The sequence below is a fragment of the Pseudomonas fluorescens genome (assembly GCF_902497785.1).
GTDB classification, from domain to species: domain Bacteria; phylum Pseudomonadota; class Gammaproteobacteria; order Pseudomonadales; family Pseudomonadaceae; genus Aquipseudomonas; species Aquipseudomonas fluorescens_BO.
Window position 1 is genome coordinate 57,672 of the sequence record NZ_CABVHK010000004.1, and the last position, 57,671, is coordinate 115,342.

A 57,671-nucleotide genomic window follows, 5' to 3' on the forward strand; every position below is an offset into this window, starting at 1 on the left:
ACGACACCTGGGGCAACGTGACGCTGTCGCCGGTCGTACCGAGCACCGGTGCCGGTATCGCCACGCTCAACCCGATTGCCGAAGTGCTTCCGGGCGACATCGACCTGATCGCACCACTGGGTACGATCGATGCCGGCGAGGCGGGGATCCGGGTGTCGGGCAATATCAACATCATCGCCTTGCGGGTGGTCAACGCGGCGAACATTCAGGTACAGGGCAAATCGTCGGGGGTCCCGGTAACGGCGTCGGTGAACACCGGCGCGATCACCTCGGCAAGCTCCGCGGCCACGTCGGCCACGCAAGCGGCCGATAACATGTCACGCCAGCAACAGGCCGCGGCACGCAAGAACCAGGCCTCGGTGTTTACCGTGCAGGTGCTGAGCTTCGGCTCCGAACAACTGGCACCCAATCGCGATGGCGCGAGCCGCGCGCCAACGCCTGCCTACAACCCCAACAGCCCGGTGCAGGTGCTCGGTGCCGGCACACTGGACGAGCGCGAGCGGGGCCAGTTGACCGAGGAGGAGCGGGGCAAGTTGATGTTGTAAGACAGTCGTACGCAATATCAAGGCGGCCTTCGGGTCGCCTTTTTTTTCGTTCCCGAATCACGCCACCTTACTGAGCCATTCCCTGTGGCTCCCACAGGGATTCTTGTTGTTTGAAGAGTCTTTTTTCAGCCCGATTCCCAATTTCCAAATGAAGCTTTCATGACAAAAGTTCGGTAGCACTTCGCCAGCCCGGTCATGCCTATGTGACGTGCTTGAGGGGGGCCGCAAGGTGATTTTTCCAGCCGGGGCGGCAAGCCGGGAGTGAGGCGATGGGGACTATGGAACGTTATTCGAAAGTAGGGATGCAGGAGCTCGATCAACGTCTGTCGAAGATCGTCGGAGCCGCGCGCAAGAAGCCGGTTTCGGTGTATCGCTACGGTGCGCCATGGGTCTGGAAAGTGTCTCAGGAAGATTGGCAGGGTGCCTTGAAAGAGGTCTCCAGCTACATCCCTCCGGGGCATTCGCTGGTGCTGCTGCGTCCCCAAATCGATGACTTGCTCGATGAGCAGCGCGATTTGTTGCAGGGCCTCCTTGCCGAGCCCGGCATGTTGATCGCGCCCGCAGTGACTTCGACCACAAGCAATTGAGCCAGCCTGCCGCAGTGCAGACGGTCATCGGTATTTCGAATTCAGGGGGTGATGTGGATCATTTTTTCAAGTCACGGCTGGCGCTATGGGGCTGGCTGCTGGTGACGGCGGGCGTGCAGCCGGCATGGGCAGAGCAGACCGCGGAGCTTTTGTCGCCCAAGCCTGTGGACGTCAACGAATACTTCGTGCGCGGCAACACCGTGCTCGATGCCCGTGCCATTGAAGAGGCGGTGTACCCGTTTCTCGGGCCGGGCAAATACCTGAAGGATATCGAAGGCGCCCGTGATGCCTTGCAGAAGGCCTATCAGGATCGCGGTTATCAATCGGTGTTCGTCGAGTTGCCTGAGCAGAAAGTCGAGGACGGCATTGTCTACCTGCAAATCAGCGAAACCAAGGTTGGCCGCGTGCGGGTGGTCGGTGCCAAGCACTATTCGCCGGTGGAGATCCGCGACGACGTGCCGGCATTGCAGGAAGGCCGGGTGCCGGACTTCGCCCAGGTACAGACCGAACTGGCGCAGCTCAACAAGAACCCCGGTCGTCAAGTAATGCCGCTGGTGCGCGAGGGTCAACGCCCGGGCACGATGGACGTGGACCTGCAGGTCGAAGATCAGGATCCGTGGCAAGCGACTCTGGGCCTGAACAACGACTACAGCGCCGACACCGAGAAGCTGCGCAGTGTCGCGAGCCTCGGCTACAACAACCTTTGGCAGTTGGGGCACAGCGTTTCGCTGACCTTCTTTACCGCGCCTGAGGACACGTCCAACGCCAAGGTCTGGTCCGGCTCCTACAGTGCGCCGCTCAGCGAGCGCTGGAGTGTGCAGTTTTCCGGTTACCAGTCCGACAGCAACGTGGCCACCATTGGCGGCAGCAACGTATTGGGCAAGGGTCATTCCTACGGCGTATCGGCGATTTACACGCTGCCGTCCAGCGGCAATTGGTCCAACTCGCTGTCGGCCGGCATCGACTTCAAGGACTTCGACGAGCAACTGGACTTTGACGGCGACAGCGACAAAGTGCCGCTCAAATATGCGCCGTTCACCTTCGCTTACAACGGCTTTCGCTACACCGAAAGCTCACAGTTGAGCCTCGGATTGAGCCTGGTGGCGGGCACCCGCAGCTTCCTGGGCTATGGCAGCTCCGACGAAGACTTCGACTACAAGCGCTATCGCGCCAGCCCCAGCTTCGCGGTGCTCAAGGGCGATACCAATTACACCTACACGTTCGGCAATGACTGGCAGAGCGCGAGCAAGGCGTCGTTTCAGATTGCCTCCGGTCCGCTGGTGTCGAACGAGCAATTTTCCGCCGGTGGCGCCACCTCGGTGCGCGGTTACCTGGCGGCCGAGCGCACCGGTGACGACGGCTATTTGTTGAGCCAGGAACTGCGCTCGCCATCACTCGCCAAGTACCTCGGCAGCTATGTCCAGGAGTGGCGCTTCTACGCCTTCGCCGAAGGCGCCCAGTTGTACCTGCGCGACGAACTTCCCGACCAGGACGCGGATTACGCGCTGGCCAGCGTTGGCCTGGGCACCCGCGCGAGCTTGAGCAAATGGCTTTCCGGCAGCCTGGATTGGGGCTACCCGTTGCTCGAAGGGCCGAACACCTCGAAACAGGAATCGCGCCTGCATTTCAACCTGCAAGCGACATTCTGAACCTACGGAGTAATTTTCATGCAGCGCATATTTCTCGCTTTCCTGATGTGCCTGAGCGTCGTGCTCCCGGCCACTGCCCAGGCGTGGTGGCAGGACGATTGGCACTACCGCAAACAGATTTCGGTGGACACCACGCCCCAAGGTGCGGCCATCAACGAAGCCCTGGGCCGAACCGCACTGCTGGTGCGCCTGCACACCGGCAACTTCACCTTCGACGGCGTCAAGGAAGACGGCGCGGATCTGCGTTTTGTCGCCGCCGATGACAAGACCGTGCTCAACCACCAGATCGAAAGCTTCGACGCGCTGATGGGCATGGCCCTGGTGTGGGTCGATGTACCGAAAGTCGAGGGCGGTCAGCGTCAGGACATCTGGATGTACTACGGCAACCAGAAAGCCCCGGCTACCGGCAACGGTCAACTGACCTTCGAGCCCAACTTCACCGCGCTCTACCATTTCGACGGCGCCACCGGCACCCCGGCCAAGGACACCACGGCTTACGGCAACACCGCGCAAAGCGCCACCGGCTCGAGTATCGACGGGGTGATGGGGCGTGCGTTGCAGTTCAGTGACCAGCCGCTGTTGCTGCCAGCCAGTCCATCGCTGCAGCACAACGCGGGCAGCGCGTTCACCTTCAGCGCCTGGCTGCGCCTGGACCAGGCCAATGGCGAGCAACTGGTGCTGGCCCGCCGCGAAGGCGAACACAGCCTGCTGCTCGGTTTGAACCAGGGCATGCCGTTCGTGGAAATCGACGGCCAGCGCGCAGTGTCGACCCAGGCGTTGAACCCTGGTCAGTGGCAGCACCTGGCGCTGACGGCTGAAGGCAGCAAGGTCTCGCTGTACACCAATGGCCGTGAAACCGCGAGCCTCGTGGTCGCCATGCCCGCGTTCAACTCGGTCATGGCCATCGGTGCCGATCTCTCAGCCAGCGCTTACCTGCCGTTTGCCGGCGCCATCGACGAGTTGCGCCTGTCCAAGGTGGCCCGTCCTGCCGCGCAGTTGCTGGCTGACGCTAACTCACAGGGCGCCGAATCGAAGCTGGTGGCCTATGGCGTCGATGAAGAGCAATCGGGTTACGGTTTCGGCAGCCTCGGTTTCCTGTTCAACGCCGTGCCGATAGATGCCTGGGTGATCATCGCGGTATTGGTGCTGATGATGTTCCAGTCGTGGTTCATCATGATCCGCAAGAACCGTATGCTCAGCCGTGTCACGGCAGCCAACGAAGGCTTTCGCGAGCAATTCGCCAAGGTCGGCACGCGCCTGGAAATGTTCGCCGACGACCAGGATCTCGCCCGGCGTTTGCAGCACTCCTCGCTGTGGCGCCTGTATCTGGTGGCGGTTAAGGAAATCCGTACCCGCCGGGAGCAGGGCGCTGATACCTCGTCGGTCTCGGCGGCCACGATCGAAGCGATCCGCTGCTCCATGGACGGCGTGCGCACCCGGGAAAACCAGGCGCTCGGCGAAAAGCTCTCGACGCTGTCCAACGCCATTGCCGGCGGCCCCTACATCGGCCTGCTCGGTACGGTGCTGGGGATTATGGTGGTGTTCCTGGGCACGGCCATGGCGGGCGACGTCAACATCAACGCGATCGCTCCCGGCATGGCCGCCGCGTTGCTGGCCACCGCCATGGGCCTGTTCGTCGCGATCCCCGCACTGTTTGGCTACAACCGCCTGATCACCCGCAACAAGGAAGTCAGCGCCGACATGCGCGTGTTTGTCGACGAGTTCATCACTCGACTGGCGGAGATGCACGGCGAGAGCCAGTTCAGTGAGTCGGCGCACCGCCGTGGCAATCACACCAACGCCCACGTACCGGCCTGAGGAGCACTGATATGGCTTCCGCAAATGCCTCCCACGACGATGACGATGACGCAGCGGTGGACAGCATCAACATCACGCCCCTGGTGGACGTGCTGATGGTGGTGCTGGTGATGTTCATCCTCACCGCCACCGCACAGGTATCGGGTATCCAGATCAACCTGCCCAAGGCCAGTGCCTCGGTGTCGCTGTCCGAAGCCAAGACCAAGGCAATCTCGGTCAACGAAGGTGGCCAGGTGTTTCTCGACGCTTACCCGGTGACCCTGGCCGAGCTGGAAGACCGCTTGCGCATCGAAAAGGCCCAGAACCCCGACTTCCCGGTCATCGTGCGCGGCGACGCCACGGTGCAGTACCAGAAAGTCGTCGAGGTGCTGGACCTGCTGCGCCGTCTGGAATTGTCACAAGTCGGTCTGGTGACCGGCAAACCGACACAGGGCTGACCATGACTGCTCAACTTCCCATCCGCCCGTCACCCGTCAAGCCCTCAGCCCTGCGCGTTGTGAAGTGGGGCGTCGGTTTGCTGATCGCCGGCGTGGCCGCATGGTTCCTGTGGCAGTGGGCCAACGACATGAGTGGCATTCGCCGGGAAGCGCCGAAGGTGCCGACCATCATTCCGTTGCCGCCACCACCGCCACCGCCCCCGGAAAAACCGCCTGAACCGGAAACCCCCGTGGAAGAAAAAATGGTCGAACCCGAACCGACACCCGAGCCCGAAGAGGTCAAGCCTGAAGAAGAGGCACCGCCGTCCCCGGCAGATGACCTGAACAAGCCGATGGACATGGACGCCGCTGCCCAGGCTGGCGAAGGCGGTATCCCCGTCGGCAAGGGCGGTGGCATGGCCGGTTCCGGTGGCGGACGTCTGGGCAACGGCACCTACAGCCAGTTCCTCGCGTTTACCTTCCAGCGTTTGCTGCGCGAGAACCCGGACCTGCGCAACCTGGCGTTTTCGCTCCAGGCAGACGTGTGGCTGAGCAGTGTCGGCGAGATCACCCGGGTCGAACTGGTCAAGTCCAGCGGCAAACCCGAACTCGACAACCAGGTCATCGCGGCATTGCGGGCGGCGCCCCACCTCAGCGAACGGCCTCCGGCCTCCATTACTTTGCCTGTGCGCCTGTCCCTGCAAGGGCGGCGTCCGGGTTAATCGAACAATTCAAGTTTTGCAATTAGGAGTTGTGTGCAGATGATTTCCAACGTGAATCGATTATCCCTGGCCGTCGGCATGGTCATTGCCACCCTGGTCGGTCAGGCCGCTGCAGCGCCTGCGCCCTCGGAAAACGCCACGATCAATCTGATCCGCCTGCTGGTGGAACAAGGCATTCTGAAACAGGACAAGGCCGACAAGCTGATCGCCCAGGCACAGAGCGAAGCGGATCAGGCCCGCAAGGCAGCGATCGCCGCGCCGACAGCCGTGGCCGCCGCCGGACCTGCCGCCGTCCCCGGCGATGTTCGCGTGCAATACGTGCCAGCGGCGGTACGTGATCAGATCCGCGATCAGGTCAAGGCCGAAGTCATGGCGACCGCCAAACAGGAAAACTGGGCCCAGCCCAACACCTTTCCGGATTGGGTCTCGCGTATCAGCTTCGACGGCGACATCCGCCTGCGGGACGAGTCGCGTTACTACTCGGATACCAACAGCAATGAAATCGTCGACTTTGCCAAGCTCAACAACAACGGACCTTACGACGTAAACCCTAACAGCAGCACGGCATTGCCGCCGTTGCTCAACACCCGTGAAGAGCGGGAAAACCTGTTCCGCCTGCGTGCGCGCCTGGGCATGAAAGCCGTCATCGCGCCCGAATGGACCGCCGGGGTGCGTATCGCGACCGGGTCGGACAACAACCCGGTGTCGACCACCCAGGCCCTCGGCGGCGGCTTCGGCAAGAAAGACATCTGGCTCGATCAGGGTTACCTGACCTGGAAACCGTCCGATCAGTTGACCCTGACCGGTGGCCGCATTGCCAACCCGTTCTACTCCACCGACATGCTCTATTCCAACGACCTGAACTTTGACGGCGTGGCGGCGATTTTCGACCGCAAGATCAATCGCGAATGGGACCTCTTCGGCACGGTCGGTGCGTTCCCGGTGGACTACACCAACGACACCAGCTCCAGCAACGGTTTCGACAAGGAAGAGAGCGACAACAAATGGCTGTATGGCGCGCAGATCGGCGCCAAGTGGGCGATCAACTCCAGCAACCGCCTCAAAGGCGCGCTGGCCTATTACCGCTTCGATGACATCGAAGGTCAGCGCTCCAGTGCCTGTGAACCCTGGGCCGGGGCACCTGGCTGCGACTCCGATGGCACGCGTGCGGCGTTCATGCAGAAGGGCAACACCGTGTTCCTGCTGCGTGACATCACGCCGAATCCGCTCAGCCCGGCCACCACGCCACAGCCGCAATTCGTCGGCCTGGCGTCCGAGTTCAACCTGGTGGACCTGAACTTTACGTGGGACACCGACCTGCCGGAGAACTTCAAGCTGCGCAGCCAGGCCAACTACATACATAACCTGGGCTATGACGAAGGCGACATGCGCAGCCGCTCGGCGGGGCAGATCGTCAACAACCTGGATAACGACGGTGACATCGAAAGTGGCGCCAATGCCTGGATGGTTCAGTTCACCCTCGGCAACGCTCTGGAGTTGCGCAAGCAGGGCGACTGGAACCTGTTCGCCGGCTACAAGTACATCCAGCCGGATGCCTTGCCGGACGGTTTCAACGATTCGTCGTTCCACCTGGGCGGCACCAATGCCAAGGGTTATTTCCTTGGCGGCAATTACGGCCTGGCCAAGAACGTCTCTGCCACCGGTCGCTGGTTGAGTTCCGAGGCGGTCTACGGTGCGCCATTCGACATCGATGTCTTGCAGCTTGAAATCAACACGCGCTTCTAAGGCGCCGGGAGAGCTTCATGAACACACGAATTGCGGCCACGTTCTGGCTGCTGGCCACGGGATTGACGATGACCCAGGGTGTCAGCGCCGAAGGCATGGAGGAACGCCTGCGCACGCAATTGCGTAGCACCACTCAACAGCTGCAAGCGTTGCAAAGCCAACAGGCTCAGGCCGGTGCCGCGCAGGTGGCGGCGCAAGCCGAGACCAAGGCAGCCCAGGCGCAGATCAAGCAATTGACGGCAGAGCTGGCCAGGTACAAAGGCGTGGCGGAACAGTTGGCCAGCCAACAGGACAGTTTGCAGAGCCAGGCCCAGGCCCAGGCGGCGGCCAGTAGCGAGCAGATCGGCAAGTTCAAGAAAGCCTATGACGAGTTGCTGGTCATGGCCCGGGGCAAAGAAGCCGAACGGTCCCGGCTCGAGCAGCAACTGACCGAACGTGACACACAAATGCAGCAATGTTCGGTCAAGAATCAACAGATGTATGGCGTCGCCAAAGAGATTCTCGTGGCCTACGAAAAAATCGATGTGGCCGAAGTGATGAAAATCCGCCAGCCGTTCGCTGGCACTGCCCGGGTCAAGTTTGAAGAAATGGCCCAGGGCTTTGGCGATGAACTGTACAAAACCCAATTCGACGCGCCGCAAGCCGCGATCGCTCACTGATAACAGGGAAGAACTCACATGACTCAATTGATCGCATACGTATCGCCGCAATCGCTGACCGAGGTGCTGCAAGCCGCCGGTTACCGGGTCAACCAGACGGATCAGAACGGCATCGTACAGTTGCTCAGCGCCAGCCAGGGCATCGGCTATGCCGTGCGTTTCGGCAATCCGGCCGCGGAGCAGGGTAGCTATGTCGATTTCACCTTCAGTTGCGCATTGCGGGTTCAGGGTGAACTGCCGGCCGGGCTGGCGGAGCTATGGAACGCCTCGCGACGTTTTGCCCGCTTGTCGGTTCAAGGTGAGTTCCTGGTGATGGAAATGGACGTGGTGGTGGCGGCCGGTGTAAGCGCCGACTACCTGCGTGGCAATCTGGAACTGTGGGACCGTTTGCTGCAGGAGTTCATCGTTTACCTGCGCGATTACAGCCAGAACGCCGCGCAAGTGCGTGCCCAGGCTGAAGGGGTCCAGGCGCCGGAACAAGAGGTCGCAGCCCTGTGAAAAAGCGTACGGTCGTGGCCAGCGCGGGAGCGCTGGCGTTGTTGGTGGTCGCCGTGGCGTTGGGTGTGCGGCCGGGAAATGATCCGATAGCGGCGACGCAACCGGCGCCCTCGGCCGCCAGTGAGCCGGCAGTGGCGCGCCTGGGTAATCAGGAGGTCGCCAGCGCGGAATTGAAAGCGCTGCTGGCGAGCTTGCCGGTGGAGTCTCGTGAACAGCTGAGCACTGATCGCGCAACGCTGGAGAGCTGGATTCGCTCACGCCTTGCCGAAAAAGCCGTACTCGAACAGGCGGACGCCCAAGGCTGGCGTCAGCGTCCGGAGATCGAGCAGCAAACCCGTGCCGCCACCGAGCAGATTGTCTTTCGCAATTACTTGCAGTCGGTCAGCCAGGTGCCGGCGGATTACCCCAGTGCTGCCGAGTTGCAACAAGCCTATGACGCGGGCAAGTCGGAGTGGGTGACGCCAACGATGTACCGTGTCAGCCAGATTTACCTCGCGGTGGCCGACCCGCAGAACCTCGAGGCCGTGCGCAAGCAGGCGCAGGACCTGAGTCGCAAGGCCCAGGCAGCCCCTGCCGAATTTGCCGGGCTGGCCAGTCAGTATTCACAGGACCGCGTCAGCGCCGAGCGCGGCGGTGACACAGGTTTGCAGCCGCTGCAACAATGGCTGCCGGAAGTGCGCGGCGTGCTGTCGCGGCTCAAGGTCGGCGCGGTTTCTGATCCGGTGCAAAGCCAGGCGGGTTTTCATGTGATCAAACTCACCGAGTTGCAACCCGCCCGTGTCGCCACGCTGGACGAATTGCGCGATCGCCTGACCCAGGCCCTGCGCGCCCAGCGTCAGGAACAGATCGCCAAGGCCTATCTCGAAGGCATGCTCAATACCGCGACACTGAGTATCGATGGGGCCGAGCTGAACAAGATCCTTGAGGAAAAACGCTGACGACGTGGCATGGCCCCCGGTGGAGTGAGCAGGTCTGCTTCCACCGGGGGTAAACGCAAGCACATCCACAAAAAGAACGACAGGGAGTCATTGATGTCTTTTACCGAATCCACGGGGCGCCAGCGTGTTGACGACTACCGATCCCCAATGGCGGGAACCGACCCGCTGGTGGCGCTCGCTGCCGGGCTCGATACCGAGGTGGCTCAGTATTTCCTGGTCAGCGCCCGCTGTGGCTGCTTCATGCAGGCTGCCCGCAGCCTCAATGTACGACCAACAATTTTGCGCAAGCACCTGGCCCAATTGGAAGAGCAACTGCAACGCACGCTGTTCCGGTTCCAGGGCAGCGCACTGACACTCAGTCGCGATGGTCAACTTTTTCATGCGCAGCTGGTTGCATTGGCCCACGAGCGCAAGTTGCCGGTGATCGAGCAACCGCTGATTCGTCTGGCTGTCGCGGACACCATTGTGCATGACATTCTCGGGCGCGATCTGGTTTCGCTGCTGCGGCGCAACGCCAGTGTGCGACTGGAGATTATCTCGCTGGACAGCGACCTTTCCCTGCAAGCCGTCAGTGCCGACGTGGTGGTCTGGCTGGGTGGCGCCGAAGCGATGGCCCCCGGCCCGAGTTTCGCCGTCAGCGAACCTCAGTGTCTGGCGCAGCTCGATTATCTGCCGCACATAGCCAAACGCTATTCGCGGGTGACCGCCCGCCCGGCAAGCCTTGATGACCTGGCGGATTTTCTACTGGTTCAATGGCATTACGAGCGGCAAGTGGAGCATTTCCGGCCGTGGAATGACATCGTCGACCAGCGTCTCGCTGGCGTGGTGCAGTTGCATTCCTACGCGTTGATGCTGGAAATGATCCGTTGCAGCGCCTGCATCGGTTTGCTGCCGGGCTACATGAGTCGCTTCGACCGTGGCCTGATTGCGTTGCCGGGGTTGTTTGACGGGCCGATGCAGCGGCAGGTGTGGATGGCGGTGAGTTCGCAGTCCAAAGACGACGCGCAGGTACAAATGATCGTCGAACTGATTCACAACACCTTCAGCGAACGCCGTGAGTGGTTCGAGGGCTGAACACGATCCAAAAGGTGAGCGTCTTGTCAAACTGGTGGCGCTGCATCAGGGCACGGTGATCGGCAACATCGGCCTGGAGCAGTTCTCGCGCATTCGTCGCAGCCATGCCGGCAGTTTGGGCATGGGTGTCTGCGAGGCGTGGCAGGGCAAGGGTGTTGGCTCGAAGTTGTGGGCCACCGCGCTGGACATCGCCGACAACTGGATGAACCTGCAACGGGTCGAGCTTTCGGTGTACGCCGATAACGAAGCGGCCATCAGCTTGTACCGCAAGTTCGGCTTCGAAACCGAAGGCCTGTTTCGCGACTACGCCGTGCGTGACGGCCGGTTGGTGGACACCTTGAGCATGGCGCGTCTGCGTCGCACGCCCAGGGACTGACCCGCTCGCCGCTACCGCTCGGACTTTTAGTCGTACGCCGGTCGCGCGCATCTGCCATGCTCAAAGTCCGCAGCACTGCTTCAACCAAAGGAACACCGCAATGGACGACGTACAGCAACTGGGCGAGATGCTCCGCCACTACGCAGACAGCGAAGCGCACAAAAAACAGCTGTTCGAGTCGCAATCAGCTGTGTGGAAGAAGAGCATCACCGAACTGTTCGACCAGATTCAGCAATGGCTGGAACCGGTCAAGGCGCCAAATCTGCTGGAGGTGAGTCGCGAAGCGTACATCGCCTCGGGGCCGAGCGTTCCGGTCGAAACCTCGACCTTCCAGACCGAGAAGCTGGGGATCGTTATCGCCGGCAAACCTGTTGAGTTTGTCCCGGACGTAATGGGCGCGGGCGGGCAGATTTCGCTGGCGGTGATGGGCCTGACCGCCGCGCGTTACGGCAGCATCTCCCTGGTGTGCCTGCCACCGTCGAACAGCTGGCAATGGCGCAAGACCAACGGCTTGAAAGACCCAGACACCTTTGCCTTCGATGCGAACTTTTTGGCGCAGCAGTTGCAGAGCCTGATCCCCCGCGAGCGCAGCTAAGCTCCCCGTGATCGACACATAACCCTGTGGGAGCGAGCTTGCTCGCGATAGCGGCGTGCCAGGCAACATCAGTGTGAATGTCAGTCCGCCATCGCGAGCAAGCTCGCTCCCACAGTGATCGGTTTTGGATCATATATCGAGGTTGCCCCACCCGGGTTTCAGCACCTCCGGAGCCACTGCGTTCACGACTTTGCCCGTCGCCAGCTCCACCCGCCGCGCCACTTGCGGGTCATCGGCAAACGGTATCAGGCTGGCATCTTCCAGACTCTGCGCGGTCTGCTCCTTCAGGCAATATTCGACCGCCAGCCAAAGCCCCAGCACCACCAGGCCATTCACTAAAATCTCGATCATTTCAGGCTTCCTGTTTCAGGCAATCTGCGCTTCACGTTCGGCCATCTTCACATCGGCTACCCGCACGGTACGCCAGACGTTGTAGGCCATCAGCAGCATGCCGCAGAGGAAGAACACGCCGCCGGCGAACCGCACGACGAACCCCGGATGGCTGGCCTGCAACGATTCGACGAAGGAATAGGTCAGCGTGCCGTCGTCGTTGATCGCGCGCCACATCAGGCCCTGGGTGATGCCGTTGACCCACATCGAGGCGATGTACAGCACGGTGCCGATGGTTGCCAGCCAGAAGTGCAGGTTGATCAGCGGCGTGCTGTACATCTGCTCGCGGCCAAAGACTTTCGGGACCATGTGGTACACCGAGCCAAACGTGATCATCGCCACCCAGCCGAGCGCACCGGCGTGGACGTGGCCGATGGTCCAGTCGGTGTAGTGGGAGAGGGCGTTGACCGTCTTGATCGCCATCATCGGCCCTTCGAACGTCGACATGCCGTAGAAGGCCAGCGACAACACCAGAAAACGCAGGATCGGGTCGGTGCGCAATTTATGCCACGCACCGGACAGCGTCATCATGCCGTTGATCATCCCGCCCCAGCTCGGGGCCAGCAGGATCAGCGACATCGCCATGCCCAGCGATTGCGCCCAGTCCGGCAGCGCGGTGTAGTGCAGGTGGTGCGGACCGGCCCAGATGTACAAGGTGATCAGCGCCCAGAAATGCACGATGGACAGGCGATAGGAATACACCGGCCGCCCGACCTGTTTCGGCACGAAGTAATACATCATTCCGAGGAACCCGGTGGTCAGGAAGAAACCCACGGCGTTGTGCCCGTACCACCACTGCACCATGGCGTCGGTGGCGCCGGAGTACACCGGATAGGACTTGAACCAGTCCACCGGAATCGACAGGTGATTGACCACGTGCAACATGGCGATGACCACGATGAACGCGCCGAAAAACCAGTTGCCGACGTAGATGTGCTGGGTCTTGCGTCGCACCACCGTGGTGAAAAACACGACCGCGTAAGCGACCCAGACCACGGTCATCCACACCGCGCCGGTGAACTCGATCTCGGCGTATTCCTTGGTGGTGGTGTAGCCCAGCGGCAGCGTGATCAGCATCACCACGATCACCGATTGCCAGCCCCAGAAAGTGAAGGCGGCGAGGGTGTCCGAAAACAGTCGCACCTGGCAGGTGCGCTGTACCGCGTAATAACTGGCGGCGAATTGTGCGCTGCCGGCAAAACCGAAAATCACCAGGCTGGTGTGCAGCGGACGCAAGCGGCCGAAACTGGTCCACGGCAGGTCGAGGTTCATCTCGGGCCACACCAGTTGCGAGGCAATCCACACCCCCATCGCCATCCCCACGACGCCCCAGACAATGGTCGCCACGACGAATTGGCGGACAACCTTGTAGTTATAGGCCTGTCCGATTGTTGCTGTGCTCATGGTCAATGCTTCCACGGTGGCAAAGTCTTGCCAGCCCACCCGGACTGGCATGCAACCACTGTAGAAACCCGGACCTAAACAAAACAGACTCAGAAAAAAGCAGTTTATGCGGATCAGATGTGAGGCCTGCCTGCGTTGATCGGTCGCACGCTGATCCGGTTTTTTACTGTTTAGCTGAATCTTTAACGTACTGCGCCGTAGGTCCATAGTCACAGACAGAAAACGAGCCGCAAAGTCTGATGCCATCACCCCCAGTGGGAGCGCCCGGCATCAGCCCAGAGCCCGATCAATCCTGATGAGGTAGCCACATGTATCAGTACGACGACTATGACCGGGCGCTGGTTTTTGAACGCGTTGCGCAGTTTCGCGATCAGGTCGAACGCTATATGGCGGGCGAGTTGAGCGAGGAGGAATTTCTGCCATTGCGTTTGCAGAACGGCCTGTACCTGCAAAAACACGCTTACATGCTGCGCGTGGCGATTCCCTACGGCACCCTGAGCGCCCGGCAAATGCGCACGCTGGCGAGCATCGCCCGGGATTACGACCGCGGTTACGGGCATTTCACCACCCGGCAGAACATGCAGTTCAACTGGATCGAACTGGCCCGGGTACCGGACATTCTCGAGCGCCTGGCCGGGGTCGAAATGCATGCGATCCAGACCTCCGGCAACTGTGTGCGCAATATCACCACTGAAGCCTTCGCCGGGGTGGCCGCAGACGAACTGATCGACCCGCGGCCATTGGCGGAAATCCTCCGCCAGTGGTCGACGATCAACCCGGAATTCCTGTTCCTGCCGCGCAAATTCAAGATCGCCATCTGCTCCGCCGAGCAGGACCGCGCAGCGATCATGATGCATGACATCGGCCTCTATCTTTACCCCGGCGCCGATGGACAGATGCTGCTGCGAGTCATCGTTGGCGGTGGTCTGGGACGCACGCCGATCCTTGGTTTGCAGATTCGCGAAGGCTTGCCGTGGCAGCACTTGCTGTCCTACGTCGAGGCGGTGCTGCGGGTCTATAACCGCCACGGCCGGCGCGACAACAAGTACAAGGCGCGGATCAAAATTCTGGTCAAGGCGCTCGGTATCGAAGCCTTCGCCAGGGAAGTGGAGGAGGAGTGGCAGTACCTCAAGGACGGCCCGGCGCAATTGACCAGTGTTGAATACGAGCGCGTGGCCAGCGCCTTCGTGCCACCGGATTATCGGGCGCTGTCCAGCACTGACCTGGAATTTGGCACACGCATGGCCGAGCACCCAGCCTTCGCCCGCTGGGTGACGCGCAACGTCCAGCCACACAAAGTGCCAGGCTACGCCAGTGTGGTGCTGTCGACCAAGCCGGGTATCGCCTCGCCACCGGGTGACGTCACCGGGGAGCAAATGGACGCCGTGGCCGCATGGTCCGAGCGGTTCGGCTTTGACGAGATCCGGATCGCCCACGAACAGAACATCGTCCTGCCGGATGTGCCGAAGGCAGACCTGTTCGCACTTTGGACCCTGGCTTGTGAGCATGGCCTGGGCAGCGCCAATGCTGGTTTGCTCACTGACATCATTGCCTGCCCCGGTGGCGACTTCTGCGCCCTGGCCAACGCCAAGTCGATCCCGATCACCCACAGCATTCAAGCGCGCTTTGAAGACCTGGACTTCCTGCACGATCTGGGTGACATCAGCCTCAACATTTCCGGTTGCATGAACGCCTGCGGTCATCACCATATTGGTAACATCGGCATTCTTGGCGTCGACAAGAACGGCAGTGAGTGGTACCAGATCACGCTGGGCGGCGCCCAAGGCAAAAACAGTGCGTTGGGCAAGGTCATCGGCCCGTCCTTCAGCGCCGTGGAAGTGCCTGACGTTATCGAACAGATCATCGCGACGTTCGTGCGTTACCGTGAGAGTGAAGAACTGTTCGTCGACACGCTGCAGCGCATCGGTCTGGAGCCGTTCAAGGAGGCGGTGTATCCGAAGCTGCTGGAGGTCTCGGCATGAACAATCTGCTGCGGCTGGAGGCCGGTGTGGCGCGGATTGTCAGTGACGACCCGTGGACGCTGATCCGCGATGCCGAGGCCCCACGGTCCACCGCCCCGGTCATTTTGCCGATGCTGATTTGGCTGGAAGGCCGGCAAACGGAGGGGGTCTGGCTGGGGCCGGACGATGAGGTGGAGAGCCTCAAACCGTGGTTTGCGCAGTTGCCGTTGATTGCCCTGGATTTCCCCAGTTTTCGGGACGGGCGCGCCTATAGCCAGGCGTACTTGCTGCGCACCCGACTGGGCTGGACCGGCGAATTGCGCGCGGTGGGCGATGTCCTGCGCGATCAACTCAGCCACATGCGCCAATGCGGTTTCGACAGCTTTGCAGTGCGCGAAGACAAGTCTGCCGAAGATGCCCTCAAAGGGCTGGCGGGCATGAGCGTGTTGTACGGACGTTCGGTGATTGAACCGCGGCCGTTGTTCCGGCGGCGTTGAAGGGTGGCCGGGTGGAAATGATTGTTGCCTGCGCTGGCCCCATCGCGAGCAAGCTCGCTCCCACAGGGGTTATGCGTCGTTCACAAATCCGCTGTGGGAGCGAGCCTGCTCGCGAAGGTCCTCCGGCTCAACCCCGAATCACTTCAACGCCGGGTCCCCCATGTTCATTTTTTTCCAGCCCTGCAACAGCACCTGGGCTTTCGGTTCCTGCCCGTTGTTCAGGTAATACTGGATCAACGCCAACCGTGCATTGCGATTGGCCGGTTGAGCTTTAAGCAGGCGCTCCAGCTCTTCACAGGCCTCATCGACCTTGCCGCTGTCGTGCAACGCTACCGCCAGCACGTAACCGTATTGCGCGTTTTCCGGCTCAAGTTGCGCCGCTTTGCGCAGGGCGGTCATCGCCCGATCCGCTTGCCCGGCCCGAATCAGCGACAAGCCTTGGGTATGTTGCAGCAGGGCCGCGTCCGGGTGCGCTTTCAGGCTTTGCGCCAACAGCGTCTGCGCTTCCTGGCCGCGTCCACCAGCTTCCAGCCACTGCACCAGCGTCACCAGCGCCGGGTAGAAGTCCGGATCACGCTTGAGCGCCGTGCGCAGCAGTGTTTCGACTTCACTGCTGCGACCGCTGGCCTGATAGAGCATGGCCAGGTTCAGGTTGGCTTCGGCGCGCTCGGCCAGGCTCTTTTGTACCGCTTCATACTCGGCAATGGCTGCATTCCAGCTGGTTTGAGCACTGCCCAACCCATCACGGGCTACGCCGAGCAGATCCCGGGCGGCGGCGATGCGCACAGCCTTGACCGGATCAGTCAGCAATGGCGTCAGCAACGGCGCACGTTCTGGCGGCGGCAGGAAGGCGCTGATCGCCCGCACCGCACTTTCACGCACTTGCGGCGCCGGGTGGCGCAAGTCCTGCGTCGCCAGCTTCAACGCCTGTTCGCTCGGGTACAGCGGTAATTCGGCCAGCAATGTCGCGCGTTGAATGGCCGGCAGGTTGCTGCGTTGCAACTGCTCATACAAGGCTTGCGCCGCGCCAGGCTGCCCGTTGCGAATCAGCCACAGGCTTTCATCGTAGCGGGGCGCCTGCGCGGCGGTGGAGGTGTTCCAGCGTTTGAATTGCTCGGTAACTTTATCGCCGGCCTTGCCCTGATGACAGGTCAGGCAAGCGTCCGGCGTACCGAGTTTTTTCGCTCGCTCGGGGTTGGGAATGCTGAAGCTGTGATCGTGACGGAAGTCGTTGCCCATGTAGAACTTGCCGGGCATGTGGCAATCCACGCACTGCGAGCCCGGCTGGCCCTCGGCGTGGCGCGTGTGTTCGATGGATTGGTAATTTTTCGCTTGCAGGCCCTGGCCATCGACACCGGCCACCGAAGTCTTGCCGGCGCTGTTGTGGCATTGCAGGCAGACGCCGTTGCCCTCGGCCTTGAGCTGGTTGCTGTGAGGGTTGTGGCAGTTGCTGCAGCGCACACCTTTGTCGGACATTTTGCTCTGGGCGAAGGAGCCGTGTTCGAACACCTCATCCTTGATCTTGCCATCCAGCGCATACAGCTCGCGGGTCAGGGGGCTTGGCAGGTAGTCATCCATCAGCCGTTTGCCGACGGTAAAGCCATCGCCGAGCGGCGCGCGTCGAGCATGGCAGCGGGCGCAGGTTTCGATCTCTACGGTGGCGTCCTTGTCCTTGAGGTCGACGGCAAAACCGGCGTGAATCAGGTCGCTCTTTTTCGCGCTCCATTCAAGGTGACTGGAGGCCGGACCGTGGCACGCCTGGCACCCGACGCCGAGACTGTTCCAGTGGCTGTCGAAGGTGTTATTGGCCGCGTCGAAGTTGCGCTTGTAACCGGTGGTGTGGCATTCGACGCACATGAAATTGGCGTTCTGGCTTGGTTTGCTCCAGTGCAGCGGGTCCTTGAACGTCACACCCTGGCCGGGGTAGAGGTGAAACCAGCGATGTTTCTCGGTATCCCAGGCCACGCCCAGCGCTTGCAACCGGCCTTCGCCAACCTCGATCAAATACTGCTGCAACGGTGCGATACCAAAGGTGTAGGCCACCTTGAAGTCGGCGTTCTTGCCATCAATGCCCGGCGTATTGACCCAGTAGGTGTCGTCCTTGCGCGAGAATCGGGTGGTTTCGTTTTCCGCCTTGAACGTGACGTTGTTGAAATCCCCCAGCACGGTATTTTCGTTGACAGCCTGCATCGCCAATTGGTGATGCGAACCCTGCCAATCCTTCACCTGCGCGCTGTGGCAGCCCTGGCATTGCTGCTCATCCACCATCGTCGCCGGGGCCACGCTCACCGGTTGGGGTTTCACCGCAGCCGTGACGGGAGTACTGGCCGGCGTGTACGCCGCCGGTTTGCTGCTCATCAGAAACCAGCCGATGCCCGCGATGGCCAGCAGCAATACGCCGATAAGCACGGGAAACAAAGAGCGATTGATCAAGGTCGTTGGCACATCAGGGGTAGAGGCGGGCGCTTTATTTTTATGTTTCGGCATTGCGACTTCCAGGGTCCGGGTGCGTTTGCCGTCAGGCGCGCGTTTTCGCTCGATGCAGCTTTACCGGAGGGAGGGCAGCTGTCAAATGACGGTGAGGCTCTTGGGCACCGGTGGGAGATGAATATTGTGATTTTCCCCAACAAAAGGCGGCGCATTGGCTATACCTGTAACATTCGTTTCCAAACCGTTGTCGACCGCCTTACAGGAGTTACCGCATGAAGTTTGCATTAATGATGAGCACGCTGTGCATTGCCTCGATCGGGGTGGTGGGCTGCGCCAGCAAGACGGTAGAGCCGGATGAGTACTCGGGCTTTCTCAAGGATTACAGCCAGCTCAAGGAGGCCAAGTCGCCTTCCGGGGCGGTGGTGATGCGCTGGATCGATCCGAAGGTCGACATCAGCAAATACACCAGCGTCTACGTTGAGCCGACCCAGCTTTATCCGAAGCCGCAGCCGACGGCGAAAATTCCCCAGACCACGCTCAATGGCATCACCAGTTACTACGATCAGGCGCTCAAGCGCGAAATCAGTAAATCCCTGCCGCTGGCCACCGGTCCCGGCCCAGGTGTGATTGTGATGCGTGCGGCAATCACTGCGGTCAGCAGCAAGACCGAAGGCTTGAAACCTTACGAGGTGATTCCGATTGCGCTGGTGGCCGCGGCGGTGAGTACGGCCAGCGGGATTCGCGATCAGGAAACCGACCTGGCTACCGAAGCGGTGTTCCTCGATGGCGGCAACAACAAAGTGTTGGCCCAGGTGGTGCGCAAAGGCACCGGCAAGCCACTGGAAAACGAAGCTCAGGTGATGAAGGCCGATGACGTGAAAGGCGTGATCGATGGCTGGGCAGCGGATTTGCATCAGTCGTATCTGAAATTGAAATCCAAGTAATGCGCTGAGGCTGATGACCCCATCGCGAGCAGGCTCGCTCCCACAGTGGATTTGTGAACGACACATGACCCCTGTGGGAGCGAGCCTGCTCGCGATAGCGGTCTGCATCACTCCCCGACAAACCACCGGTAATACGGATTCCCGCCATCCCCGCGCATCACTTCGCGAATATCCCGGGCCCACGCATCACGGTCGCCGTCATAGGCATGCAGGCTCGCCCGATAGAACTGCATCAACCTCTGCTGGTGCGCATTCATCCGCTCGACAAACCCCGCATCGGCGTTCACCAACGGTGGCGCCACCCGCAAATCCAGCAGCGCCGGCAACACGCGGCTGATCTCTTTGGCCCGCACCCAAGTTGCGTACTCGATACGCGGCCGATCGTCGGTCACCGGCAGTGCGTCGGCGGCGAAACGCTCCAGCCCCGCGCGATCAGTCACCCAGGTGGCGAGCAATGCCGCGGCGGAGCCAATGCCCACATCCTGCAAAGTGCTGCGCACGCTGTCCTGCTGGAAGCGCCCGTTGATCTTTGCCGCGTCCAGTTCAATCGGCTCCATCGAACCCACCAGCAGCATCTCGTGGAACTCGCTGGTCCACAGCGTGGCGTACGGGAAGACATCGAGAAAGCTGCGCACCAGAGCGCGCGAATCATCGATGTTCTGCGTCGGCAGCGGCAGCCACTGAGCGACCAGGCCTTGTTTCTCCAGGCGACTGGCGGCCAGTTGGTAGAAGTCCCGGGAGTAAAGATTAACCACGCCAGCGGCGGAGGGCGGCGGCGGTTCGAGGGTGATCAAGTCATAGCGTTGCGGATTGCGCAGCAGTTCCTGGCGCCCGTCGCGCAGGCGAACGTCGACACCGGAATCGGCAGCGGCATTGAAATTGCCTTTGAACAGTGGCGCGGCGTTGACCACAGCGGGCAGCAACTCGGCCACCACTCGGTGCTCCAGACCCGGATAGCGGGTCAGCGCGCCGGCGGTGATGCCGGTGCCAAAGCCGATTACCAGCGCCGAACGCGGTTCGCCAGTGTGGATCAGCAGTGGCAGCAGCGCCTGAATGCGCATGTAACGCAGGGACGGCATGGCGTCGCCGGTGTTGGAGACGCCCTGGATGTACAAGCGCTGGAAGGCTTTCTGGCCCTTGCCTTGGGTGACCACCGCCACGGTCCCACCGCGTCCTTCTTCGTAGAACGCCAGTGTGGCGTTGCGGGCACCGGGCAGCAGGCTGGCGAGTTTGTTCACCGGGGTAAACACCGCCACCGCCACCGACAGCAGACCGATGGCAACCACCGCCTGACGGCGGCCTTTCTTCACGCCGTGGGCTTTGCGCACGGCGAAATAACCAATGCCGGCGGCGACAATCGCCAACAGCCCCAATGTCCGCACCAGCCCCAACAACGGAATCAGCACAAACCCACAGAGCATCACCCCGATAATCCCGCCGAGGGTGTTGAAAGCGACCACGGCGCCGACATCCCGCCCGACCTGCTCACGGCCGACGCTCAGGCGCAAGGCCAGGGGGAACGCCGCGCCGAGCAACAGGGTGGGCACAAACACGATGCTCAAGGCCGCCACCGCAAACCGGGCACTCATGCCCGCCAGTTCACTGGCGCCCAACGACAGGACCGAGGATTCGGCGAGGCTTTGGGCAACGATCAACCAGCGTCCGAGCAGGGCGATTTCCAATAACGCAATCAGGCCGGCACCGGCGATCAGCAAGCCGAACACACCCCACGGATCGCGAATACGATCGACCCGACGGGCCAGCAGCATGCTGCCCAGAAACAACCCGGTGAGGTACGTCGCCAGCACCACGGCAAACGCGTAGGTGCGGGTGCTCATGAATTGCACGATGGATTGCGACCAGACCACCTCGTAGCCGAGGGCGACGCCACCGGCAATCGAATACAGCCACAAGGCCAGTCGGTCGGGGCTTTTGCTGGCGGTGTGTTGCGCCGGCGCTTCAATTGGCAACGGACGATGACGCTGGAACCACAAGGCACCTGCGGCGGCCAACAGATTGAGCATCGCTGCCGCCAGCGCGCTCCCGCGAACGCCGAGGGTGGCGATCAATACAAACGCGGCGAGCAGCGTCCCGGCGATGGCCCCGGCGGTGTTCGCCGCGTAGAGCTGGCCGCCAGCGTTGCCCAGGTGCTGCGGGTCGGTGGCCAGCGAGCGCACCAGCACCGGCAAGGTGCCGCCCATCAACAGTGCCGGAATGCCCACCAGCGCAAACGGCAATACCCACGCGGCCAGCCCGACGTGCTGCTCCAGCCAGGCAAACGGGCTGGCCGCTAGACTCATCGCAAACGTCGCGCTAACACCCAGCACCGCCACTAACACTTCCAGCCCGGCATACAGCAACACCGGTTGCTGCAAACGATCCGCCCAGCGCCCGAACAGCCATCCGCCGAGTGCCAACCCGGCAAAAAACGCGCTGATACCGGTGGTGATCGCATAAACCTCGACGCCGACCACCAGCGACAGCTGCTTGATCCACAGCACCTGATACACCAGCGCGGCGGCACCGGAAACGAACAGCAACAGGGCGGGGATCAGCAGCGCCGGGGTGCTGACATGAGAGGCGGGCAGGGCCGACGACTTGCTGGCGACGCGTGAGGACATGGACTTATTGCCTTGCACAAATATCGAATTGAACACCAAAACCCGTAGGAGCTGCCGCAGGCTGCGATCTTTTGACTTTAGCGATTATGGACGACGCCCAAGATCAAAGGATCGCAGCCTGCGGCAGCTCCTACATAGGACCGGTGCACATTGCATAAAAAGGGCCGCTCGCCGGTGAGGGCGAGCGGCGGTCGAGCGGTTTTACTGTGCAGCTTTCATTTTTGCTTCGATTTTGGCGTCCACGGCAGCACGGACCTGATCGATGCTGAAACTCGCTGGTTTCTGGCTCGGCGGATACTCGACAAAGGTTTGCAGGAATTGTGCGGCCCGGGCGGATAACCACGATATGAGGTAGGCGTTTTTGGACGTGAAGTCGTAATACTGATCGGAAACCACATCGGCGCGTTCATACGGATCCATGCGCAGGTTAAAGATTTTCGGTACGCGCAGGCACACAAACGGTTCAGCCCAGACCTCGAAACCACCCGGTTTGCGTTGTTCGCAGAACACCGCTTTCCAGTTTCCCGAGCGCATGGACACCAGCACGCCATCATCGTTGAAGTAGAAAAACTCCGTGCGCTCACTCTTCGGTGATTGGCCTGTCAGGTAGGGCAGTTGGTTGTAGCCATCCAGATGCACCTTGTAATTGCTGCCGCCCGACGTCGGTGCCCAGCCCTTGAGCAGCTTGTCCTTGACGTCTGTGTCGCCGGCAGCCGCCAGCAACGTCGGGAACCAGTCCAGGCCCGAGAACATTTCGTTGGACACTTCGCCCGGTTTGATTTTGCCCGGCCAGCGCACCATCGCCGGAACGCGGTAGGCGCCTTCCCAGTTGGAGTTCTTCTCGTTACGGAACGGCGTGGTTGCCGCATCCGGCCACGACCACTGGTTCGGACCGTTGTCAGTGGTGTAGACCACGATGGTGTTGTCAGTGATTTTCAGGTCGTCGAGGGTTTTCAGCAGTTTGCCGACATCCCCGTCATGTTCGAGCATGCCGTCGGCGTACTCGTTGCCCGGCATGCCACTCTGGCCTTGCATGGATTCACGCACGTGAGTGTACGCGTGCATGCGCGTGGTGTTCATCCAGACAAAGAACGGTTTATCCGCCTTGGCCTGTTTCTCGATAAACGCTTGCGCGGCGGCGGTGGTTTCGTCGTCGATGGTTTCCATGCGCTTGGTAGTCAATGCGCCGGTGTCTTCGATCTTGCCGTCGGCGAAGCTGTGGATCACACCCCGCGGGGAGTTGGCCTTGACCCATTCGGGGTCGTCTTTGGGCCAGTACGGCCGCTGCGGCTCTTCTTCGGCATTGAGGTGGTAAAGGTTGCCGAAGAACTCGTCGAAGCCATGGTTGGTTGGCAGGTATTCATCCCGGTCGCCCAGGTGATTTTTACCGAACTGGCCGGTGGCGTAGCCCTGGGACTTGAGTGCCTGAGCTAGGGTGATGTCGCGCTTCTGGATGCCCACGGGGGCGCCCGGAACGCCCACCTTCGACAGCCCTGTGCGCAACGGCGTCTGCCCGGTGATGAACGACGAGCGCCCTGCGGTGCAGCTGTTCTCCGCGTAATAGTCGGTGAACATCATGCCTTCCTTGGCAATCCGGTCGATGTTCGGCGTCTTGTACCCGACCACGCCCATGGAATAGGCACTGATGTTGGTCTGGCCGATGTCGTCGCCGAAGATCACCAGAATGTTGGGTTTTTCGGCGGCCCCGGCAGTTGCCGAAATCGCCATCACCGAGGCTGCCACCAGGGCGAATTTCGGTAGCCACTTGCGTATGCGAGTCATCTGACTTGCTCCTTTTGCGCGGTGTCGCGTGGTGCGACGAACGTTATTGCGGTCCTGCGTTACGCTTTTCTATTGCACTTGCCCAGGTGCGGCGGATTCAAACGGATAGACCCGGCGCCATTCGGACGCCATATCCACAATAGTCCAGCCTCGGGTTTTTGCTTCGTCCAGCGCCTTGTCCAGACGCCCGATGTCGGATTGGCGGTCGTAGGCCCATTCGCGCTTGGCGTCGGTGTGATGCACCAGACCCATGAACCGTTTGCCCGGCCCGGCGGCCGTCCACTGGAGCATTTGCAGATCGCCGTCGGAGTTGCCGAAGGCGAGGATCGGTCGACGGCCGATCACTGTGTCAATACTTTCCGGTTTGCCCGGGCCGTCGTCGTTGTGCGCCAGTTTGGGCATGCGCACGATCGAGGCTTTGCCGTCCTTGTATTGAAACTCGGTGACGAAGCGGGTGCCGATCACCTGCTCGGGCGGGATGCCGTAGACCTGCTCGGCGAAGGCGCGCATGAACCCGGTGTCGCCACCAGAGACGATGTAGGTCTTGAAGTCCTGGCTGCGCAGGTAGTCGAGCATTTCCAGCATCGGCTGGTAGATCATTTCCGTGTAGGGCTTGCCGGTCTTCGGGTGCCTGGCCTGACTCAGCCAGGTCTTGGCGTAGTCGTCGAAGGCTTCGGTGGTCATGCCGCTGTGGGTGACGCCGACAATTTTCTTGAGGCCGTCCATGCCCGTCTCGGCGAGCGCCTTGTGATCATTTTCCAGCACGGCTTTGAAGGGCTGGGTGGTTTTCCATTCCGGGTGCTGCGGCGCGGTGCGCTTGACTTCATCCAGGGAAAACAGCAATTCGAAGTACATCGGCTGCTCGCTCCACAGCGTGCCGTCGTTATCGAACACGGCGATGCGGTCGGCGGGTTTGACGAAGTCCTTGCTGGTTTGATCGGTGACCGTCTGCACAAACTCGATGATGGTCTTCTTCGCCGGGCCGTCGTTCCATGAGGGCAAGGGTTCATTGGCCTGCGCCAGCAGCGGAAGGGCCAATGCGAACAACAAGGCAAGTCCGTAGCGGTGGGGAAGGGAGTTCGGGTTCGTCATGGGAAATCCTTCTCGGGGACGGGGTTCAAGGGCCGTAGTGCTGAAGGGGGAGGTGCACGGTGATGCGAGGCCTGACTATGCAGCGTAGCCAAGGATTGTTTGAGTTGACGCAGCGCCTGATCTGCGGCCGATGGGTTGCTGTAAACCACGCGTAACAGGTCCTGCGGGCGCGGACCGAGGGCGCTGAGTTTCAGGCCGCCACGGCTGCGTCTGAGCCACAGGTACAGCGCGCTGAGTTGCGCGGGTCTGGCGTCGATTTGTGCCGGGATCTGTCGCCACGCGTAATCGGCGGATGCCAGCCAGGCGGCCTGTCGGGCCCGGCGTCTGGCTTGCGCAGCGTTGTACGCGCGACGCGCAAATGGACGCGCGAGCCAGCCGAGTAGCACGACGGCGGACAGCAGCGCCAAGACAACCAGCCAGTGCCCGGAGAGGTGTAAGCGGCTTTGTTGACCCAGTTTTTGCAGGTCTTCGGTGATGGAGAACACGGGTTTGTAGGCGCTGTTGGCGACGGCGTCGACGTTCACGGCGGGCACTTGCGCGGTGCGGGTTTGCTGGCTGCCGGCGTCCCACCATTTGACCTCGACCGCCGGCAGGGTGTGGCGGCCTTCGGTGTCGATGCGGTAAGTCACGGTGTCGATGCGCTGGCCGCCGGTGAAGTTGCCCCGGCCGTCGTCCAGCGTACTGACCTGTGGGGCTTTCAGGTAACGGCTGAGACCGGCGCCATCCCCCAGCGGTGGCACGGGCAGCGCCATGGCGAGGGCGCCGTCGGCCTGCAAGGTCAGCACTCGGGTAAGGCTGTCGCCGACCTTCAGCGGAGTCGCCGAGTTGATCACTGTTTGCGTGAAGCGCAGGGCTTGTGCGACCAGCACCGGCTCACCGGGCTTGAACCCCGGCGGCTGCGTGGCGCTGAAGTGCAGCGGCTGGCTTTGCGCACTCAGGGGCGCGCTGGCCTGGCCGGGAGTGGCACGCACGGTCAGCGGCGGAATGTCGAAACCCTGGGCCAGGTTTGGTGAGATGCGGTAGCTGTAGCGCAGGCCGTTGAACGACTTGCCTTCTATTGTCTGGTTGATGTGTTCGGCGTGGCCGTCTGGCGGCAAGACCAGCGCGCCGGGGAGTTTGAGGTCGGGCAGGGTGGGGGCGTCGGTAAACCAGGTGTCGGTGAGGACGTCGAGCTGCAGCTCGAGCAGGCCGCCGACCATGATCGGGGTGGCGGGTTGCAGGTGGGTCTGGAGGCGCAGTTCAGGTTCGGCGGCCAGCGCGGTTGAGGTGATCAGGCAGCAGAGTAAGGTGCCGATTTGTGTGGTGAGTGAGCTGATGCCTTCGCGAGCAGGCTCGCTCCCACATTGGATTTGTGTGCGCCCTGTGGGAGCGAGCCTGCTCGCGAAGGCCATCACTCGGTTCATGGCTTGCCCCCCGCCTGATCCTGCAAACTGAACTTCTGCTTCAAAAACGTCGCCGGTGAAGTCGTCAGGTTCTGCAACCACAACGCATCCGACGTCGCCTGTTCGGTCTGCACAGCTTTGCTCTGCCCCTTGCCCGGCGCCTTGTCCATTTTGATTTCGTCGGGCTTGACCTCGGGGGCGTTCTGCTCGGCGCTCTCGGTGTCTTTCTGCAAGGCCATGGCCAACGCCAGATTGGCGGTGGCCTCTGGAAACTGCGGCTGCAACTTCAGCGCCTGGGTGTACGCCGCAATCGCCTGATCGAACTTGAAACGCCGCACATAAATGTTACCCAGGTAGAAATACGCCTGGGGCGTCTCCAGACGCGCAAAACTTGCCAGCGCCACGTCGAAATCCGCCGCGTTATAGGCGGCAATGCCTTTCCAGTACGGGTCGTGGAAGAGCGCGGCAGCCTGGGGGAAATGCTCGTGTTCGAAAGCCCAGCGGCCTTGCTGGTCCGGGGTGAAAAACGCGTCGGTCAAGGCATTGGCTTCGGCGCGGGTCGGCTGGAATCCAACGCTCAGCGCCAGCAACATCCCGGCCATCCAGTTCAGGCTCCAGCCCTTGCGCACGCTAAAGAACGCGATCAACAGCAGTGGCCAGCACAGCCAGTAACCGGCGTCCTTCCAGTGCAGTTCGCGTTGCTCATCACTGGCCGCCTGAAAATGCTGCCGGGCGTGCAACTCGATCCAGTCCAGGTCATCGGCATTGAGCGTCAGGCTGCCCAGCGGCGCATCCGTGGCTGAAGCCAGCTGCTTGAGCGCGGCCTGATCAAAACTGCCGAGCGCGGGGCGACCATTGCTGTCGGTGCGTGGCTGGCCATTGGCGTCGTGGATGATCCCGCCGTCCTCGCTGCCAACGGCGAGAATCAGCACTTGCAGTGCGCTGTCGTTCAGTTGCTTATCCAGGCCGCTAAGTTGCGAGGTGTCTGCACCGTCCGTAATCAGTAACAACGTGCCGGGAGTTTTCTCGGCGGCCAACAGACGTTTCGCTTCATCGATGACCGCGCCGACATTTTTCCCCGGTCTGGCTATCAGGTCGGTGCTCAGCGCTTGAATGAAGGTGTCGAGCAACGCCGGATCATCGGTCGGCGGCAACACCAGATGGGCGCTGCCGGCGTAGGCGATCAGCGCGTTGCGCGCACCGGCACGGCGCTGGATCAGGTCGTGCAGTTTGTGTTTGGCCGCTTCCAGGCGACTGGGCGCGACGTCGCTGGCGTCCATGGACGGCGACAGGTCGATGGCAATGATCAGCGGCGCACGGTTCTCGAGAAAATCCGGGCGGTCCTGTTCCCAGGTCGGGCCGGCAGCGGCGATGGCGCCCAGCATTAACACCGCGCAGACCAGATGCACGGGCCGAAAGCGCTGTTGATCCTGCGGGGTTATCAGCAAATGCGGCAACAAGTGCGCGGCAATGTTGCTGCGCAAGCGCCGCCGCAAATCACGACTGCGACGCCACAGCACGGGAAGCAACGCGGCGAACGGCACCAATACGAGCCACAGCGGACGCAGGAAATGGAAGTCACTGAGGTTGATTTCCATCTCAGGCCTCCTGCCGCTGTCGGGCGAGTGTCAGGTGCGGACGGAGCAGGGCGCCAAGGTGGTAGAGCGCCAGCAATGCGGTGGCGGCACCCAACGGCCACCAGAACAGATCCTTTTTCGGCTGGTGGCTGAGGGTTTTCACCTGATGCGGGGTGAGGGTGTCGAGGGTGTTGTAAACCTGATCCAGCGCGTTACGGTCTTCGGCGCGGAAGAATTTGCCGCCCGTGGCGTCGGCGATTTGCTGCAAGCCTTGCAGATTGACCTTGGCTTCACCTTCTGCGGTGGGGTCGCCGATGCCGATGGTGTGAATCACCACACCTTTAGCCGCCGCCATCGATGCGGCGTGATCCGGGGTAATGGCGCTGCTGGTGTCGTTGCCGTCGGTGAGCAGGATCAGGACTTTTTCCCGTTCACGGGCCTGATCGAGCAACTTCAGGCTCAGGCCAATCGCATCGCCGATGGCGGTGTTCGGCCCGGCCATGCCGATACCGGTGTCGTCCAGCAGCAGCGACAGGCTGGCGTGATCCAGCGTCAGCGGTGCCTGCGGATAAGCGCCGCTGCCGAAGACGATCAGGCCCAGGCGATCATCTTTGCGTTTGTCGATAAAGCCGTGGACCACTTCCTTGACGGCGGCCAGGCGATTGATTTTCCGCCCGCTGGCATCGGTGAAATCGGTGGTTTCCATCGATTGGGAAATGTCGATGGCCAGCATCAGGTCGCGCACCGGTTGCTGGCGCTCGATGGGTTTCTCCACCAGCACCGGGCGTGCAACCGCCAGCAGCACCAGCGCCCACACCAGCAGATTCAGCAGTAACTGCCAGCGATTGCTGCGGGTGCCCACTGCGCTGGGTGCCTGGCCGACCGCGCGGCTCATTGCGCCAAAAAACGGCACCCGCACCGCGCTGCGCGCTTCGCGGTAATCGGGCAGAAAGCGGTAACCCAACCACGGCAACGGCAGCAGCAATAACAGCCAAGGGTAATCAAGCTGCCACATGATGATGCTCCACCCAGCGTCTGCAGGTGTCGAACAACTGCTGACGCTGATCACCGGGCAATGCCAACAAAGTCGCATCGGGGGCGTAGGCCAGCTGTGCCAGTTGCTGGCTGAAATCCGCAGGCAATGGCTGGGCGCTGTGCCGCTGCAAAAAAACCTGCCAATCCGTTCCCCCAAGTACCGCAGGACCTTGTGGGAGCTGGCTTGCCAGCGATGGCGTCCGTAAGGGCAGTGCAAACTTCAACGGCCCCATCGCTGGCAAGCCAGCTCCCACAGGGGTTGTGATCCGGGTTGAGGGCATCGACAGGGCTACGCGTTTAAGCAGTTCGGGAAGTTCGCGCAGGGCACTGATTTGATCAGCGCTACTTTGCAATTCCGCCAACCGCACCAACGCCTCCCGCCGGTACCGATCCCGCCGCCATTGCCAATACCGCCGCGCGCCGACCCCCAGTCCCGCGCCAATCAACAGCGCCAGCAACACCCACCAACCCCACGTCTGCGGTGCGTAACTGACCGGTGCCGGCAGGGCAATTTCCTTGAGTTGTTCGATGCTCGGAATGTTCGGGTTCATCGTCGACGCCTGCCCAGTTCCGTGCGCAGTTGCTCCTGCGCTTCGGTCGCGGTGCTGAACATCATCAGCGGCACCTGACTGCGGCGCAGCAGGGTGGCGACGTCCTTGAGGCGACCGCTGAGAAAATCCCCCAGTGGCTGATGAACGTTGCGTTGCTCCACCGCCAGCTCCACTTGCAGCTGACCTTGAGTAATCAGCAAGCGGCCGTTTTTCGGCAGATTCAGCGCCAGCGGGTCGTAAACCTGCATGGCGATCACATCGTTGTGCGCCGCCAGTTGCCGCATCAGTTTGAGGGTGCGTTCACCCGCGCCGGCAAAGTCGCTGACGATGCAGATCAGGTGGTCGTGACCGGCCACCGCCAGGCAGTGCTGCAAGACGTTGTCGAGCTGGTCTTCGCCCTCGGCATCCGGGTTCGCCGCGTTTAATGCCTGGTTTTGCTCGACGATGCGACTGCACAACGCTTCGATGCGTTTACGGCTGCGTAGCGGCGTAATCGCGTCGATGCGTAAATCGTTGAACACCAGCCCACCGACCCGGTCACCGGCGTTGAACACCATCCACGCCGCCAGTGCGCCCAGTTCGGCGGCGAGGGCGGATTTGAAGCTGCGTTGCGAGCCGAAGAACATCGACATGCGCTGATCCACGAGGATCAATGCCGGCCGGTCGCGCTCCTCGGTAAAGGTGCGCACCACCGGTTTGCCGGTACGCAGCGAAGCCCGCCAGTCGAGGTGACGCAAATCGTCCCCCGGTTGATAGCGGCGCAGCTCATCGAAATTCAACCCGCGACCGCGCAACCGCGACGCATGGTTGCCGGCGAGGATGCTGCCCTGCGGCTGACGCGCGAGAAAACTCAGGTCACGGGCCTTGAACTCCAGTGCCATCAACTGCGCCAGAGAGACATAGACCAGACCGTCAACACTTTCCATTTCAACCTCAGGCCGGGATCGCGACTTTATCGAGAATGCGATCCAGCACCTGATCGGCGCTCACACCGTCAGCCACCGCGTCATAACTCAACTGCAACCGATGCCGCAGCACCGGATGCACTACGGCGCGGACGTTGTCCGGCGAGACAAAATCCTGCCCCTGCAACCACGCATCGGCCCGGGCGCAACGGTCAAGGCCGATACCGCCACGCGGGCTGGCGCCAATGGCGATCCACCGCCCAAGGTCGGCGTCGTAATCGGCAGGATGGCGAGTGGCGTTGATCAGGTCGATCAGGTAGCGGTCGATGGCCGGAGAGACGTGCACCGCGCTGACTTCCCGGCGCGCGGCAAAAATCACCTCTTGCGACAACGCGAAACCCTGCATCGGGGATGTTTTGGCGCCCAACGCAATTTCTTCTTCACGCAACAGCCGCAGCACCTGGCTCTCGTTTTCCGCGCTCGGATAATCGAGCAGAACCTTCATCAGAAAACGGTCCATCTGCGCTTCCGGCAGCGGGTAAGTGCCTTCCTGTTCAATCGGGTTTTGTGTCGCCACCACGATGAACAACTCCGGCAGGACGTGGCTGTTGCCGGCCACGGTGATCTGCCGCTCTTCCATCGCTTCGAGCAGCGCAGCCTGCACCTTGGCCGGCGCGCGGTTGATTTCGTCCGCCAGAATCAGGTTGCCAAAGAGCGGGCCGGGCTGAAACTGGATCTCGTTCCTGCCATCGATCTGGTGCAGCACTTCGGCACCGGTGACGTCCGACGGCAGCAGGTCGGGGGTGAACTGGATGCGGCTCATTTTCGCGTCCAGATGTTTGGCCAGCGCCTTGACCGTGCGGGTCTTGGCCAGGCCCGGCAGGCTCTCCAACAGCAAATGGCCGTTGGCCAACAGACCGAGCAGAATCTGCCGGATCACCTGATCCTGGCCAAGCACGGCTTCGGCGATGCTGGCTTGCAGGGCGTTGAGATCATTGAGTGCAGTCATGGGGGCTCACTTTCTCTTTGAAAACCGTCCGGGCGCCGGCGCCAGTCGGGAACTGATCATGTCTAGAAAAACGCCAGGGTCAGGTTGACGCTGAAGCCATTGCCTTCAGGCCGGTTCTTGGTGTCGAACTCCGGCACCCAGCGGGCGTTGACGCTGGCCTGGGCGTCGGCGAATTTGCCCGCTCAGCCCACCGTCGGCCCGGCACCCACCGAACGCCCGCGAAAGCCGCTGTTGGCGCCTGACCCGGAGTCGTCGGTGAGCTGCTGGATGTACCCGGCCACCATCCCGGCGTTCCAGCCGTTGCCGAGGCCATGGGTCCAGAGGGCATCGAGGGTGAAGAGGTTGCCGTTGCGGTAATCGGTGGCGTCGTTTTCGGTGTAGATTTCCAGCCCGCCGGACAGGGTGAACTCACCCCCCTTGCCGTCGAGATGGGTGAAGGCCACCGTGGGCATGAAGGTGTAATTGTTCTGTCCGGCGTTGGCCAGGCGATTATCGTTGTAGGCACCGGTCGGCAGGTAGATCGGCAGCGACAGCGAGAGGTGATTGACCTCGTCGAAGTGATAGCCGGCAGCGATCGGCGTCACCAGCATGTCGGCGAACTGGGTGCCGGTGTCCCCGGTACCCAGCGTCCGGCCGCGCGGCCCGGTGATGCTCGCCGAAATGTCGGTGTACTGCACGGGTATGCCGAAGGCCGACGCGTAATTCCAGCGACCCTTGCCGGTGTCCCAGACATGGGTGAAGTTGGCCATGGTGTAGGAAACTTTCAGGTCGATGCCGGTACTCAGGGCGCCAACGATGGGCACCTGGACGTTGCCCTTGAGCTCGCCGTCATACCAGAAACTGCTTAACGACATGGCCCAGCCGGGTTCAGGTGGCACGATCCCGGCATTGGAAAATACCCCCAGGCCGGTCATCGGCCGGCCGCCACCGCCTTCTGCCGCCAGCAGCAGCGGACTGCCGCCGATAATGCACAGCGCTAACAAAGGACGTACTACAAAACGCCTGACCATTACGGACTCCGTTTACTGTTTTTGTGGGACGACCGGCGTCAGCAACGGCATTTTCCAATCACCGCTCGCTACTTCCGGTTTTGGCAGATACAGGCGCAGCACCCCGTAGAACGGCCCGTTCGGCGCCGGCAGCCAGTTGCTTTGCAGGTCTTTGGCCGGTGCCTTGTTCTGCACGTACAGGGTCAGCCCGCCGTCGGCATCCAGCTTCAGGTCGGGTAACATCCGCGAATTGATCAGGTAGCGATTCAGAGGGTTGGCCACCAGCAACTTGTTCTTGCCGTCATACATCGTCAGCGACCAGAACGCGTCGGCCGGGGGCAGGGCGCCCTTGTCGAAATGCAGGGTGTAATTGTGTTTCGAGGCATCGGCCGGCTGACCGTCCTTGTCGACGAAATAGCCGATGTAATTCGCCTCTTCGGCGGAGTTGCCGAAGATGCCCATGTTGGCGCCGGCGTAGCGGTACAGGTAATTACCGTTGATATGGTCGCGGGTGCCGAAGAAATCGCCGCTGCTGACTTCATGGGTTTCGACCTTAGTCTTCTTGAACTCGGCGAATTCGGCCTTGGCATCGGCAATCCCGTCTTCCAGGGCTTTGCGCTGGCTGGCCGCGAGTTCACCCGGCTTGAACGGCTGGCCGGCGACGATGCCGATCTTCGCGAAGCGCGCCAGCAGGTCTTTTTCCGCGTCCTGGGGCGGGGCGAACGACAGCATGAAGTTGAGGTAGCGGAACAGGTCCGGTGTTTCACTCATGTTCGGTGTCGGTTTCGGCCAGTCGATTTTCGCCGGAGCAGGCGGGGCCTTTTGTTTGACGTAGTGGCTGAGCGGTTCGACGGTGTAGCCTTTCTGGATGTCCTTGACCTTGCCCACATCCTTCTCATCAAACAGCTGCGTGCGGTACAGCGCGTAAGCAATGTTGGTTTCACTGCGCAGCAGGCGGTCGATTTCAACCGGTTGCTGGCCTTGCCAGTTCGGGCCGGCAATCATGAAATGCCCGCCGTTGTTGCCGGTGCTGCGAGTGCCCAGATAAGCGAAGTTCTGCGTGTAGGCGTCGATCAATTGCACCGAGTAGTAACGATGCTCGTCGATGGCTGGCAGGGTCAGCACCACGGGTTCGGCACGCAGGTCCAGCCAGACGAACGAGTAAGGTGTATCGGCGTTGGGTGTGACGAACGCGGTGTCCTTGGCGGTGAACGCCTTGGCGGTGTTGCCAATCTGGTTGAACGGTGCCTTGTAGTTCGGGCTTTTCTTGTCGATCGCCTGGGTGTAAAGCGTCTTGTACATTTCCACCACCGGGAAGCCATACAAATAGGCCTCTTTAGCGATGGCCCGCGCCTCTTCGGGTGTGGCGGTGAAGTTGGCTTTGTTCGTGGTGCTGACGTCCTGAGCGCCGACCCCGCAACTGACAAACATGCTCATCAAGCTGTAACCGGCTGCCCGAAGTACACCGTGCATAGATAAACCCTTATTTACCGAACGTGACGTTGATGCCGGCGAACAACGTGAATTGCGGCAGACCGTCGCCTTTGCGTTCCACGGTCCACTGCGGCTCGATGAAGGCATTGAGGATATTGGGCCCGGATTTCCAGACCTTGCCCCCACCCAAACCGAGTGGGATGTAGTGGGTGTCGTTTTTCAGGTCGAAGGTCCAGGTGGCGGTGGAGCGCAGGTACCAGCCTTTGTCCAGGTTATGAATGACAAAGGGTTGAAAGGACGCGGTTTCGACGTGCTCGCGATCATGGTCACCGGCAAACGAGCTCTGGTATTGAACCAGCGCACCGAGCAGGCCACGGGGTGAAGAGTCAATCGCGACCGCCGCCAGCCCTGCCTGCCATTTCCCGGTGCCGAGTTCGTCTTGATCGGCAGTGGGTGCGGTGATCTGCGGGCCGATGCCCAGCTGCACGCCGTCGGTCTTGAGCAGGAAAATATCGAACAGGTTCAGGTCGCCTTCACCGGTGCTGTAACCACCATTCGGATCGGGGCGCGTGCTGATCGGCGCAGTGGCGCGCAGCAATTGCGGAACGCCGATGAAGTCGTTGGGCGCGATCGGCAGGGTGCCGCGCACCAGCAGATCATTGGTGTGGATATTGGAGTCGTAGTATTTCGGCGTGTAGTAGTCCTGCAGGTTCATCCCCGGTGCGAGGTTCAGCGGGTTGTTACTTTTGTTGGCCGTGTCGGCGTCCTCGGCCTGGGCACAATAGGCGGACGTTATTGAAGCCGCCAACAACAAGGCGTTTGCTCCTGAATGCTTGGACATGATTCCCCGGTTCCTTGGTGGCTCATTGGGCAACCCGGCACTTGGCGGCCGTAACTGCGTAATCTCTTTCCTATCAAGCCTGTAGGACACGTCTGATGACGTTAGCAGCTGGCACCGGGTTCGCCAGTCGAAGGGATTAATTCGTGGGTTCTGTGAGCCGTGGCAACGACAAAACGCGCGCAGGGCGGGCGCAAATCCTGTGGTGAGGGGATTTATCCCCGCTGGGCTGCGCAGCAGACCCTGATCTCTCGATTTTGGGGTGGCTCCGCCACCCAGCGGGGATAAATCCCCTCACCACAGGGGATCCGCGTCACTCAGCCCTTGCCGCAACCGACTAGCAGGTCAGCTACTCTTGATTTCCGCACGCAGGCGTTCTTCCTGCTCGCGCAATTCTGGCGTGAACTCGTCTCCGAAATCCTGCGCCTCAAACACTTGGCGAATTTCGATTTCAGCGTCGGTGCCCGGCATCGGGTTGGGGCAACGCTTGACCCACTCGATGGCTTCCTCTTTTGAGTTCACCTGCCACAGCCAATAGCCGGCGATCAGTTCCTTGGTCTCCGCGAACGGGCCGTCGATGACCGAGCGCTTGTCGCCGGAGAAACGCACACGGGCGCCTTTGCTGCTCGGGTGCAGGCCTTCGCCCGCCAACATGATGCCGGCCTTGACCAGTTCCTCGTTGTAATTGCCCATCGCGGTCAGCAGTTCTTCACTGGGCATGACACCGGCTTCGGAGTCGGCGCTGGCTTTGACAATGATCATGAATCGCATGGTTGTACTCCGTGAGAGTCAGGGTATTCACAGCATGGTCGAATGGCGCTGGTCCGAATCGACAAGTCACCCCAATAAACACTGGATGTACCCCGGACCTGTGGGAGCGAGCCTGCTCGCGAATGCGGACTTTCAGCCAACATCACTTCTGGATGACACAGCGCATTCGCGAGCAGGCTCGCTCCCACAGGAGTTGTGCAGAATTGCCACACTGCCTCACCCCGGTTATCCGCGATCTGCGGCCAGTTATCACGATTTGTATCCGGGGTAGGTCACCGGACCATTTCATGGTTAACTTCTGCCTCGTCGAATTTCTCCACAAAAACGTCAGAAGGACTCCGTTCATGGCTCAAGTCACTCTTAAAGGCAACCCGGTTCAAGTCAACGGCCAACTGCCACAAGCCGGTTCCAAGGCGCCAGCCTTCTCCCTGGTAGCCGGCAATCTGTCCGATGTGACCCTGGCGAACTTCGCCGGCAAGCGCAAAGTGCTGAACATCTTCCCAAGCGTCGACACGCCGACCTGCGCCACCTCGGTGCGCAAGTTCAACGCCCAGGCCAATGACGTCGCCAACACCGTCGTGCTGTGCATTTCCGCTGACCTGCCGTTCGCCCAGGCCCGTTTCTGCGGCGCCGAAGGCCTGGAGAACGTGCAGAACCTGTCGACCCTGCGCGGTGCAGAGTTCATCGAAAACTACGGCGTGGCGATTGCCGATGGTCCCCTCAAAGGCCTGACCGCGCGTGCTGTTGTGGTGCTGGACGAAAATGACAATGTGCTGCACAGCGAACTGGTCAGTGAAATCGGTCAAGAACCGAACTACGAAGCTGCACTCGCTGTTCTGAAATAAGCTAGTTATTACAATTGTTAACGGCCTGGCCCTGTCCAGGCCGTTTTCATTTGTGCTTCAGTGTCTTAGATAAATCTCCTGTTACGTAAGCCAAAGGTAAATTGCCGGTAAAGGCGCTTTGCTAAATACCCGCCAGTGCTTATCGTTCAGCCTCCCGTAGAAGATGCCCACGCGCCCAATGGTTGATCATTCAATGCAATCCTCCGCTTCCCGTAGTCCCCGTCGCTGGCTGTTCGGCCTGCTTGTCCTGTTGGTCATCGCTGGCCTGTGCTGGAAATTCTGGCCCGGCAGTGCTGCGCCAAAAGAAGGCGCAGGGCAAAAAGCCGTGGCCGGGCACACCGGCAAGGCAGGGGGCATGCGTCCAGGTTTTGGCGGCGCCTCCGGGCCGGTTCCGGTGCGTGTGGCGCCCGCGGTCAAGGGTGACTTCCCGCTGTACTACAAGGCGCTGGGCACGGTGACTGCGCTGAACACCATCAACGTGCGCAGCCGGGTGGGTGGCGAGCTGATCAAGGTGTCGTTCGAAGAAGGGCAGATGGTCAAGGCCGGTGATTTGCTCGCGGAAATCGACCCGCGTCCCTACCAGAACGCCTTGCTTCAGGCGGAAGGCACGTTGCTGCAGAATCAGGCGCAACTGAAAAACGCTCAGGTCGATGTCGAGCGTTATCGCGGCCTTTATCGCGAAGACAGCATCGCCAAGCAGACGCTGGACACTGCCGAAGCGCTGGTCGGCCAGTATCAAGGCACGGTCAAGACCAATCAGGCGGCGGTCAATGACGCCAAGCTCAATCTCGAATTCACCAAAATCCGCGCGCCGATTGCCGGCCGTGTGGGCTTGCGCCAGCTCGACGTCGGTAACCTCGTTGCCGCCAATGACACCACCGCGCTGGCGATCATCACCCAGACCCAGCCGATCAGTGTCGCGTTCACCTTGCCGGAAAACAGCCTCGACGTGGTGTTGGCCCGCTACCGCACCGGCGCCAAACTGCCCGCTGAAGCCTGGGACCGTGGCGACACCAAAATCCAGGCCACCGGCGTGTTGCAGAGCCTCGACAACCAGATCGACGTCACCACCGGCACCCTGAAATTCAAGGCGCGTTACGACAATCGCGATCAGGCGCTGTTTCCCAATCAATTCGTCAACGTCCATTTGTTGGCCGACACCCTGAAAGACGTGGTGCTGGCGCCTTCGGCGGCCATTCAGTTCGGCAACAACGGCACCTTCGTCTACGCTCTGGACGGCGACAAAAAAGTCACCATTCGCCAGTTGAAAGTGGGCGCCAGTGACGGTGAAAACACGGTGATCACTGAAGGCCTGGCGCCGGGCGAGCGCGTCGTTCTGGAAGGCACTGACCGCCTGAAGGAAGGCAGCGAAGTGGAAGTGGTCAACGACAGCAAAGATGTGCCGACCACGCCGACCGAACACCTGCAAGGCAAGTCGGCCGCCACCGCGCCTGACGCAACAGTCAGCGACAAGGCGAAAAAGGGCGGCGCATGAATCTCTCGCGGCTGTTCATCCTTCGCCCGGTCGCCACGACCCTGAGCATGCTGGCCATTATTCTGGCCGGCGTGATTGCCTATCGGTTGCTGCCGGTGTCGGCCTTGCCTCAGGTGGATTACCCGACCATCCGTGTGATGACCCTCTATCCCGGCGCCAGCCCGGATGTCATGACCAGCGCCGTGACCGCGCCGCTCGAACGCCAATTCGGGCAGATGCCCGGCCTGACCCAGATGGCCTCGACCAGTTCCGGCGGCGCCTCGGTGCTGACCTTGCGGTTCAGCCTCGACATCAACATGGACGTCGCTGAACAACAGGTGCAGGCCGCGATCAATGCCGCGACCAACCTGTTGCCCAAGGACCTGCCGGCGCCGCCGGTGTACAACAAGGTCAACCCGGCGGACACCCCGGTGCTGACCCTGGCCATCACCTCCAAAACCATGCTGCTGCCCAAACTCAACGACCTGGTCGATACGCGCATGGCGCAGAAAATCGCCCAGATCAGCGGCGTCGGCATGGTCAGCATTGCCGGCGGCCAGCGTCAGGCGGTGCGGATCAAGGTCAACCCTGAAGCCCTCGCGGCGAATGGGCTGAACCTGTCAGATGTGCGCACGCTGATCGGCGCGTCGAACGTCAATCAGCCCAAGGGCAATTTCGACGGCCCGACCCGGGTTTCGATGCTGGATGCAAACGATCAACTGACCTCGCCCGAGGATTACGCCAACCTCATTCTGGCCTACGCCAACGGCGCGCCGTTGCGACTCAAGGACGTCGCGGAAATCGTCGACGGCGCGGAGAACGAGCGGCTCGCGGCCTGGGCCAATGAAAACCAGGCGATCTTGCTCAATATCCAGCGTCAACCCGGCGCCAACGTCATCGAGGTGGTCGACCGGATCAAGGCGCTGCTGCCGAGCATCACCGACAACCTGCCGGCCGGGCTCGATGTCACGGTGCTGACCGACCGCACCCAAACCATTCGCGCCTCCGTCACCGATGTGCAACACGAACTGCTGATCGCCATCGCCCTGGTGGTCATGGTCACGTTCCTGTTCCTGCGCCGGGCCAGTGCCACGATCATTCCGTCGGTGGCGGTGCCGTTGTCGCTGATCGGCACGTTTGGCGTGATGTACCTCGCCGGTTTCTCGGTCAACAACCTGACGTTGATGGCCTTGACCATCGCCACCGGCTTCGTGGTCGACGATGCCATCGTCATGCTGGAGAACATTTCCCGCTACATCGAAGAGGGCGAGACCCCACTGAATGCGGCGCTAAAAGGCGCGAAGCAGATTGGCTTCACCCTGATCTCCCTGACGCTGTCGCTGATCGCGGTACTGATTCCGCTGCTGTTCATGGCCGACGTGGTCGGGCGCCTGTTCCGCGAATTTGCCATCACGCTGGCGGTGGCCATTCTGATTTCCCTGGTGGTTTCCCTGACCCTGACGCCGATGATGTGCGCGCGTTTGCTCAAGCGCGAGCCCAAGGAAGAAGAGCAGGGCCGTTTCTACCGGGCCAGCGGTGCCACAATTGATTGGATGATCGCAGCTTACGGGCGCAAGTTAACGTGGGTTCTCAAGCACCAACCGCTGACATTGCTGGTGGCCATCGGCACCCTGGCGCTGACCGTGGTCCTCTACATGATGGTTCCGAAGGGCTTCTTCCCGGTGCAGGACACCGGGGTGATCCAGGGTATTTCCGAGGCGCCGCAGTCGATTTCCTTCGCGGCCATGAGCGAGCGACAGCAGGAACTGGCCAAGGTGATCCTCGCGGACCCGGCGGTCGAGAGTCTGTCGTCCTACATCGGTGTCGACGGTGACAACGCGACGCTCAATAGCGGTCGCTTGCTGATCAACCTCAAGTCCCACAGCGACCGCGACCTGGGCGCGACCGAGGTCATCGCCCGGCTGCAACCGGAACTGAACAAGCTGGTCGGCATCCGTCTGTTCATGCAGCCCGTGCAGGACCTGACCATCGAGGACCGGGTCAGCCGCACCCAATACCAATTCAGCATGTCATCGCCGGATTCCGAGCTGCTCAGCCTGTGGAGCAGCCGTCTGGTCGAGGCGTTGGCCCAGCGGCCGGAGCTGACCGATGTCGCCAGTGATTTGCAGGACAAAGGCTTGCAGGTCTATCTGGTGATCGACCGCGATGCGGCGTCACGGGTCGGCGTGTCGGTGTCGAACATCACCGATGCACTGTACGACGCCTTCGGCCAGCGGCAGATTTCCACCATTTACACCCAGGCCAGCCAATACCGCGTGGTCCTGCAATCGCAATCCGGGGAGAAGATCGGCCCGGATGCGCTGAATCAGATTCATGTGAAAACCACCGATGGCGGGCAAGTACGCCTGTCCAGCCTGGCACGGATCGAGGAGCGTCAGGCACAACTGGCGATTACCCACATCGGCCAGTTTCCGGCGGTGATGATGTCGTTCAACCTGGCGTCCGGCGTGGCGTTGGGGCATGCGGTGGAGATCATCGAGCAGGTGCAGCAAGACATCGGCATGCCGCTCGGCGTGCAGACCCGGTTCCAGGGCGCGGCCGAAGCGTTCCAGGCGTCGCTGTCGAGCACTTTGCTGCTGATTCTGGCGGCGGTGGTGACCATGTATATCGTGCTTGGCGTGCTGTACGAGAGCTACATCCACCCGATCACCATTCTCTCGACCTTGCCCTCGGCGGCGGTCGGCGCCTTGCTCGCCTTGCTGTTGAGTGGCAATGACCTGGGGATGATCGCGATCATCGGCATCATTCTGCTGATCGGCATCGTGAAAAAGAACGCGATCATGATGATCGACTTCGCCCTCGACGCCGAACGCAATCAGGGCATGGACCCGGAGACCGCGATCTATCAGGCGGCGCTGCTGCGGTTCCGGCCAATCCTGATGACCACGCTGGCGGCGCTGTTTGGCGCCGTGCCGTTGATGCTGGCCACCGGTTCCGGCGCGGAGTTGCGACAACCGTTGGGTCTGGTGATGGTCGGTGGCTTGCTGCTGAGCCAGGTTTTGACTTTGTTCACCACCCCGGTGATTTACCTGTACTTCGATCGCCTCGGCCGGCGCTGGGGTCGTAAATCCGGCGCTGTGGAAGTGGTCGAACAGCCATGAACCTCTCCGGACCTTTCATCAAGCGCCCGGTGGCGACGATGTTGCTGAGCCTGGCGATCATGTTGCTGGGCGGGGTGAGCTTCGGCCTGTTGCCGGTGTCGCCGTTGCCGCAAATGGACTTCCCGGTGATCGTGGTCCAGGCCAGCTTGCCCGGCGCGAGCCCGGAGGTGATGGCGTCGACCGTGGCCACGCCGCTGGAGCGCTCCTTCGGCGCCATCGCCGGGGTCAACACCATGAGCAGCCGTTCCAGCCAGGGCTCGACCCGGGTGATTCTGCAATTTGACCTCGACCGCGACATCAACGGCGCGGCGCGGGAAGTGCAAGCGGCGATCAACGCTTCGCGTAACCTGCTGCCGAGCGGGATGCGCAGCATGCCGACCTACAAGAAGGTCAACCCGTCCCAGGCACCGATCATGGTGCTGTCGCTGACCTCGGACGTGCTGGAAAAGGGTCAGCTCTACGACCTGGCTTCGACCATCCTGTCGCAGAGCCTGTCCCAGGTGCAGGGCGTCGGCGAAGTGCAGATCGGCGGCAGCTCCCTGCCGGCAGTGCGCATCGAACTCGAACCGCAAGCGCTGAACCAGTACGGCGTGGCACTGGACGATGTGCGCAACACCATCGCCAACGCCAACGTGCGCCGGCCCAAGGGCTCGGTGGAAGACGGGCAGCGCTTGTGGCAGGTGCAGGCCAACGATCAACTGGAAAAAGCCAAGGATTACGAGTCGCTGATCATTCACTACGCTGACGGCGCCGCCTTGCGTCTCAAAGATGTGGCGAAAGTCAGCGACGGTGTCGAGGACCGCTACAACAGCGGATTTTTCAACGATGACGCGGCGGTGTTGCTGGTGATCAACCGGCAGGCCGGTGCCAACATCATCGAGACGGTCAACGAGATCAAGGCCCAGCTTCCAGCCTTGCAAGCGGTGTTGCCGGCCAGCGTCAAACTGAACCTGGCCATGGACCGCTCGCCGGTGATCAAGGCCACCCTGCACGAAGCGGAAATGACCCTGCTGATCGCCGTGGCGCTGGTGATTCTGGTGGTGTACCTGTTTCTCGGCAACTTCCGTGCCTCGCTGATTCCAACGCTTGCGGTGCCAGTGTCGCTGGTGGGCACCTTTGCAGTGATGTACCTCTACGGTTTCTCGCTGAACAACTTGTCGCTGATGGCGTTGATTCTGGCCACTGGATTGGTGGTGGACGATGCCATCGTGGTCCTGGAGAACATCTCCCGGCATATCGACAAAGGCGTGCCGCCGATGAAAGCCGCGTACCTCGGGGCTCAGGAAGTCGGTTTCACCCTGCTGTCGATGAACGTGTCGCTGGTGGCAGTGTTCCTGTCGATCCTGTTCATGGGCGGCATCGTTGAAAGCCTGTTCCGCGAGTTTTCCATCACGCTGGCGGCGGCCATTGTCGTGTCGCTGGTGGTTTCGCTGACCCTGACACCAATGCTCTGCGCCCGCTGGCTCAAGCCGCATACACCGGGTGAAGAAAACCGCCTGCAACGCTGGAGCCAGCGCGCCAATGAATGGATGGTCGGCAAATACGCCACCAGCCTAGACTGGGTGTTGCGTCACCGGCGCCTGACTCTGCTTAGCCTGATCGTGACAGTTGGCGTGAACATCGCGCTGTATGTCGTTGTTCCTAAGACATTTATGCCGCAACAAGACACGGGTCAGCTCATCGGATTTGTCCGCGGTGACGATGGCCTGTCGTTCAGCGTGATGCAGCCAAAGATGGAAACCTTCCGGCGTGCCGTGCTCAAGGACGATGCCGTCGAAAGCGTCGCCGGCTTCATCGGTGGTTCCAACGGCACCAACAACGCCTTCATGCTGGTGCGCCTGAAGCCGATCAAGGAGCGCGGTGTGTCCGCGCAAAAGGTCATCGAACGCCTGCGCAAGGAAATGCCCAAAGTCGCCGGTGCGCAGCTGATGCTGATGGCGGATCAGGATCTGCAGTTTGGCGGTGGTCGTGAACAGACGACGTCGCAATACACCTACATCCTGCAAAGCGCGGACCTTGGCGAATTGCGCCAGTGGTACCCGAAAGTCGTAACGGCCCTGAAAGCGTTGCCGGAGCTGACCGCGATTGATGCCCGGGAGGGACGCGGTGCGCAGCAGGTGACGTTGATCGTCGATCGTGATCAGGCGAAACGCCTGGGCGTGGACATGGACATGGTCACTTCGGTGCTGAACAACGCTTTCAGCCAGCGGCAGATTTCGACGATCTACGACAGCCTCAACCAGTATCAAGTGGTGATGGAGGTCAATCCGAAATACGCCCAGGACCCGATCACCCTTAAACAGGTTCAAGTGATCACCGCCGATGGCGCACGGATTCCGCTGTCCACCATTGCCCATTACGAAAACAGTCTGGAAGACGACCGGGTCAGCCACGAAGGCCAGTTCGCTTCCGAAAGCATTTCTTTCGACATGGCGGAAGGCGTGACGGTGGAGCAGGGAACGGCCGCCATCGAGCGGGCGATTGCGCTGTTGGGCATGCCGGAAGATGTGATCGTGAAAGTGGCCGGCACTGCAGACGCCTTCGCCGCGACGCAGAAAAGCCAGCCGTGGATGATTCTGGGCGCGCTGGTGGCGGTGTATCTGGTGCTCGGCGTGCTGTACGAAAGCTACATCCATCCGCTGACCATTCTCTCGACCTTGCCGTCTGCCGGGGTCGGTGCCTTGCTGTCGATCTATGCGCTGGGCGGCGAGTTCAGCCTGATTTCGTTGCTGGGCCTGTTCCTGTTGATCGGCGTGGTGAAGAAAAACGCCATTCTGATGATCGACCTGGCGTTGCAACTGGAACGGCATCAGGGCCTGGAGCCGCTGGAATCGATACGCAGCGCGTGCCTGCAACGTCTGCGGCCGATTCTGATGACCACACTGGCCGCGATCCTCGGCGCCTTGCCGTTGCTGCTCGGGCGTGCCGAAGGCGCCGAAATGCGCCAGCCGCTGGGCCTGACCATCATCGGCGGGCTGATTTTCAGTCAAGTACTGACCCTTTACACCACCCCGGTGGTTTACCTCTATCTCGACAAGCTGCGCCATCGTTTCAACCAATGGCGTGGAGTGCGTACCGATGCTGCTCTGGAAACTCCGCTATGACTGACCGTTCGCTTATCAACCTGCCGGCATCGCTGATCACCGCCCGAGGCTCGCGTTTGTTGAGCCTGTCGCTGTGCGTGGCGTTGCTCAGTGCCTGCGCCATCGGCCCGGATTACCAGCGTCCGCAAGCCGCCGCGCCAGCGCAGTACAAGGAAGCGGCCGGCTGGCGTCAGGCCAATCCGAGCGATTCCCTGGCCCGCGGCGCCTGGTGGGAGTTGTATGGCGATCAGCAGCTCAACGGCCTGATCGACCGGCTCAACAGCGCCAACCAGACCGTCGCCCAGTCCGAAGCCCAATACCGTCAGGCCCAGGCCCTCGTGCGCAGTGCCCGCGGTGCTTTCTTCCCGACCGTGGACCTGACGGTCGGAAAAAACCGCTCCAGCCAGGGCACCGGCAGCAGCAGTTCGAGCCTGAGCAGCACCTCCAGCGGCATTCGCGATACTTACACGGCCCAGGCCGGGGTCAGTTGGGAGGCCGATGTCTGGGGCAAGCTGCGTCGGGGCCTTGAGGCCGACACCGCCAACGCCGAAGCGAGTTTCGCCGATCTGGCGGCGATGCGTTTGAGCCAGCAGTCGGAACTGGTTCAGAACTACCTGCAACTGCGGGTGATCGACGAGCAAAGACGTTTGTTGCAAGCGACGGTCGAGGCCTATCAACGCTCGTTGAAAATGACCGAAAACCAGTACCGCGCCGGTGTGTCCGGCAAGGATGCGGTGTCCCAGGCACAGACTCAGCTCAAAAGTACCGAGGCTGACATGGTCGACCTGATCTGGCAGCGTGCGCAGTTTGAAAACGCCATCGCCGTGTTGATCGGCCTGCCGCCCGCCGAGTTCAGCCTGGCGGAAACCCCCGACATTCCAGAATTGCCGAGCGTACCGCTGAACCTGCCGTCGCAGCTGCTGGAACGGCGCCCCGACATTGCCTCCGCCGAGCGCTCGGTGATGGCGGCCAACGCCAACATCGGCGTGGCCAAGGCCGCGTATTACCCGGACCTGACGCTGAGCCTGAACGGTGGTTACAGCAGCAGTACGTCGTCCAACTGGATCAGCGTGCCGAACCGTTTCTGGTCGGTCGGTCCGCAACTGGCGATGACCTTGTTTGACGGCGGGCAGCGCTCGGCGGAAGTGGATCGCAGCGAGGCGGCCTATGACGAAACAGTCGCCAAGTACCGCCAGACCGTGCTCGACGGTTTCCGCGAGGTAGAAAACTACCTGGTGCAGCTCAAGGTGCTGGAGGACGAATCCGCTGTGCGTCAGCAAGCGCTGGATGCGGCGCGTGAATCGCTGCGCCTGATTCAGAATCAGTACAAGGCCGGGTTGATCGCGTATCTGGATGTCGTGGTGGTCCAGGCGACAACACTGAACAATGAACGCAACATGCTGGATTTGCTGCAAAGTCGTCTGATTGCCAGCGTGCAGCTGATTGCCGCGTTGGGTGGCGGCTGGGACGGTCAGGTCAACCCACCCAACTGAGGGGCGCAGAACCTGCGGAGTGTAGGAGCTGTCGAGTCAAAGCCATTTTACGGGTCAAACAAGCGTTTCATCGGGTTGATGGCCCTTTGCTAATTTTGTCAGTGCGTTCTCACGCGCAATCAGTACAATCGCCCGATTTGCCCTCCGAGAACGGAAGCAGTACGGCGGGTAGTCTCGAGAAGTCTCATGCTCATCGGTAGCTATTCCCCCACGCTGGTTATCATCTCGCTGATTGTGGCGATTCTCGCCTCCTATACCGCGCTCGACATGACCGGGCGCATCGCCACCGCCAAGGGCCGCGCCGTGCATTTGTGGACGGCCGGCGGCGCGTTTGCGATGGGCATCGGCGTGTGGTCGATGCATTTCATCGGCATGCTCGCGTTTGAATTGCCGATCGATCTCGGTTACGACCTCACCCTGACACTGCTGTCGCTGCTGACCGCGTTCCTGTCTTGCGGCTTTGCCCTGTGGCTGGTCAGTCAGCCTCGCTTGCCGGTCTGGCAACTGGCGTTCGGCGCGTTGGTCATGGGTGCCGGCATCAGTGCCATGCACTACACCGGCATGGCCGCGATGCGCATGCAGCCTGGCATTGATTACGACCCGATATTGTTCGGCGCTTCGTTGCTGATCGCCGTCGGTGCGTCCGGCGCGGCCTTATGGATTGCCTTCCGCCTGCGCCGACACACGCCTCACGTCAGTCTGATCCGGGCGGGTGCGGCAGTGATCATGGGCATCGCCATCGTCGGCATGCACTACACCGCCATGGCGGCCGCGCGTTTTCCGGACGGCAGTTTCTGTGGCGCGGCCGTCAATGGTCTGAGCGGCAAGGGCCTGGACAGTCTGGTGTTGATCACCACACTGGCGGTGCTGAGCATTGCCTTGCTGACGTCGGTGCTCGATGCACGGCTCGAGGCTCGCACCGCGCAACTGGCCCAATCCCTGACCGAAGCCAATCGCGAACTCACCCAATTGGCGCTGCACGATACCCTGACCGGCCTGCCGAATCGGGTACTGCTGGCCGACCGCATTGATCAGGCGATGTCGAGGGTGCAGGAGCAGGGCGGCTGTTTTGCCTTGATGTTCATCGATCTGGACGGTTTCAAACCGGTCAATGATGCGTTCGGGCATCACATGGGCGATCAACTGCTGCGCGAAGTCGGCCTGCGTCTGCGTGAGGATTTGCGCAGTCATGACACGCTGGCGCGGATTGGCGGCGATGAGTTCGTGCTGCTGGTGCAACTGGCTGATGAAAATGACGTACTGAATCTGGCGGCGCGTCAGGTCGGGTTGATCGCCCGTTCATTTCGCGTCGCCGAACATCATCTTCAGATCTCCGCCAGTATCGGCATCGCTCTGTATCCGGGCAACGTCCAGACCGCTGAGGAATTGCTGATGAATGCCGACGCGGCCATGTATCACGCCAAGGGCGCGGGCAAAAACGGCTATAGCTTCTTCGACGCCTCGATGAACACCAACGCGCGCAAACAGCTGCAATTGCTGCAAGACCTGCGCAATGCGCTGGATCAGCAACAATTCAGTCTCTATTACCAGCCGAAATTCGACGCCGGCAATGGCCGTCCGGTCGGCGCCGAAGCATTGCTGCGCTGGGAGCACCCGACCCAGGGCATGCTCCTGCCGGACAAATTCATCGATCTGGCGGAGAAGACCGGGCTGATCATTCCGATTGGTGACTGGGTGCTGAACGAGGCCTGTCGGCAGATGCGCGAGTGGTACCTGCTCGGCTACACCGACTGGCGTATTGCCGTGAACCTCTCCGCTTTGCAGTTTTGCCACTCAGGCTTGGTCAAAAGCGTGGCCAGGGCGCTGGCCACGCACCAGCTTCCGGCCAACAGCCTGACCCTGGAAATCACCGAAACCACCGCCATGAGCGACGCCGACGCAAGCATGGCGGTGCTCAAAGAACTCTCGGGCATGGGCGTCGACCTGTCGATTGATGACTTTGGTACGGGCTATTCAAGCCTGATGTACCTCAAGCGTTTGCCGGCCAACGAACTGAAGATCGACCGGGGCTTCGTCCGCGATCTGGAGCGGGACAGCGACGATGCAGCCATCGTTTCAGCAATCGTCGCCCTCGGCCAGGCGCTGGGCTTGCGGATCGTTGCCGAAGGCGTGGAAACCGATGTGCAGCAGGATTTTCTGACCCAACTGGGGTGCGACTCGTTACAGGGTTATCTGTTGGGGCATCCGCTGCCTGCCGAGCGCTTCATGATCGATATTCTTCGTGCCGAGCAACTCGCTGCCGGTTGACGCACCCTGTGGCGAGGGAGCTTGCTCCCGCTCGGCTGCGCAGCAGTCGCAAAACGATGGATGCGGTATAGCTGATGAGCTGCGGCGCATGGTTATGGGGCTGCTGCGCAGCCGAGCGGGAGCGAGCTCCCTCGCCACAGGGCACCACCCCATGCAAAAAACGTCGATGGCGGTTATTCTTGGCCCCGACTGCTTACGCTTGAACGGGGAAAAGCTCGCATGGACAAAGTCATCGTCATCACCGGCGGCAGCCGCGGCATCGGCGCCGCCACCGCACTGTTGGCCGCCGGGCAGGGCTATCGGATCTGCATCAACTATCAGTCCGATGAAGAAGCGGCGCACCGCGTGCTCGAGCAAGTCCGCGCACTCGGTGCCCAGGCCATCGCGGTCCGGGCGGACGTCAGCATCGAAGACGAAGTGATCGCGCTATTTCACCGGGTCGACACCGAACTGGGCCGGGTCACCGCACTGGTCAACAACGCCGGCACCGTGGGACAGAAGTCCCGGGTCGACGAAATGTCCGAATTCCGCATTCTCAAAACCTTGAAAACCAATGTTCTGGCGCCCATCCTCTGCGCCAAGCACGCCCTCCTGCGCATGTCGCCCAAACATGGCGGGCAGGGCGGCAGCATCGTCAACGTCTCATCGGTCGCCGCACGTCTTGGTTCACCCAACGAGTACGTGGATTACGCCGCCTCAAAAGGCGCGCTGGACACCTTCACCATCGGCCTGTCCAAGGAAGTGGCCGGCGAAGGCATCCGCGTCAATGCGGTGCGCCCCGGCTACATCTACACCGACTTCCATGCGTTGAGCGGCGACCCGGACCGGGTCAGCAAACTGGAATCGGCGATTCCAATGGCCCGCGGTGGGCGGCCGGATGAAGTGGCAGAGGCGATTGTGTGGTTGTTGTCGGATAAGGCTTCTTATGCGACGGGGACTTTTGTGGATTTGGGCGGTGGGCGTTAATCCTCAAGATTTGCTTTGTCTGTTCTGGCCCCTTCGCGGGCAAGCCCGCTCCCACAGTGAGCCATGGTGTATCTAAACTTTGTGGTCGACACAAAAAACTGTGGGAGCGGGCTTGCTCGCGAAGGGGCCGGACCTGCCAACATCAAACCCTCAGAATGACCGAACAATCCGCCCCAACGTCTCCATCGCCTTCTCCGAAGCCTCATCCCAAGGGCTCCCGTAATTCAGGCGAATACAATTCCTGAACCGCTGCGTCGGCGAGAAAATCGGCCCCGGCGCAATGCTGATGCCCTGCGCCAGCGCCATCTGGAATAACTTCAACGAATCCATCTGCGCCGGCAGTTCCAGCCACAAAAAGTACCCGCCTGCCGGTTGGCTGACCCGTGTCTGCGCCGGAAAGTATCGCGCAATCGCCGCCAGCATCGCGCTCTGCTGCTCTTCCAGCGCGTATCGCAATTTACGCAGATGCCGGTCATAACCACCGTGTTGCAAGTAATCGGCAAGGGCCGCCTGTGCCGGCATCGAGGCGCACAGTGAGGTCATGAGTTTCAGCCGTTCGATTTTCTGCGCATAGCGCCCGGCCGCCACCCAGCCGATGCGATAACCGGGGGCCAGACTTTTGGCAAAGGAGCCGCAATGCATCACTAACCCTTCGGTATCGAATGCCTTGGCCGGTTTCGGTGCCTGTTGGCCGTAATACAGCTCGGCGTAAACGTCGTCTTCAATCAACGGCACCTGATGGCTGCGCAACAACTCCACCAGCTCCTGTTTCTTCGCCTCGGGCATGGTCGCGCCCATCGGGTTCTGGAAACTGGTCATGCACCAGCAGGCCTTGATCGGGTGGCGTTCCAGGGTTTGCGCGAGCACGTTGAGGTCGATGCCGTCGCGCGGGTGCACGGGGATTTCCACGGCTTTGAGTTTCAACCGTTCGAGGATTTGCAGGCACGCATAAAACGCCGGGGCTTCGATGGCCACCAGGTCGCCGGGTTCGGTTACGGCTTGCAGGCACAGGTTCAGCGCTTCAAGCGCGCCGTTGGTGATCAGCAGTTCTTCCATGGGCAGCATCAGGCCGCCGACCATGTAGCGCAGGGCGATTTGCCGACGCAGTTGCGGGTTGCCCGGCGACATGTCGGTGACGACCATGCGCGGGTCCATGTCCCGGGCGGCGCTGGCCAGTGAGCGCGACAGGCGCTGCAGCGGAAACAGGGTCGGGCTGGGGAAGGCCGAGCCGAAGGGGACGGTGTTGGGGTCCTTGATCGAGTCGAGGACGGAGAACACCAGTTCGCTGACGTCGACTTCGGTCGATTCGTTGACCTGGCTGCTGATCACCGGCTCGGAAAACGGGCTGGGCGCGTGGGTGTTGACGAAGTAGCCGGAGCGCGGGCGGGCGCGGATCAAGCCGCGGCGTTCCAGCAAGTAATAAGCCTGGAACACCGTGGACGGGCTGACGCCGTAGGTCTGGCTGGCGTAACGCACCGATGGCACGCGCTGGCCCGGGCCGAGAACGCCGGAGCGGATCAGTTCAGCGATGTCATCGGCGAATTTTTCATAGCGTTTCATCAAGTGCCCAGGTTGGTGTGATTCAGTTGGTGCGCCGCTGTGGCGAGGGAGCTTGCTCCCGCTCGGCTGCGTAGCAGTCGTAAATTTTTGGGGGCGCTTCGCTCCCCAGCGGGAGCAAGCTCCCTCGCCACAGCCCACCGCAGTCTAAGGGATCAGCGATTCATCGGCGCAACAAAGCGGCTCTCGGCCACGCTGTAGATATCCGGCTCATCGCTGTCGACGATCTTGAACGTGATCGTCTGCGAGCTGCTGGTCGGCCGTTCGGCGGTCATTGCCACGGACACCGGCACGTCGACAATCTCGCCGGGCGCCAGGCTCAGCTCGGTCTTGCCGTGCAGCTCGAAGCCGTCGCCATCGACCAGGGTCAGGCGATAATCCTGACGTTGCTGCGTTTTGTTGATGACCTTCAGGCTGTAGATGTTTTCGATTTGCCCCAGGCTGTTCTCGCGGAACAGGCCACGGTCCTTGCTGACGTCCAGCGAAACCATCGGCCGCTCGACGAGGGCCAGGGCGAGAGCGCCGATCATCACCAGCAACACCGCGGTGTAGCCGATCAGTCGTGGCCGCAGCAGGTGAGTTTTGCCACCCTGCAATTCATGCTCCGAGGTGTAGCTGATCAGGCCGGGGGCATAGCCCATTTTGTCCATGATCGAATCACAGGCGTCGATACACGCGGCGCACCCGATGCACTCCATTTGCAAACCATCGCGGATGTCGATGCCGGTCGGGCAGACCTGCACGCAGAGCTGGCAGTCGATGCAATCGCCGAGGCCGACTTCGGCAGGTTTCACCTCACGCTTGCGCGGGCCACGGTTTTCGCCACGGACGACATCGTAGGAAATGGTCAGGGTGTCTTTGTCGAACATCACACTCTGGAACCGCGCATACGGGCACATGTGCATGCACACCGCTTCGCGCAACCAACCGGCGTTGATGTAAGTGGCGCCAGTGAAGAACAGCACCCAGAACAGGCTGACGCCGCCGATCTGCAAGGTCAGCAGTTCTTCCGCCAGCGGCCGGATTGGCGTGAAATAGCCGACGAAGGTCAGCCCCGTCAGCACACTGATCGCCAGCCACAAACTGTGTTTGGCTGCGCGACGCAGCAGTTTGTTCAGGCCCCAAGGCGCGGCTTGCAGCTTGATCCGCTGGTTGCGTTCGCCTTCGGTGATCTTCTCGCACCACATGAAAAGCCACGTCCACGAACTCTGCGGGCAGGTGTAACCACACCAGACACGCCCGGCAAAAACAGTGATCGCAAACAGACCAAACGCCGCAATGATCAGCAGTGCCGACAGCAGGATGAAATCCTGCGGCCAGAAGGTCGCGCCAAAAATGTGGAATTTGCTTTCGGAAAGGTCCCAGAGCACTGCCTGGCGGCCACCCCAGTTCAGCCACACCGTGCCGAAAAACAACAAAAACAGAACTCCGGCACCGCTCAAGCGCAAGTTGCGGAACAGGCCGGTGAAGCTGCGGGTGTGGATCAGGTTGTCGCTGGATTTGGCCTTCATCTTTGGACGCGAAGGCTCATGGCTCTTTACTACAGGGGCGGGTTCAACGATTCGGACGGGGATTCTTTCGCTCATGGTCTTTCGCTCATCAGCCTCCATCAGGCGAGGCCACTATGAGCGTCGATCTGTTTGCATAACAGACTCAGGTATTGCAATAAAAAGCGGATCAGATGACCGCTGAGCCGTTGCCTGCGACAACTTGCTGCACCCGCCATAGCGGCGCGCGGGTGCCTATCGCAGGCACCCGTCGGGGATGTTGATCCGGGTCAGTCAAATCACCGAATCACTGTCCGTAGCCTTCAAATGCCGGCGACCGTCCACGGCACCTGCTACGGTCAATGCATCGGCTTCTGCTTCGGTGATGTAGATGCGCTGGCCGTTGATATCCACGGCTGACATGGCTTTTTCGCCGTCGGTGACGACGGTCACATCCGGGCACAGACGGATTTCTTCACCGTTTTCAGTGGTGAAAAAGCAGGTTTCGTTTTCGATGCGCACAGTCATGGGAGGGTCCTTTTGTCCGCGGGGTTCTACTGCGTTAGGGCACAACCGGCGTCCATCGTTCTGTGCAACCGATTAATGGTCGGCACGGTCCATCCTCTACCAACAACACAAGGATCGCTCGATGGACGCTTGGCTACATGAGGTTTGGGTAACGCTGCAAGCAGAGTTCGCCGACATTGGCGACGCCGCACAACTGACACGTATAACCGTAAGACTGCTGATCGCCGCCGCGCTCGGCGCAATCCTCGGTTTTGAACGGGAAAACAAGGGCAAAGCCGCCGGTGTCCGCACCCACATGCTGGTCGCCCTCGGCGCCGCATTGTTTGTGCTGGTACCGCAAACGTCCGGCTCCGAGCCCGACGCGATGAGTCGGGTAGTGCAAGGCGTCATCGCCGGCATCGGCTTCCTCTGCGCCGGGACCATCCTGAAAAACCAGGAAGGCGAGGACGGCCACGTCAAAGGCCTGACCACCGCCGCCGGCTTGTGGATGACCGCGGCCATCGGTGTTTCAGCCGGGTTGGGGCGCGAGGCGACGGCGGTGCTCAGTACGCTGCTGGCGTTGGGGATTTTCAGTGTGATGCCGAGGATTGTCAGGTTGTTTGAGAAGAATGGGGATGAGGATAAGCCTTGAGGTAACCGATCTTGATGATCGCCCCCACGCGGTGGGAGCGACCATTAACGAATATCACTTCGGCGCCACAATCACCGGCGGCATGGTCTCCGGCGGATCTTCCCGTGCTGGCGGGGTGGTGCCTGGCGGTTCCTGCTCGGGCACCGGTTCCGGTTCGGTGGGCGGAATGGTCGGGCTGTCGATGTTCGGATCGGGGGTTTCGGCCGGGATTGGAATGGTCATTTTTGAAGCCTCCAGTGGCACATGGCGTGAGTCGTGCTTAAGTTTGTTGACCCTTGCTCGCTGGAATTGATTCCCCCGGGATCGAGGCAAATGCCCGTGAACTTTTAGCGAGGCCTGCCGCTCGGAACCTAAGTGATTTAATTTCAGGGCCGTCGGTTTTGCGCGAATGGCGACCCTGTACCAGAGCGTCCATGGGGCGTACAGGAGAGATGCTCGATGACTGCTGAAAAACCGACAGAGCTCAACTACAACCCTCATATGCCGCTGTCGCAGGCGTTGCTGCTGCCGCGTATCGCTATTGAAGACACCATGCCGACCCTGGATGGCGGGCAATTCGCTGTCAAGGCGGTGGTGGGGCAGGACGTGGTGGTGACCAGCAAGGTTTTCGCCGATGGCCACGACAAGCTAGCCGTGCGCGTTCGCTGGCGCGCCGAGGGCGAGGAGTCGTGGCAAAGTGAGTCCTTGGCCGAACTGGGCAATAACGGCTGGCAGGGGCAATTTCGCGTGAAGTCCCAGGGCCGCTATGTGTTTTGCATAGAGGCATGGATCGATCAGTTCGCCAGCTTCTGCTATGAGCTGGAGAAGAAGCACGCGGCGAGAGTGCCGGTCAGTCTTGAGCTGCAGGAAGGACGCAGTCAGGTCCAGTTGGCGGCCGAACGCAGTGAAGGGCCACTCAGCGAATCATTGGCGGCGCTGCATCATGAGTTGTCGGGTTTGCTCGAAACGGAGCAGGTTGCGCTGTTTTTGCACCAGCGTAGCGCCGACCTCATGGCCCAGGCCGATCACCGCGCCTATTTGAGTCTCAGCCCCGAGTACCCGCTGGATGTCGAACGTGAGCTGGCGCAGTTTGCCAGTTGGTATGAGCTGTTCCCGCGCTCGATCACCGACGATCCGTCCCGTCACGGCACCTTTAATGACGTGCATTCGCGGCTGCCGATGATTCAGGACATGGGCTTCGACGTGCTGTATTTCCCGCCAATCCACCCGATTGGTCGCAGCTACCGCAAGGGCCCGAACAATTCCCTCACGGCCGGCCCGGACGATCCGGGCAGCCCGTACGCGATCGGCAGCGAAGAGGGCGGGCACGAGGCGATTCACTCGGAGCTGGGCACCCGCGATGACTTCCGTCGATTGGTCGCCGCCGCCGCCGACCATGGTCTGGAAATCGCCCTCGACTTCGCGATCCAGTGCTCACAGGATCACCCGTGGCTCAAGCAGCACCCGGGCTGGTTCAACTGGCGGCCGGACGGCACGATCAAATACGCGGAGAACCCGCCGAAAAAATACCAGGACATCGTCAACGTCGACTTCTACGCCGCCGACGCGATTCCCAGCCTGTGGGTCGAGTTGCGCGACATCGTGGTGGGTTGGGTCGAGGAGGGCGTGAAGATCTTTCGCGTCGACAATCCTCACACCAAACCGCTGCCGTTCTGGCAGTGGTTGATCGCCGATGTGCGCGCCCTGTACCCGGAAGTGATCTTCCTCGCCGAAGCGTTCACCACGCCGGCGATGATGGCGCGGCTGGGCAAGGTCGGTTACTCCCAGAGCTACACCTACTTCACCTGGCGCAACACCAAATACGAGCTGTCGACGTACTTCAGCGAACTCAACGAATCACCGTGGCGTGAATGCTATCGCCCGAACTTTTTCGTCAATACACCGGACATCAACCCGGCGTTTTTGCATGAGTCAGGGCGCGCCGGTTTTCTGATCCGCGCGGCGCTCGCGACCATGGGCTCCGGGCTCTGGGGCATGTACTCGGGCTTTGAACTCTGTGAGGCGGCGCCGGTGCCGGGGAAAGAGGAATACCTCAACTCCGAGAAGTATGAAATCCGCCCGAGGGACTTCAACGCGCCGGGCAACATCATCGCCGAGATCGCCCAGCTCAACCGCATTCGCCGGCAAAATCCAGCGTTGCACACACACCTGGGCCTGACGATCTACAACGCGTGGAATGACAACATCCTGTACTTCGGCAAACGCAGTGCGGATGGCAGCAACTTCATTCTGGTGGCGGTCAGCCTTGATCCGCATAACGTTCAGGAAGCGAGTTTCGAATTGCCGCTGTGGGAAATGGGCTTGCCGGACGACGCCGATACCCGGGGCGAAGATTTGATGAGCGGGCACCGCTGGACGTGGCACGGCAAATACCAGTCGATGCGGATCGACCCGGCGCATCAGCCGTTCGGGATTTGGCGCATAACGACGTCCTGAATCTACTGCGCAACCCCGGTAGGAGCTGCCGAAGGCTGCGATCTTTTGATCTTGATCTTCAAAGGCAAAATCAAAAGATCGCAGCCTTCGGCAGCTCCTACCGGGGTTCATCGGGGTGAGGGTTTTATCGAATTCAACAGGAGTTTCAAATGGCGAAGAAACCCAAGGCTGCCACCTTTATCAAGGACCCGCTCTGGTACAAGGATGCGGTGATTTACCAAGTACACGTTAAGTCTTTTTTCGACTCCAACAATGACGGGATCGGCGACTTTCCCGGTCTGATCGCCAAACTCGATTACATTGCCGACCTTGGCGTCAACACCATCTGGCTCCTGCCGTTCTACCCCTCGCCACGCCGCGATGATGGCTACGACATCGCCGAGTACCGGGGCGTGCACAGCGATTACGGGACCATGGCCGACGCCAAGCGCTTTATCGCCGAAGCCCATAAACGCGGGTTGCGGGTCATCACCGAACTGGTCATCAACCACACTTCGGATCAGCACGCCTGGTTCCAGCGGGCGCGCAAAGCCAAGCCCGGCTCGGCGGCGCGGGATTTCTATGTCTGGTCCGATGACGACCAGAAATACGACGGCACCCGCATCATTTTTCTCGACACCGAAAAATCCAACTGGACCTGGGATCCGGTCGCCGGCCAATACTTCTGGCACCGTTTCTATTCGCATCAGCCAGACCTGAATTTCGATAACCCGCAAGTCATGAAAGCGGTGCTGTCGGTGATGCGTTACTGGCTCGACATGGGCATCGACGGCTTGCGTCTGGATGCCATTCCGTACCTGATCGAGCGCGACGGCACCAACAACGAAAACCTGCCCGAGACCCACAGCGTTCTCAAGCAGATCCGCGCCGAAATCGACGCCAACTACCCCGACCGCATGCTGCTCGCCGAGGCCAACCAATGGCCGGAAGACACCCAGCTGTATTTCGGTGACACCGATAAAAAAGGCATGAACGGCGACGAATGCCACATGGCGTTCCACTTCCCGTTGATGCCGCGCATGTACATGGCGCTGGCCCAGGAAGACCGTTTTCCGATCACCGACATTCTGCGCCAGACCCCGGAAATCCCGGCCAATTGTCAGTGGGCGATTTTCCTGCGCAACCACGATGAATTGACCCTGGAAATGGTCACCGACAAGGAGCGCGATTACCTGTGGAATTACTACGCGGCGGACCGTCGGGCGCGGATCAACCTGGGCATTCGCCGCCGCCTCGCACCGCTGATGGAGCGCGACCGTCGCCGCGTCGAACTGCTCAATAGCCTGCTGCTGTCGATGCCCGGCACGCCGACGATGTACTACGGCGATGAAATCGGCATGGGCGACAACATCTACCTCGGCGACCGCGACGGCGTGCGCACGCCGATGCAGTGGTCGATTGACCGTAACGGCGGATTCTCCCGCGCCGACCCGGCCAGCCTGGTGCTGCCGCCGATCATGGACCCGCAATACGGCTACCTGTCGGTCAACGTCGAAACCCAGGCCGGCGATCCGCATTCGCTGCTCAACTGGACCCGGCGCATGCTCGCCGTGCGCAAGCAATCCAAGGCGTTCGGTCGCGGCACGCTGAAAATGCTCTCGCCGAGCAACCGTCGAATTCTGGCCTACACCCGCGAATTCACCGGGGCGGACGGCAAGCACGAAATCATCCTGTGCGTGGCCAACGTGTCGCGCAGTGCGCAAGCGGCGGAACTGGACTTGTCGGCCTACGTCGGCATGGTTCCGGTCGAAATGCTCGGCGGTAACGCGTTCCCGCCGATCGGCCAATTGAATTTCCTCCTGACCCTGGCGCCTTACGGCTTTTACTGGTTTGCACTCGCCGCGGAGAATCAAATGCCTAGCTGGCACGTAGAACCGGCGCAAAGCCTGCCGGACTTCACCACACTGGTGCTGAAAAAACGCATGGAAGAACTGCTCGAAGCGCCGTCCCGCGGCACGCTGGAGCAAAGCATCCTGCCGAACTGGTTGCAGAACCGTCGCTGGTTTGCCGGCAAGGGCGCGGCGATCGACACGGTCAGCCTGGCTTACGGCGTGCGCTTCGGTGACGCCGAGCACCCGGTGCTGTTGAGCGAAATCGAAGTCACCAGCGGCGGGCTCACCAGCCGTTATCAACTGCCGTTCGGCTTCATTGCCGATGATCATGTCGGCCCGGCATTGCCGCAGCAACTGGCGCTGTCACGAGTACGACGGGGGCCGCAGGTGGGTTTGATCACCGATGCGTTCAGCCTCGAAAGCTTCATCCGCGCCGTCCTGCAGGGCATGCAGGACAACACCGTGTTGCCATCCGATGGTGGCGAGATTCGTTTTGAACCGACCGCCGAGCTGGCCAAGCTGGGCCTGACCGCGGAATCGGAAGTGCGCTACCTGTCCGCCGAGCAGTCCAACAGCTCAGTGGTGATCGGCAAAAGCCTGGTGCTGAAACTGATCCGCAAGGTCGCCTCGGGCGTGCATCCGGAACTGGAGATGAGTGCCTACCTGACCAACGCCGGTTTTGCCAACATCTCGCCGCTGCTGGGTTCGGTGGTG

At 61.2% G+C, this 57,671-nt stretch carries 43 protein-coding genes and 3 pseudogenes (2 of these 46 cut by a window edge); 26 read left to right on the forward strand and 20 right to left on the reverse strand.

Going from position 1 to position 57,671, the window contains the following annotated elements; genetic code table 11:
- From F8N62_RS07265 to F8N62_RS07325, 13 genes and pseudogenes are all read left to right on the forward strand, one after another.
- Nucleotides 1–545, forward strand: partial view of a filamentous haemagglutinin family protein gene (locus F8N62_RS07265; RefSeq protein WP_150710310.1) — the 3' portion only. It extends 11,938 nt beyond the left edge of the window; 545 of the gene's 12,483 nt are visible here — the last part of the coding sequence; its start codon lies off the left edge, out of view; the stop codon is at nucleotides 543–545.
- A 278-nt stretch (nucleotides 546–823) separates the two neighbouring features.
- Nucleotides 824–1,105: pseudogene (locus tag F8N62_RS07270) on the forward strand (transposase); the annotation flags it as partial.
- 80 nt (nucleotides 1,106–1,185) lie between these two features.
- Nucleotides 1,186–2,781, forward strand: coding sequence for a ShlB/FhaC/HecB family hemolysin secretion/activation protein (locus F8N62_RS07275; protein ID WP_150710311.1), 1,596 nt, complete (start codon nucleotides 1,186–1,188; stop codon nucleotides 2,779–2,781).
- Nucleotides 2,782–2,799: 18 nt separating this feature from the next.
- Nucleotides 2,800–4,599, forward strand: a complete 1,800-nt coding sequence (locus tag F8N62_RS07280; protein ID WP_150710312.1) for a DUF2341 domain-containing protein — start codon at nucleotides 2,800–2,802, stop codon at nucleotides 4,597–4,599.
- Nucleotides 4,600–4,610: 11 nt separating this feature from the next.
- Nucleotides 4,611–5,036: an ExbD/TolR family protein gene (locus F8N62_RS07285; RefSeq protein ID WP_150710313.1), complete on the forward strand. Its 426-nt coding sequence runs from the start codon at nucleotides 4,611–4,613 to the stop codon at nucleotides 5,034–5,036.
- 2 nt (nucleotides 5,037–5,038) lie between these two features.
- Nucleotides 5,039–5,737, forward strand: a complete 699-nt coding sequence (locus tag F8N62_RS07290) for an energy transducer TonB (RefSeq protein WP_150710314.1) — start codon at nucleotides 5,039–5,041, stop codon at nucleotides 5,735–5,737.
- 39 nt (nucleotides 5,738–5,776) lie between these two features.
- Nucleotides 5,777–7,483 carry a putative porin gene (locus F8N62_RS07295; protein WP_150710315.1) on the forward strand — a complete coding sequence of 569 codons (1,707 nt, stop codon included), beginning with the start codon at nucleotides 5,777–5,779 and terminating at the stop codon, nucleotides 7,481–7,483.
- A 17-nt stretch (nucleotides 7,484–7,500) separates the two neighbouring features.
- Entirely contained in the window at nucleotides 7,501–8,142 is a 642-nt protein-coding gene (locus F8N62_RS07300; protein ID WP_150710316.1) for a DNA repair protein, read from the forward strand.
- Nucleotides 8,143–8,160: 18 nt separating this feature from the next.
- Nucleotides 8,161–8,640 carry a YbjN domain-containing protein gene (locus F8N62_RS07305; protein ID WP_150710317.1) on the forward strand — a complete coding sequence of 160 codons (480 nt, stop codon included), beginning with the start codon at nucleotides 8,161–8,163 and terminating at the stop codon, nucleotides 8,638–8,640.
- Entirely contained in the window at nucleotides 8,637–9,578 is a 942-nt protein-coding gene (locus F8N62_RS07310; RefSeq protein WP_150710318.1) for a peptidylprolyl isomerase, read from the forward strand. The genes F8N62_RS07305 and F8N62_RS07310 overlap by 4 nt, the downstream gene beginning before the upstream one ends.
- A gap of 93 nt (nucleotides 9,579–9,671) precedes the next feature.
- Nucleotides 9,672–10,652: a LysR family transcriptional regulator gene (locus F8N62_RS07315; protein ID WP_150710319.1), complete on the forward strand. Its 981-nt coding sequence runs from the start codon at nucleotides 9,672–9,674 to the stop codon at nucleotides 10,650–10,652.
- Nucleotides 10,653–10,668: 16 nt separating this feature from the next.
- Nucleotides 10,669–11,028: pseudogene (locus F8N62_RS07320) on the forward strand (GNAT family N-acetyltransferase); the annotation flags it as partial.
- Between the two features lie 100 nt (nucleotides 11,029–11,128).
- The gene (locus F8N62_RS07325; protein ID WP_150710320.1) at nucleotides 11,129–11,623 is read left to right on the forward strand and encodes a hypothetical protein; all 495 of its coding nucleotides are present in this window, start codon (nucleotides 11,129–11,131) and stop codon (nucleotides 11,621–11,623) included.
- A 129-nt stretch (nucleotides 11,624–11,752) separates the two neighbouring features.
- Here the strand turns inward: F8N62_RS07325 and F8N62_RS07330 are convergent, their stop codons facing one another.
- Both F8N62_RS07330 and ccoN read right to left on the reverse strand, forming a co-directional pair.
- The gene (locus F8N62_RS07330; RefSeq protein ID WP_150710321.1) at nucleotides 11,753–11,974 is read right to left on the reverse strand and encodes a cbb3-type cytochrome c oxidase subunit 3; all 222 of its coding nucleotides are present in this window, start codon (nucleotides 11,972–11,974) and stop codon (nucleotides 11,753–11,755) included.
- A gap of 15 nt (nucleotides 11,975–11,989) precedes the next feature.
- Nucleotides 11,990–13,417: a cytochrome-c oxidase, cbb3-type subunit I gene (gene ccoN / locus F8N62_RS07335; RefSeq protein WP_150710322.1), complete on the reverse strand. Its 1,428-nt coding sequence runs from the start codon at nucleotides 13,415–13,417 to the stop codon at nucleotides 11,990–11,992.
- A gap of 308 nt (nucleotides 13,418–13,725) precedes the next feature.
- On the opposite strand from ccoN, the gene F8N62_RS07345 reads away from it, so the two are divergent.
- Together F8N62_RS07345 and F8N62_RS07350 are read left to right on the forward strand one after the other, a co-directional pair.
- Nucleotides 13,726–15,399: a nitrite/sulfite reductase gene (locus F8N62_RS07345; protein WP_150710323.1), complete on the forward strand. Its 1,674-nt coding sequence runs from the start codon at nucleotides 13,726–13,728 to the stop codon at nucleotides 15,397–15,399.
- Nucleotides 15,396–15,875, forward strand: a complete 480-nt coding sequence (locus F8N62_RS07350; protein ID WP_150710324.1) for a DUF934 domain-containing protein — start codon at nucleotides 15,396–15,398, stop codon at nucleotides 15,873–15,875. Before F8N62_RS07345 ends, F8N62_RS07350 begins: the two co-directional genes overlap by 4 nt.
- 138 nt (nucleotides 15,876–16,013) lie before the next feature.
- Here the strand turns inward: F8N62_RS07350 and F8N62_RS07355 are convergent, their stop codons facing one another.
- Nucleotides 16,014–18,362: a tetratricopeptide repeat protein gene (locus F8N62_RS07355; protein WP_150710325.1), complete on the reverse strand. Its 2,349-nt coding sequence runs from the start codon at nucleotides 18,360–18,362 to the stop codon at nucleotides 16,014–16,016.
- 215 nt (nucleotides 18,363–18,577) lie between these two features.
- On the opposite strand from F8N62_RS07355, the gene F8N62_RS07360 reads away from it, so the two are divergent.
- On the forward strand, nucleotides 18,578–19,249 hold the full coding sequence (locus tag F8N62_RS07360) for a DUF3313 domain-containing protein (protein ID WP_150710326.1): 672 nt from the start codon (nucleotides 18,578–18,580) through the stop codon (nucleotides 19,247–19,249).
- A gap of 107 nt (nucleotides 19,250–19,356) precedes the next feature.
- Here the strand turns inward: F8N62_RS07360 and F8N62_RS07365 are convergent, their stop codons facing one another.
- The 13 genes and pseudogenes from F8N62_RS07365 to F8N62_RS07425 all read right to left on the reverse strand — a co-directional run bounded on the left by F8N62_RS07365 (nucleotide 19,357) and on the right by F8N62_RS07425 (nucleotide 35,235).
- Nucleotides 19,357–21,870: a fused MFS/spermidine synthase gene (locus F8N62_RS07365; protein WP_150710327.1), complete on the reverse strand. Its 2,514-nt coding sequence runs from the start codon at nucleotides 21,868–21,870 to the stop codon at nucleotides 19,357–19,359.
- A 201-nt stretch (nucleotides 21,871–22,071) separates the two neighbouring features.
- The gene (locus tag F8N62_RS07370; RefSeq protein WP_150710328.1) at nucleotides 22,072–23,652 is read right to left on the reverse strand and encodes an arylsulfatase; all 1,581 of its coding nucleotides are present in this window, start codon (nucleotides 23,650–23,652) and stop codon (nucleotides 22,072–22,074) included.
- 69 nt (nucleotides 23,653–23,721) lie between these two features.
- Nucleotides 23,722–24,744: an HAD family hydrolase gene (locus F8N62_RS07375; RefSeq protein ID WP_150710329.1), complete on the reverse strand. Its 1,023-nt coding sequence runs from the start codon at nucleotides 24,742–24,744 to the stop codon at nucleotides 23,722–23,724.
- Nucleotides 24,741–26,147 (reverse strand): BatD family protein, encoded by a 1,407-nt coding sequence (locus tag F8N62_RS07380; RefSeq protein ID WP_150710330.1) that lies wholly within the window; start codon nucleotides 26,145–26,147, stop codon nucleotides 24,741–24,743. The genes F8N62_RS07375 and F8N62_RS07380 overlap by 4 nt, the downstream gene beginning before the upstream one ends.
- Entirely contained in the window at nucleotides 26,144–27,724 is a 1,581-nt protein-coding gene (locus F8N62_RS07385; protein ID WP_150710331.1) for a VWA domain-containing protein, read from the reverse strand. Before F8N62_RS07385 ends, F8N62_RS07380 begins: the two co-directional genes overlap by 4 nt.
- Nucleotide 27,725: 1 nt before the next feature.
- Nucleotides 27,726–28,718, reverse strand: a complete 993-nt coding sequence (locus tag F8N62_RS07390; RefSeq protein WP_150710332.1) for a vWA domain-containing protein — start codon at nucleotides 28,716–28,718, stop codon at nucleotides 27,726–27,728.
- Complete coding sequence (locus F8N62_RS07395) at nucleotides 28,705–29,289, reverse strand: DUF4381 domain-containing protein (RefSeq protein ID WP_150710333.1); 585 nt, start codon at nucleotides 29,287–29,289, stop codon at nucleotides 28,705–28,707. Before F8N62_RS07395 ends, F8N62_RS07390 begins: the two co-directional genes overlap by 14 nt.
- Nucleotides 29,286–30,215, reverse strand: coding sequence for a DUF58 domain-containing protein (locus tag F8N62_RS07400; protein WP_150710334.1), 930 nt, complete (start codon nucleotides 30,213–30,215; stop codon nucleotides 29,286–29,288). Before F8N62_RS07400 ends, F8N62_RS07395 begins: the two co-directional genes overlap by 4 nt.
- 7 nt (nucleotides 30,216–30,222) lie before the next feature.
- Nucleotides 30,223–31,203: an AAA family ATPase gene (locus tag F8N62_RS07405; RefSeq protein ID WP_150710335.1), complete on the reverse strand. Its 981-nt coding sequence runs from the start codon at nucleotides 31,201–31,203 to the stop codon at nucleotides 30,223–30,225.
- Nucleotides 31,204–31,265: 62 nt separating this feature from the next.
- Nucleotides 31,266–32,213: pseudogene (locus tag F8N62_RS07410) on the reverse strand (transporter).
- A gap of 12 nt (nucleotides 32,214–32,225) precedes the next feature.
- Nucleotides 32,226–33,665, reverse strand: coding sequence for a DUF1254 domain-containing protein (locus F8N62_RS07415; protein ID WP_150710336.1), 1,440 nt, complete (start codon nucleotides 33,663–33,665; stop codon nucleotides 32,226–32,228).
- 10 nt (nucleotides 33,666–33,675) lie between these two features.
- Nucleotides 33,676–34,467, reverse strand: coding sequence for a hypothetical protein (locus F8N62_RS07420; RefSeq protein WP_150710337.1), 792 nt, complete (start codon nucleotides 34,465–34,467; stop codon nucleotides 33,676–33,678).
- 342 nt (nucleotides 34,468–34,809) lie between these two features.
- Nucleotides 34,810–35,235, reverse strand: a complete 426-nt coding sequence (locus tag F8N62_RS07425) for a YciI family protein (RefSeq protein WP_150710338.1) — start codon at nucleotides 35,233–35,235, stop codon at nucleotides 34,810–34,812.
- A gap of 344 nt (nucleotides 35,236–35,579) precedes the next feature.
- Here F8N62_RS07425 and tpx point away from each other — a divergent pair, with 344 nt between their 5' ends.
- The 7 genes from tpx to F8N62_RS07465 all read left to right on the forward strand — a co-directional run bounded on the left by tpx (nucleotide 35,580) and on the right by F8N62_RS07465 (nucleotide 48,486).
- Nucleotides 35,580–36,080: a thiol peroxidase gene (gene tpx / locus F8N62_RS07435; protein ID WP_034146655.1), complete on the forward strand. Its 501-nt coding sequence runs from the start codon at nucleotides 35,580–35,582 to the stop codon at nucleotides 36,078–36,080.
- Nucleotides 36,081–36,258: 178 nt separating this feature from the next.
- Nucleotides 36,259–37,575 (forward strand): MdtA/MuxA family multidrug efflux RND transporter periplasmic adaptor subunit, encoded by a 1,317-nt coding sequence (locus tag F8N62_RS07440; protein ID WP_150710339.1) that lies wholly within the window; start codon nucleotides 36,259–36,261, stop codon nucleotides 37,573–37,575.
- Nucleotides 37,572–40,676 (forward strand): MdtB/MuxB family multidrug efflux RND transporter permease subunit, encoded by a 3,105-nt coding sequence (locus tag F8N62_RS07445; RefSeq protein ID WP_150710340.1) that lies wholly within the window; start codon nucleotides 37,572–37,574, stop codon nucleotides 40,674–40,676. The genes F8N62_RS07440 and F8N62_RS07445 overlap by 4 nt, the downstream gene beginning before the upstream one ends.
- Complete coding sequence (locus tag F8N62_RS07450; protein ID WP_150710341.1) at nucleotides 40,673–43,780, forward strand: efflux RND transporter permease subunit; 3,108 nt, start codon at nucleotides 40,673–40,675, stop codon at nucleotides 43,778–43,780. The genes F8N62_RS07445 and F8N62_RS07450 overlap by 4 nt, the downstream gene beginning before the upstream one ends.
- On the forward strand, nucleotides 43,777–45,252 hold the full coding sequence (locus F8N62_RS07455; RefSeq protein ID WP_150710342.1) for an efflux transporter outer membrane subunit: 1,476 nt from the start codon (nucleotides 43,777–43,779) through the stop codon (nucleotides 45,250–45,252). Before F8N62_RS07450 ends, F8N62_RS07455 begins: the two co-directional genes overlap by 4 nt.
- Before the next feature lie 186 nt (nucleotides 45,253–45,438).
- Entirely contained in the window at nucleotides 45,439–47,520 is a 2,082-nt protein-coding gene (locus F8N62_RS07460; RefSeq protein ID WP_150710343.1) for a putative bifunctional diguanylate cyclase/phosphodiesterase, read from the forward strand.
- A gap of 219 nt (nucleotides 47,521–47,739) precedes the next feature.
- Nucleotides 47,740–48,486 carry an SDR family oxidoreductase gene (locus F8N62_RS07465; protein ID WP_150710344.1) on the forward strand — a complete coding sequence of 249 codons (747 nt, stop codon included), beginning with the start codon at nucleotides 47,740–47,742 and terminating at the stop codon, nucleotides 48,484–48,486.
- Nucleotides 48,487–48,636: 150 nt separating this feature from the next.
- On the opposite strand, the gene mapR is transcribed toward F8N62_RS07465, so the two are convergent.
- The 3 genes from mapR to F8N62_RS07480 form a co-directional block, all read right to left on the reverse strand.
- A complete protein-coding gene (gene mapR / locus F8N62_RS07470) occupies nucleotides 48,637–50,046 on the reverse strand; it encodes a GntR family transcriptional regulator MpaR (RefSeq protein ID WP_150710345.1) in 1,410 nt (469 codons plus the stop codon).
- A 152-nt stretch (nucleotides 50,047–50,198) separates the two neighbouring features.
- Nucleotides 50,199–51,629 (reverse strand): cytochrome c oxidase accessory protein CcoG, encoded by a 1,431-nt coding sequence (gene ccoG / locus F8N62_RS07475; RefSeq protein ID WP_150710346.1) that lies wholly within the window; start codon nucleotides 51,627–51,629, stop codon nucleotides 50,199–50,201.
- A 195-nt stretch (nucleotides 51,630–51,824) separates the two neighbouring features.
- Nucleotides 51,825–52,058, reverse strand: a complete 234-nt coding sequence (locus tag F8N62_RS07480) for a DUF3203 family protein (protein WP_150710347.1) — start codon at nucleotides 52,056–52,058, stop codon at nucleotides 51,825–51,827.
- 121 nt (nucleotides 52,059–52,179) lie between these two features.
- On the opposite strand from F8N62_RS07480, the gene F8N62_RS07485 reads away from it, so the two are divergent.
- Nucleotides 52,180–52,689 (forward strand): MgtC/SapB family protein, encoded by a 510-nt coding sequence (locus F8N62_RS07485; RefSeq protein ID WP_150710348.1) that lies wholly within the window; start codon nucleotides 52,180–52,182, stop codon nucleotides 52,687–52,689.
- Between the two features lie 54 nt (nucleotides 52,690–52,743).
- Here F8N62_RS07485 and F8N62_RS31475 read toward each other — a convergent pair whose 3' ends face one another.
- Nucleotides 52,744–52,911 (reverse strand): hypothetical protein, encoded by a 168-nt coding sequence (locus tag F8N62_RS31475; protein WP_191632355.1) that lies wholly within the window; start codon nucleotides 52,909–52,911, stop codon nucleotides 52,744–52,746.
- A gap of 216 nt (nucleotides 52,912–53,127) precedes the next feature.
- Between F8N62_RS31475 and F8N62_RS07490 the strand changes: the two genes are divergently transcribed.
- Nucleotides 53,128–55,125, forward strand: coding sequence for an alpha-1,4-glucan--maltose-1-phosphate maltosyltransferase (locus F8N62_RS07490; protein WP_150710349.1), 1,998 nt, complete (start codon nucleotides 53,128–53,130; stop codon nucleotides 55,123–55,125).
- 149 nt (nucleotides 55,126–55,274) lie between these two features.
- On the forward strand, nucleotides 55,275–57,671 hold the 5' portion of the coding sequence (gene treS, locus F8N62_RS07495; protein ID WP_150710350.1) for a maltose alpha-D-glucosyltransferase. The gene runs 945 nt beyond the window's last position; only the first 2,397 of its 3,342 coding nucleotides appear in the window; its start codon is at nucleotides 55,275–55,277; the stop codon falls past the right edge of the window.

What these genes read in the sequence shown, in the direction of transcription:
- F8N62_RS07415 (WP_150710336.1), bottom strand. Translation starts at nt 33,665, where the DNA reads ATGCACGGTGTACTTCGGGCAGCCGGTTACAGCTTGATGAGCATGTTT.
- mapR (WP_150710345.1), bottom strand. Translation starts at nt 50,046, where the DNA reads ATGAAACGCTATGAAAAATTCGCCGATGACATCGCTGAACTGATCCGC.
- F8N62_RS07390 (WP_150710332.1), bottom strand. Translation starts at nt 28,718, where the DNA reads ATGTGGCAGCTTGATTACCCTTGGCTGTTATTGCTGCTGCCGTTGCCG.
- F8N62_RS07490 (WP_150710349.1), top strand. Translation starts at nt 53,128, where the DNA reads ATGACTGCTGAAAAACCGACAGAGCTCAACTACAACCCTCATATGCCG.
- F8N62_RS07285 (WP_150710313.1), top strand. Translation starts at nt 4,611, where the DNA reads ATGGCTTCCGCAAATGCCTCCCACGACGATGACGATGACGCAGCGGTG.
- F8N62_RS07425 (WP_150710338.1), bottom strand. Translation starts at nt 35,235, where the DNA reads ATGCGATTCATGATCATTGTCAAAGCCAGCGCCGACTCCGAAGCCGGT.
- F8N62_RS07325 (WP_150710320.1), top strand. Translation starts at nt 11,129, where the DNA reads ATGGACGACGTACAGCAACTGGGCGAGATGCTCCGCCACTACGCAGAC.
- F8N62_RS07365 (WP_150710327.1), bottom strand. Translation starts at nt 21,870, where the DNA reads ATGTCCTCACGCGTCGCCAGCAAGTCGTCGGCCCTGCCCGCCTCTCAT.
- F8N62_RS07440 (WP_150710339.1), top strand. Translation starts at nt 36,259, where the DNA reads ATGGTTGATCATTCAATGCAATCCTCCGCTTCCCGTAGTCCCCGTCGC.
- F8N62_RS07295 (WP_150710315.1), top strand. Translation starts at nt 5,777, where the DNA reads ATGATTTCCAACGTGAATCGATTATCCCTGGCCGTCGGCATGGTCATT.
- F8N62_RS07315 (WP_150710319.1), top strand. Translation starts at nt 9,672, where the DNA reads ATGTCTTTTACCGAATCCACGGGGCGCCAGCGTGTTGACGACTACCGA.
- F8N62_RS07400 (WP_150710334.1), bottom strand. Translation starts at nt 30,215, where the DNA reads ATGGAAAGTGTTGACGGTCTGGTCTATGTCTCTCTGGCGCAGTTGATG.
- ccoN (WP_150710322.1), bottom strand. Translation starts at nt 13,417, where the DNA reads ATGAGCACAGCAACAATCGGACAGGCCTATAACTACAAGGTTGTCCGC.
- F8N62_RS07460 (WP_150710343.1), top strand. Translation starts at nt 45,439, where the DNA reads ATGCTCATCGGTAGCTATTCCCCCACGCTGGTTATCATCTCGCTGATT.
- F8N62_RS07385 (WP_150710331.1), bottom strand. Translation starts at nt 27,724, where the DNA reads ATGGAAATCAACCTCAGTGACTTCCATTTCCTGCGTCCGCTGTGGCTC.
- F8N62_RS07355 (WP_150710325.1), bottom strand. Translation starts at nt 18,362, where the DNA reads ATGCCGAAACATAAAAATAAAGCGCCCGCCTCTACCCCTGATGTGCCA.
- F8N62_RS07380 (WP_150710330.1), bottom strand. Translation starts at nt 26,147, where the DNA reads ATGAACCGAGTGATGGCCTTCGCGAGCAGGCTCGCTCCCACAGGGCGC.
- F8N62_RS07465 (WP_150710344.1), top strand. Translation starts at nt 47,740, where the DNA reads ATGGACAAAGTCATCGTCATCACCGGCGGCAGCCGCGGCATCGGCGCC.
- ccoG (WP_150710346.1), bottom strand. Translation starts at nt 51,629, where the DNA reads ATGAGCGAAAGAATCCCCGTCCGAATCGTTGAACCCGCCCCTGTAGTA.
- F8N62_RS07305 (WP_150710317.1), top strand. Translation starts at nt 8,161, where the DNA reads ATGACTCAATTGATCGCATACGTATCGCCGCAATCGCTGACCGAGGTG.
- F8N62_RS07445 (WP_150710340.1), top strand. Translation starts at nt 37,572, where the DNA reads ATGAATCTCTCGCGGCTGTTCATCCTTCGCCCGGTCGCCACGACCCTG.
- F8N62_RS07360 (WP_150710326.1), top strand. Translation starts at nt 18,578, where the DNA reads ATGAAGTTTGCATTAATGATGAGCACGCTGTGCATTGCCTCGATCGGG.
- F8N62_RS07350 (WP_150710324.1), top strand. Translation starts at nt 15,396, where the DNA reads ATGAACAATCTGCTGCGGCTGGAGGCCGGTGTGGCGCGGATTGTCAGT.
- F8N62_RS07300 (WP_150710316.1), top strand. Translation starts at nt 7,501, where the DNA reads ATGAACACACGAATTGCGGCCACGTTCTGGCTGCTGGCCACGGGATTG.
- F8N62_RS07450 (WP_150710341.1), top strand. Translation starts at nt 40,673, where the DNA reads ATGAACCTCTCCGGACCTTTCATCAAGCGCCCGGTGGCGACGATGTTG.
- F8N62_RS31475 (WP_191632355.1), bottom strand. Translation starts at nt 52,911, where the DNA reads ATGACCATTCCAATCCCGGCCGAAACCCCCGATCCGAACATCGACAGC.
- tpx (WP_034146655.1), top strand. Translation starts at nt 35,580, where the DNA reads ATGGCTCAAGTCACTCTTAAAGGCAACCCGGTTCAAGTCAACGGCCAA.
- F8N62_RS07405 (WP_150710335.1), bottom strand. Translation starts at nt 31,203, where the DNA reads ATGACTGCACTCAATGATCTCAACGCCCTGCAAGCCAGCATCGCCGAA.
- F8N62_RS07480 (WP_150710347.1), bottom strand. Translation starts at nt 52,058, where the DNA reads ATGACTGTGCGCATCGAAAACGAAACCTGCTTTTTCACCACTGAAAAC.
- F8N62_RS07345 (WP_150710323.1), top strand. Translation starts at nt 13,726, where the DNA reads ATGTATCAGTACGACGACTATGACCGGGCGCTGGTTTTTGAACGCGTT.
- F8N62_RS07375 (WP_150710329.1), bottom strand. Translation starts at nt 24,744, where the DNA reads ATGACGAACCCGAACTCCCTTCCCCACCGCTACGGACTTGCCTTGTTG.
- F8N62_RS07395 (WP_150710333.1), bottom strand. Translation starts at nt 29,289, where the DNA reads ATGAACCCGAACATTCCGAGCATCGAACAACTCAAGGAAATTGCCCTG.
- F8N62_RS07370 (WP_150710328.1), bottom strand. Translation starts at nt 23,652, where the DNA reads ATGACTCGCATACGCAAGTGGCTACCGAAATTCGCCCTGGTGGCAGCC.
- F8N62_RS07280 (WP_150710312.1), top strand. Translation starts at nt 2,800, where the DNA reads ATGCAGCGCATATTTCTCGCTTTCCTGATGTGCCTGAGCGTCGTGCTC.
- F8N62_RS07455 (WP_150710342.1), top strand. Translation starts at nt 43,777, where the DNA reads ATGACTGACCGTTCGCTTATCAACCTGCCGGCATCGCTGATCACCGCC.
- F8N62_RS07485 (WP_150710348.1), top strand. Translation starts at nt 52,180, where the DNA reads ATGGACGCTTGGCTACATGAGGTTTGGGTAACGCTGCAAGCAGAGTTC.
- F8N62_RS07330 (WP_150710321.1), bottom strand. Translation starts at nt 11,974, where the DNA reads ATGATCGAGATTTTAGTGAATGGCCTGGTGGTGCTGGGGCTTTGGCTG.
- F8N62_RS07290 (WP_150710314.1), top strand. Translation starts at nt 5,039, where the DNA reads ATGACTGCTCAACTTCCCATCCGCCCGTCACCCGTCAAGCCCTCAGCC.
- F8N62_RS07420 (WP_150710337.1), bottom strand. Translation starts at nt 34,467, where the DNA reads ATGTCCAAGCATTCAGGAGCAAACGCCTTGTTGTTGGCGGCTTCAATA.